General features: G+C 71.4%; 53 protein-coding genes and 1 other RNA gene (2 of these 54 only partly in view). 32 read left to right on the top strand and 22 right to left on the bottom strand.

The genetic code is table 11. The features are described 5' to 3' along the window. From E0493_RS04720 to E0493_RS04730, 3 genes are all read left to right on the top strand, one after another. Nucleotides 1-1182: the 3' portion of a CaiB/BaiF CoA transferase family protein gene (locus E0493_RS04720; protein ID WP_160935772.1), read on the top strand. Its footprint begins 39 nt before the window's first position; only the last 1182 of its 1221 coding nucleotides appear in the window; the start codon falls outside the window, past its left edge; it ends in the stop codon at nucleotides 1180-1182. 70 nt (nucleotides 1183-1252) lie between these two features. Beyond that, complete coding sequence (locus tag E0493_RS04725) at nucleotides 1253-2053, top strand: enoyl-CoA hydratase (protein WP_160935773.1); 801 nt, start codon at nucleotides 1253-1255, stop codon at nucleotides 2051-2053. 187 nt (nucleotides 2054-2240) lie between these two features. After that, a complete protein-coding gene (locus E0493_RS04730) occupies nucleotides 2241-3413 on the top strand; it encodes a PQQ-dependent sugar dehydrogenase (RefSeq protein ID WP_160935774.1) in 1173 nt (390 codons plus the stop codon). Between the two features lie 90 nt (nucleotides 3414-3503). On the opposite strand, the gene E0493_RS04735 is transcribed toward E0493_RS04730, so the two are convergent. Next, entirely contained in the window at nucleotides 3504-4283 is a 780-nt protein-coding gene (locus tag E0493_RS04735; RefSeq protein WP_160935775.1) for a PRC-barrel domain-containing protein, read from the bottom strand. A 143-nt stretch (nucleotides 4284-4426) separates the two neighbouring features. After that, a complete protein-coding gene (locus E0493_RS04740; protein WP_367614456.1) occupies nucleotides 4427-5242 on the bottom strand; it encodes an IclR family transcriptional regulator domain-containing protein in 816 nt (271 codons plus the stop codon). Between the two features lie 484 nt (nucleotides 5243-5726). On the opposite strand from E0493_RS04740, the gene E0493_RS04745 reads away from it, so the two are divergent. The 9 genes from E0493_RS04745 to E0493_RS04785 all read left to right on the top strand — a co-directional run bounded on the left by E0493_RS04745 (nucleotide 5727) and on the right by E0493_RS04785 (nucleotide 12902). Then, nucleotides 5727-6845 carry an ABC transporter substrate-binding protein gene (locus tag E0493_RS04745; protein ID WP_160935776.1) on the top strand — a complete coding sequence of 373 codons (1119 nt, stop codon included), beginning with the start codon at nucleotides 5727-5729 and terminating at the stop codon, nucleotides 6843-6845. A 4-nt stretch (nucleotides 6846-6849) separates the two neighbouring features. Then, nucleotides 6850-7719 (top strand): branched-chain amino acid ABC transporter permease, encoded by an 870-nt coding sequence (locus tag E0493_RS04750; protein ID WP_160935777.1) that lies wholly within the window; start codon nucleotides 6850-6852, stop codon nucleotides 7717-7719. Further along, nucleotides 7716-8594: a branched-chain amino acid ABC transporter permease gene (locus E0493_RS04755; RefSeq protein ID WP_160935778.1), complete on the top strand. Its 879-nt coding sequence runs from the start codon at nucleotides 7716-7718 to the stop codon at nucleotides 8592-8594. Before E0493_RS04750 ends, E0493_RS04755 begins: the two co-directional genes overlap by 4 nt. Next, nucleotides 8594-9340, top strand: a complete 747-nt coding sequence (locus E0493_RS04760; protein WP_160935779.1) for an ABC transporter ATP-binding protein — start codon at nucleotides 8594-8596, stop codon at nucleotides 9338-9340. The genes E0493_RS04755 and E0493_RS04760 overlap by 1 nt, the downstream gene beginning before the upstream one ends. After that, complete coding sequence (locus E0493_RS04765; protein ID WP_235913596.1) at nucleotides 9340-10092, top strand: ABC transporter ATP-binding protein; 753 nt, start codon at nucleotides 9340-9342, stop codon at nucleotides 10090-10092. The genes E0493_RS04760 and E0493_RS04765 overlap by 1 nt, the downstream gene beginning before the upstream one ends. After that, a complete protein-coding gene (locus E0493_RS04770) occupies nucleotides 10092-10556 on the top strand; it encodes a nuclear transport factor 2 family protein (protein ID WP_160935780.1) in 465 nt (154 codons plus the stop codon). Before E0493_RS04765 ends, E0493_RS04770 begins: the two co-directional genes overlap by 1 nt. Before the next feature lie 16 nt (nucleotides 10557-10572). Continuing rightward, nucleotides 10573-10848 carry a muconolactone Delta-isomerase gene (gene catC / locus E0493_RS04775; RefSeq protein ID WP_160935781.1) on the top strand — a complete coding sequence of 92 codons (276 nt, stop codon included), beginning with the start codon at nucleotides 10573-10575 and terminating at the stop codon, nucleotides 10846-10848. 22 nt (nucleotides 10849-10870) lie between these two features. Further along, nucleotides 10871-11806: an SMP-30/gluconolactonase/LRE family protein gene (locus E0493_RS04780; RefSeq protein ID WP_160935782.1), complete on the top strand. Its 936-nt coding sequence runs from the start codon at nucleotides 10871-10873 to the stop codon at nucleotides 11804-11806. Nucleotides 11807-12020: 214 nt separating this feature from the next. Then, on the top strand, nucleotides 12021-12902 hold the full coding sequence (locus tag E0493_RS04785) for an MBL fold metallo-hydrolase (protein ID WP_235913597.1): 882 nt from the start codon (nucleotides 12021-12023) through the stop codon (nucleotides 12900-12902). Nucleotides 12903-12923: 21 nt separating this feature from the next. Here the strand turns inward: E0493_RS04785 and E0493_RS04790 are convergent, their stop codons facing one another. After that, nucleotides 12924-13925: an endonuclease/exonuclease/phosphatase family protein gene (locus E0493_RS04790; protein ID WP_235913598.1), complete on the bottom strand. Its 1002-nt coding sequence runs from the start codon at nucleotides 13923-13925 to the stop codon at nucleotides 12924-12926. Between the two features lie 409 nt (nucleotides 13926-14334). Here E0493_RS04790 and E0493_RS04795 point away from each other — a divergent pair, with 409 nt between their 5' ends. Both E0493_RS04795 and E0493_RS04800 read left to right on the top strand, forming a co-directional pair. Further along, nucleotides 14335-15327 (top strand): AraC family transcriptional regulator, encoded by a 993-nt coding sequence (locus E0493_RS04795; protein WP_160935784.1) that lies wholly within the window; start codon nucleotides 14335-14337, stop codon nucleotides 15325-15327. A 151-nt stretch (nucleotides 15328-15478) separates the two neighbouring features. Next, nucleotides 15479-16903, top strand: a complete 1425-nt coding sequence (locus tag E0493_RS04800; RefSeq protein WP_235913599.1) for an MDR family MFS transporter — start codon at nucleotides 15479-15481, stop codon at nucleotides 16901-16903. A 383-nt stretch (nucleotides 16904-17286) separates the two neighbouring features. Here the strand turns inward: E0493_RS04800 and E0493_RS04805 are convergent, their stop codons facing one another. After that, nucleotides 17287-18021: a FadR/GntR family transcriptional regulator gene (locus E0493_RS04805; protein ID WP_160935786.1), complete on the bottom strand. Its 735-nt coding sequence runs from the start codon at nucleotides 18019-18021 to the stop codon at nucleotides 17287-17289. 105 nt (nucleotides 18022-18126) lie between these two features. Here E0493_RS04805 and E0493_RS04810 point away from each other — a divergent pair, with 105 nt between their 5' ends. The 8 genes from E0493_RS04810 (at nucleotide 18127) to E0493_RS04845 (ending at nucleotide 27576) form a co-directional block, all read left to right on the top strand. Beyond that, the gene (locus E0493_RS04810; protein WP_160935787.1) at nucleotides 18127-19050 is read left to right on the top strand and encodes a fumarylacetoacetate hydrolase family protein; all 924 of its coding nucleotides are present in this window, start codon (nucleotides 18127-18129) and stop codon (nucleotides 19048-19050) included. An 87-nt stretch (nucleotides 19051-19137) separates the two neighbouring features. Then, on the top strand, nucleotides 19138-20118 hold the full coding sequence (locus E0493_RS04815) for a Bug family tripartite tricarboxylate transporter substrate binding protein (protein WP_160935788.1): 981 nt from the start codon (nucleotides 19138-19140) through the stop codon (nucleotides 20116-20118). 57 nt (nucleotides 20119-20175) lie between these two features. After that, nucleotides 20176-21159 (top strand): Bug family tripartite tricarboxylate transporter substrate binding protein, encoded by a 984-nt coding sequence (locus tag E0493_RS04820; RefSeq protein WP_160935789.1) that lies wholly within the window; start codon nucleotides 20176-20178, stop codon nucleotides 21157-21159. Beyond that, nucleotides 21156-21629: a (2Fe-2S)-binding protein gene (locus tag E0493_RS04825; protein ID WP_160935790.1), complete on the top strand. Its 474-nt coding sequence runs from the start codon at nucleotides 21156-21158 to the stop codon at nucleotides 21627-21629. Before E0493_RS04820 ends, E0493_RS04825 begins: the two co-directional genes overlap by 4 nt. After that, entirely contained in the window at nucleotides 21626-23767 is a 2142-nt protein-coding gene (locus tag E0493_RS04830; RefSeq protein ID WP_160935791.1) for a molybdopterin cofactor-binding domain-containing protein, read from the top strand. Before E0493_RS04825 ends, E0493_RS04830 begins: the two co-directional genes overlap by 4 nt. A gap of 5 nt (nucleotides 23768-23772) precedes the next feature. Further along, nucleotides 23773-24753, top strand: a complete 981-nt coding sequence (locus E0493_RS04835) for a substrate-binding domain-containing protein (RefSeq protein ID WP_160935792.1) — start codon at nucleotides 23773-23775, stop codon at nucleotides 24751-24753. Between the two features lie 113 nt (nucleotides 24754-24866). Next, a complete protein-coding gene (locus E0493_RS04840; protein ID WP_367614457.1) occupies nucleotides 24867-25235 on the top strand; it encodes a DUF4112 domain-containing protein in 369 nt (122 codons plus the stop codon). A 160-nt stretch (nucleotides 25236-25395) separates the two neighbouring features. Further along, a complete protein-coding gene (locus E0493_RS04845; RefSeq protein WP_160935794.1) occupies nucleotides 25396-27576 on the top strand; it encodes a response regulator in 2181 nt (726 codons plus the stop codon). A 15-nt stretch (nucleotides 27577-27591) separates the two neighbouring features. On the opposite strand, the gene E0493_RS04850 is transcribed toward E0493_RS04845, so the two are convergent. The 11 genes from E0493_RS04850 to miaA form a co-directional block, all read right to left on the bottom strand. Next, nucleotides 27592-27810 carry a hypothetical protein gene (locus E0493_RS04850; protein WP_160935795.1) on the bottom strand — a complete coding sequence of 73 codons (219 nt, stop codon included), beginning with the start codon at nucleotides 27808-27810 and terminating at the stop codon, nucleotides 27592-27594. Nucleotides 27811-27973: 163 nt separating this feature from the next. After that, the gene (locus E0493_RS04855) at nucleotides 27974-28423 is read right to left on the bottom strand and encodes a DUF2383 domain-containing protein (protein WP_160935796.1); all 450 of its coding nucleotides are present in this window, start codon (nucleotides 28421-28423) and stop codon (nucleotides 27974-27976) included. A gap of 93 nt (nucleotides 28424-28516) precedes the next feature. Next, nucleotides 28517-29392, bottom strand: a complete 876-nt coding sequence (locus tag E0493_RS04860) for a manganese catalase family protein (RefSeq protein WP_160935797.1) — start codon at nucleotides 29390-29392, stop codon at nucleotides 28517-28519. A gap of 257 nt (nucleotides 29393-29649) precedes the next feature. Beyond that, complete coding sequence (locus E0493_RS04865; protein ID WP_160935798.1) at nucleotides 29650-31233, bottom strand: 2-isopropylmalate synthase; 1584 nt, start codon at nucleotides 31231-31233, stop codon at nucleotides 29650-29652. Nucleotides 31234-31489: 256 nt separating this feature from the next. Then, nucleotides 31490-33805, bottom strand: a complete 2316-nt coding sequence (locus E0493_RS04870) for a methyl-accepting chemotaxis protein (protein ID WP_160935799.1) — start codon at nucleotides 33803-33805, stop codon at nucleotides 31490-31492. 65 nt (nucleotides 33806-33870) lie between these two features. Then, a complete protein-coding gene (puuE, locus tag E0493_RS04875) occupies nucleotides 33871-34797 on the bottom strand; it encodes an allantoinase PuuE (protein WP_160935800.1) in 927 nt (308 codons plus the stop codon). A 36-nt stretch (nucleotides 34798-34833) separates the two neighbouring features. Then, the gene (locus tag E0493_RS04880) at nucleotides 34834-36045 is read right to left on the bottom strand and encodes a zinc-binding metallopeptidase family protein (protein WP_202396912.1); all 1212 of its coding nucleotides are present in this window, start codon (nucleotides 36043-36045) and stop codon (nucleotides 34834-34836) included. Between the two features lie 124 nt (nucleotides 36046-36169). Continuing rightward, entirely contained in the window at nucleotides 36170-37186 is a 1017-nt protein-coding gene (gene ilvC, locus E0493_RS04890; protein WP_160935801.1) for a ketol-acid reductoisomerase, read from the bottom strand. Nucleotides 37187-37326: 140 nt separating this feature from the next. Continuing rightward, complete coding sequence (gene ilvN, locus E0493_RS04895; RefSeq protein WP_160935802.1) at nucleotides 37327-37851, bottom strand: acetolactate synthase small subunit; 525 nt, start codon at nucleotides 37849-37851, stop codon at nucleotides 37327-37329. A 56-nt stretch (nucleotides 37852-37907) separates the two neighbouring features. Next, complete coding sequence (locus E0493_RS04900) at nucleotides 37908-39704, bottom strand: acetolactate synthase 3 large subunit (protein WP_160935803.1); 1797 nt, start codon at nucleotides 39702-39704, stop codon at nucleotides 37908-37910. 60 nt (nucleotides 39705-39764) lie between these two features. After that, nucleotides 39765-40763, bottom strand: a complete 999-nt coding sequence (gene miaA, locus E0493_RS04905) for a tRNA (adenosine(37)-N6)-dimethylallyltransferase MiaA (RefSeq protein WP_160935804.1) — start codon at nucleotides 40761-40763, stop codon at nucleotides 39765-39767. 26 nt (nucleotides 40764-40789) lie between these two features. Between miaA and serB the strand changes: the two genes are divergently transcribed. Continuing rightward, nucleotides 40790-41680: a phosphoserine phosphatase SerB gene (gene serB / locus E0493_RS04910; protein WP_160935805.1), complete on the top strand. Its 891-nt coding sequence runs from the start codon at nucleotides 40790-40792 to the stop codon at nucleotides 41678-41680. 218 nt (nucleotides 41681-41898) lie between these two features. On the opposite strand, the gene E0493_RS04915 is transcribed toward serB, so the two are convergent. From E0493_RS04915 to hflK, 4 genes are all read right to left on the bottom strand, one after another. Continuing rightward, entirely contained in the window at nucleotides 41899-43428 is a 1530-nt protein-coding gene (locus tag E0493_RS04915; RefSeq protein ID WP_160935806.1) for a DegQ family serine endoprotease, read from the bottom strand. Nucleotides 43429-43573: 145 nt separating this feature from the next. Beyond that, on the bottom strand, nucleotides 43574-43768 hold the full coding sequence (locus E0493_RS04920; RefSeq protein WP_160935807.1) for a DUF2065 family protein: 195 nt from the start codon (nucleotides 43766-43768) through the stop codon (nucleotides 43574-43576). 10 nt (nucleotides 43769-43778) lie between these two features. Then, nucleotides 43779-44720, bottom strand: coding sequence for a protease modulator HflC (gene hflC / locus E0493_RS04925; protein WP_160935808.1), 942 nt, complete (start codon nucleotides 44718-44720; stop codon nucleotides 43779-43781). Then, entirely contained in the window at nucleotides 44717-45745 is a 1029-nt protein-coding gene (gene hflK, locus E0493_RS04930; RefSeq protein ID WP_408888456.1) for an FtsH protease activity modulator HflK, read from the bottom strand. Before hflK ends, hflC begins: the two co-directional genes overlap by 4 nt. Nucleotides 45746-46134: 389 nt before the next feature. On the opposite strand from hflK, the gene E0493_RS04935 reads away from it, so the two are divergent. Then, the gene (locus tag E0493_RS04935; protein ID WP_160935810.1) at nucleotides 46135-47328 is read left to right on the top strand and encodes an Mrp/NBP35 family ATP-binding protein; all 1194 of its coding nucleotides are present in this window, start codon (nucleotides 46135-46137) and stop codon (nucleotides 47326-47328) included. Between the two features lie 142 nt (nucleotides 47329-47470). On the opposite strand, the gene E0493_RS04940 is transcribed toward E0493_RS04935, so the two are convergent. Genes E0493_RS04940 through thyX form a run of 3 tightly spaced genes read right to left on the bottom strand, consistent with a single transcriptional unit; the run spans nucleotide 47471 to nucleotide 48991 of the window. Further along, entirely contained in the window at nucleotides 47471-47707 is a 237-nt protein-coding gene (locus E0493_RS04940) for a hypothetical protein (RefSeq protein WP_160935811.1), read from the bottom strand. 22 nt (nucleotides 47708-47729) lie between these two features. Further along, entirely contained in the window at nucleotides 47730-48041 is a 312-nt protein-coding gene (locus E0493_RS04945) for a hypothetical protein (RefSeq protein ID WP_160935812.1), read from the bottom strand. An 11-nt stretch (nucleotides 48042-48052) separates the two neighbouring features. Beyond that, complete coding sequence (gene thyX, locus E0493_RS04950) at nucleotides 48053-48991, bottom strand: FAD-dependent thymidylate synthase (RefSeq protein WP_160935813.1); 939 nt, start codon at nucleotides 48989-48991, stop codon at nucleotides 48053-48055. A gap of 137 nt (nucleotides 48992-49128) precedes the next feature. On the opposite strand from thyX, the gene ssrA reads away from it, so the two are divergent. The 8 genes from ssrA to E0493_RS04985 form a co-directional block, all read left to right on the top strand. Then, nucleotides 49129-49457, top strand: a transfer-messenger RNA (tmRNA) gene (gene ssrA, locus E0493_RS04955). Between the two features lie 87 nt (nucleotides 49458-49544). After that, complete coding sequence (locus E0493_RS04960) at nucleotides 49545-50084, top strand: SspB family protein (protein WP_160935814.1); 540 nt, start codon at nucleotides 49545-49547, stop codon at nucleotides 50082-50084. A 202-nt stretch (nucleotides 50085-50286) separates the two neighbouring features. Continuing rightward, entirely contained in the window at nucleotides 50287-51930 is a 1644-nt protein-coding gene (locus tag E0493_RS04965) for a fumarate hydratase (protein ID WP_160935924.1), read from the top strand. A gap of 54 nt (nucleotides 51931-51984) precedes the next feature. Beyond that, nucleotides 51985-52239 carry a DUF1272 domain-containing protein gene (locus E0493_RS04970; protein WP_160935815.1) on the top strand — a complete coding sequence of 85 codons (255 nt, stop codon included), beginning with the start codon at nucleotides 51985-51987 and terminating at the stop codon, nucleotides 52237-52239. Then, on the top strand, nucleotides 52236-52628 hold the full coding sequence (locus E0493_RS04975) for a RidA family protein (RefSeq protein ID WP_160935816.1): 393 nt from the start codon (nucleotides 52236-52238) through the stop codon (nucleotides 52626-52628). The genes E0493_RS04970 and E0493_RS04975 overlap by 4 nt, the downstream gene beginning before the upstream one ends. Before the next feature lie 3 nt (nucleotides 52629-52631). Further along, nucleotides 52632-53036 (top strand): VOC family protein, encoded by a 405-nt coding sequence (locus tag E0493_RS04980; RefSeq protein ID WP_160935817.1) that lies wholly within the window; start codon nucleotides 52632-52634, stop codon nucleotides 53034-53036. An 87-nt stretch (nucleotides 53037-53123) separates the two neighbouring features. Beyond that, on the top strand, nucleotides 53124-53672 hold the full coding sequence (locus tag E0493_RS23035; protein ID WP_202396913.1) for a hypothetical protein: 549 nt from the start codon (nucleotides 53124-53126) through the stop codon (nucleotides 53670-53672). A gap of 103 nt (nucleotides 53673-53775) precedes the next feature. Then, nucleotides 53776-54912, top strand: the 5' portion of a protein-coding gene (locus tag E0493_RS04985) for a class II fumarate hydratase (RefSeq protein ID WP_160935818.1). The gene runs 276 nt beyond the window's last position; the window shows 1137 of its 1413 coding nt (coding positions 1-1137); its start codon is at nucleotides 53776-53778; its stop codon lies beyond the right edge, outside the window.

Below are 54912 nucleotides of genomic sequence, written 5' to 3' on the forward strand. Positions count from 1 at the left end.
CCCGCGGCTTCCTCGGCCCTCGCCGGCACCGTGGTGCTGGACCTCACCCGCGTGCGCTCCGGCCCCACCTGCGTGCGCCAGCTCGCCGACTGGGGCGCCGAGGTCATCAAGATCGAGATGCCCGAGGGGCTCGACGCCGGCGACCCGATGGGCGGCCCCCGCCAGGGGCCCGACTTCCAGAACCTGCACCGCAACAAGCAGGGCATGACGCTGAACCTGAAGGACAAGGACGGCCTGGCGCTGTTCCGGCGGCTGGTCGAGAAGGCGGATGTCGTGGTCGAGAACTTCCGGCCCGACGTGAAGGACCGCCTCGGCATCAACTATGCCGAGCTGGAGAAGATCAACCCGCGCATCATCCTCGCCTCGATCTCGGGCTTCGGGCAGGACGGCCCCTACGCCAACCGTCCCGGCTTCGACCAGATCGCCCAGGGCATGGGCGGGCTGATGTCGATCACCGGCCTGCCCGGCCAGGGGCCGGTGCGCGTCGGCATTCCCATCGCCGACCTCTGCGCCGGCATCTTCGCCTCCCAGGGCATCCTGGTGGCGCTGCTGGAGCGCGAGAAGAGCGGCCGGGGCCAGTGGGTCTCCACCAGCCTGCTGGAAGCGCAGCTCTTCATGCTCGACTTCCAGGCCGCGCGCTGGCTGATGGCCGGCGAGGTGCCGAAGCAGGCCGGCAACAACCACCCCACCAGCATTCCGACCGGCGTCTTCCCCACCAGCGACGGCCACATCAACATCGCCGCCTCCGGCCAGCGCATCTGGGAGCGCGCCGCCGAGGCGCTCGGCCGCAAGGACTGGCTGGAGAACCCGGACTATGCCAGCGGCCAGGCCCGCAGCAAGAACCGCGACAGGCTGAACGACGAGATCGCCAAGGTGACGGCGACGCGCACCAGCGCGGAATGGGTGGAGGCGCTGAACGGGGCCGGGGTGCCCTGCGGCCCGATCTACTCCATCGACCAGGCCTTCGCCGACCCGCAGGTGCGGCATCTCGGCATCGCCCGCGAGCTGCCGCGCGACGGCCAGCCGGTGCGCTATGTCGGCCAGCCGGTCCGGCTCTCGCGCACGCCAAGCCAGGTGGTCTCGCATCCGCCCGCCATCGGCGAGCACACGGACGCGGTGCTGCAAAAGCTCGGGCTTGACGCGCCGGCGATCGCCGAGCTGCGCAGCCGGCAGGTGATCTGAGGCCGCGCCGGCGGCGGGACGCCGCGCCCGCCGCCCCTTCCCGCTCCGGCACGGCGCCAAGGAGACCGCGATGGAACTGACGACCTCCACCCCGAAGATGCTGGCCCGCAAGGAAGCCGGCATCGGCTGGATGACCTTCAACAACCCCGAGCGCCACAACGCCGTCAGCATGGAGATGTGGCAGGCGGCGGAAAGCATCCTCGCCGACTTCGCCGAGGACCCGGCGGTGCGCGTCATCGTGCTCGGCGGCGCGGGCGGCAAGGCCTTCGTCTCCGGCGCCGACATCTCGAAGTTCGAGAGCGAGCGCTCCTCCGCCGAGGCCGTCGCGGCCTACAACGCGCAGACCGAGCGCGTCTATGGCGGACTTTACCGGCTGGCCAAGCCGGTGATCGCGATGATCGAGGGCCATTGCATCGGCGGCGGCGTGGCGCTCGCCACCTGCTGCGACATCCGCGTCTGCAGCGAGAATTCCAGCTTCGGCATCCCCGCCGCGAGGCTCGGCCTGGGCTATGGGCTGAAGGGCGTCTCGCGGCTGATGAGCCTGGTCGGCCCCTCCTACACCAAGGAGCTGTTCTTCACCGCCCGCCGCTTCACCGCGGCCGAGGCGGAGCGCATGGGGCTGGTCAACCGCGTGCTGCCGAAGGGCGAGGTGCAGGACTTCGTCGCCGCCATGGCGCAGGAGATCGCCGGCAACGCGCCGCTCACCGTCACCTCGGTCAAGCGCATCGTCGGCGAGGCGCTGAAGGACGAGGCGACGCGCGACGCCGCGCTCTGCGACCAGATGGTGACGGAGTGCTTCGCCAGCCAGGACTATATCGAGGGCCGCCGCGCCTTCCTGGAGAAGCGCAAGCCGGCCTTCCAGGGCCGCTGAGGGACGGAATGGCAGGCAGCGGCCGGGGAGGAGCTCCGCTTCCCTGGCTCACGCCATGCCGCTCGCCCGGGCGGCACCGTGAATCCCGCGCGAGGCGGGGAACCGCAGGCCGCTTGCCGGTGTTGCTTGGCCAACGCGCCGGCGACCCGCCGCGCCGCCGGTTCGCACGCCAGGAGGGGGAGAGCCCATGAGACCGACCGTCGTCCTCGCCGCGGCCCTGGTCGCCGCCATGCCCGCCACCATGCCCGCCCTGGCCCAGCCGCAGGGCGGGGCGACCATGCCGGCGCCGCGGCAGGTGCAGACCGATGCCGGGCCGGTTCAGGTGGTGGCGGTGGCCGCCGGCCTGGAGCATCCCTGGGGCCTCGCCTTCCTGCCCGACGGGCGCATGCTGGTGACGGAGCGGCCGGGACGGCTGCGCGTTGTCACGCCGCAGGGGCAGGTCTCGCAGCCCCTTCAAGGGGTTCCGGAGGTTTTCGCCCAGGGCCAGGGGGGGCTGCTCGACGTGGTTCTGGGCCCCGATTTCGCCAGCAGCCGCCGCATCTACCTCTCCTATGCCGAGCCGGGCCCGAATGGCACCGCCTCCACGGCCGTGGCGCGCGGGAGGCTGGACGAGGGCGCCACGCGCCTGCAGGGCGTGGAGGTCATCTTCCGGCAGGAGCCGAAGGTGGGCGGCGGCAATCATTTCGGCTCGCGGCTCGCCTTTTCGCCCCAGGGGCCGCTGTTCGTCACGCTGGGCGAGCGCTTCAAGTTCCAGCCGGCGCAGGACCTCGCCAGCGACCTGGGCAAGATCGTGCGCATCAATCCGGACGGCAGCATTCCCCGCGACAACCCCTTCGCCGGGCGGCAGGGCGCGCGGCCGGAAATCTGGTCCTATGGCCATCGCAACGTGCAGGGCGCCGCCATCAACCCGGCGACGGGCGTGCTCTGGACGCATGAGTTCGGCCCGCGCGGCGGCGACGAGCTGAACATCCCGCAGGCCGGCCACAACTACGGCTGGCCGCTGGTGAGCTGGGGCCGGCACTATAATGGCGAGCCCATTCCCGATCCCTCGACGCGGCCGGATCTCGCCGGCTCGGTGCGCCACTGGACGCCGGTGATCTCGCCCTCCGGCATGATCTTCTATACCGGCGCCGCCTTTCCGGACTGGCGCCACAACATCCTGATCGGCGGCCTCACGGCGCAGGGCATCGTCCGGCTGGAGGTGAACGGCGACGACGTCACGCAGGAGCATCGCATCCCCCTCGGGCGGCGCATCCGCGACGTCGAGCAGGGGCCGGACGGCGCCGTTTATGCCCTCACCGACGGAAGCCAGGGCGAGATCCTGCGCCTGACGCCTGCGAGCGGCGGGGCGAGGCGCTGACCACCGCGCCGGGCGGAAGACCGCCAGAGCAGGAGGCACCAGGCGGGCGGCACCCAAGCGGGCGCCGCCTTCCCCTGGCGGAACGGCTGCTTAGCCGGGCTTGTGCGACTGATAGGCCGGCAGCCGCTCCAGCTCCTCGCGCGTCATGCTCAGCCGCGCGCGACCGTCATCGCCGGCGGGCATGCTGATGCGGCTGATCGGCACCACCGCCCGGCGTTCACCAAGGCCGAGAAAGCCGCCCCATTCGATCACCGCGCCGCGCACACGCCAGTTGCCGTCCATCACGAGATCCTCGACCTTCGCAACATCATTGTTGTTGCTGCCGACAAGATTCTTGTCGAGCAATGCCGAGGCGTAGCGTGCATCGGTGACCGGGCCGGCGTCGAAGCCTTGCAGGGACACCGTCAGCTGGTCCACCGCTTGCTGCGCCTGCTGCTGATCGGGCTGCCGGGCGTTCAGGCTCGCCTGCGCCTGCCCCGCACGCTGCTGGGCCTCGCGCCAGGCATCGGTCTTGCGCAGGTCCGCCGGCAGCCGAATCATGGCCGCCTGCGTTTCGAGCAGCGCATCGCGTGCCTGGGCCATCGCCTGGTCGCGGCGGTCGCCCGCCGGCTGCTGCGCCATGGCCTGCATCGCCTCACGCAGGCGCTGCGCGGCAAGCCGCAGTTCCTCCATGGACTGGGTGTCGCCAGGCTGGGCGACGGAGCTGCCGCTGCTGCCCTGCATCCCGCTCGCGTGGCCGGCGGCAGCTCCACCCTGCGCAGTTCCACCCTGCTGGACGCGCGGCGGCGGCTGGCTGCTCTGCGCCATCCCGAGTTGCGGTGCCAGCAGGACGACGGCCGCGAGGGCGGTGCTCGTGAGCAATGGCTTCATGGCTCTTCCTCCGTCTGTTGACTCACCGCCCATGAGGGCCGCGAGTTGGGAGGCTAACGCCCTCCCTCCGCGGGAGTTGGCCGGATAAGGCCAAATTGTGTCACATCCGCCTTTGTGTCGTCATATTTCGGCATGGGCCGGCGTTACCAGCCCTGCGTCGCATTCCCGATCTGCTGCGACGCCTCGCGCAGCACGGGCAGGAAGCGGCGGCGCATCAGTTCCAGCGAGGCGCGGGCGCTGGAGGTGCCGATGTTCAGCGCAGCGCAGGTCCCGCCGCTGCGATCAAGCACCGGCACGGCCACGGAGCGGCTGCCGATTTCCAGCTCGCCATCAATGATGGCGTAGCGCTGGCGCCGCACCTCGGCGATGCGCGCGCGGAACTTTCCAGGATCCACCAGGGTTCGCTCGGTCCAGGCCGTGAGCGGGTGGCGTGCCATCCAGGCCTCGAGCTCCGCCTCGCCCAGCCCGGCGAGCAGCACGCGCCCCAGCGAGGAGCAATGCGCCGGCAGCCGGGTGCCCACGTCGATGCGCGAGGAGAAGACGCGCTGCGTCTCCACGCGCGCGACATAGACGATGTCCGGCCCGTCGAGCACGGCCATCGAGCAGGATTCGCCGAGCTTCTCGCTGACGCCTTTGATGATCGCTGTCGCCACCTCGCCGCGGCCGAAGGAGGCGAGATAGCCCTGGCCCAGGTTCAGGACCTTCGGCGCCAGCCAGAACAGCTTGCCATCGCTGGCGACGTAGTTCAGTTCGGAAAGCGTCAGCAGCAGCCGCCGCGCCGTTCCGCGACTGAGGCCGGTCATCTGCGCGACATCCGAGAGGGTCATGCGCTCGCGGCCCCGCCCGAAGGCGGCGAGCACCGCCAGGCCACGCTCCAGCGCGTTGACGAACTCGCGGCCCTGCCGCCCTGTCGCCTCGGCGCGCGGCCGCCGCTGCACAGCCGCGGCACGCCCTTGCACCGCCGAAGGCTGCTTGGGTCCTGGCTGCAAACTCTTCCTCCCCGCCAGCGGACACGGCGTCGCTGCGGCATTACCGCCTCCCCCTCCGCGGCGGCAAGACGCAATCACCGGATGCGCGAGCCGGATTTTCCGCTTGACAGAGCGGCGACCTCGGCTTGACCCTTCCGCCAGGAAACGGACACTTGTCCGCTATGCGGACAAATTCACGCGCGGCGCAGGCCGCGCGGCAAGCAATCAGGCGGCCCGCCTCCGCCAGGAGGAGGGAAGGCCGCAGAAGGGGACGAGATGGTTCTGGAGCCTCGCGGCAAGCCATGCCGGCCGGACAGGCCTGCCGACGGCGCCGCTCTGCCCGGGCGCGCGGGAACACGCCTGCCCGGCACCTGGCACCGCGCCACGAAGCCCGCCGCCGCACGTTGAAGCCGCGGGGCCGGCGCGCCAACTATCCGTCCAGACAAGCAAAACACATCACCGGGAGAGAAACACGATGCTGCAACGCCGCACATTCCTGCTGACGACCGCCGCCGGCCTCGCCGCGCCCGCCGTCCTGCGCGCGCAGGGCAGCCCCTATGTCGTCGGCACCCTGTTCCCGATGTCGGGCCCCAACGCCGAATACGGCATGCTCTTCACCAACGCCGTGCAGCTCGCCTTCGAGCACATCAAGGCCGACGGCATGCTGAAGCGGCCGATCGACCTGCGCGCGCAGGACAGCCTCGCCACGCCGCAGGGCGGCGCGGTGGGCATGCAGAAGCTCGCCAGCGTCGATGGCGCCTCCTATGTGATGCTCGGCTTCACCGGCGTCTCGAAGGCCGCCGCGCCGATCGGCACGCGCAGCAAGGTGATGATGGTCAACGGCGGCGGCGTGGGGCCGGACCTGGCCGGCCTCTCGCCCTACTTCTGGAACGTCATCCCGCTGGTGAACCAGGAGGTGAAGGCGCTGCTCCCATGGCTGCGGCAGAAGAGCCTGAAGCGCATCGCGCTGATCTATGTGGATGATCCACTCGGCAATTCGGTCCTCGAGCAGCTTCGCAAGGGTCTTCCGGAGGCCGGCGGCGAGCTTGCCGACACCTACAGCGTGCCGCCCACCGCGCAGCAGTTCGCCGCCGTCGCCGCCAAGGTGCGCAGCGTCAATGCGGACGCCGTGTACTTCGCCAGCTACGGCGCGCAGCAGTCGCAGATCATCAAGCAACTGCGCGACAACGGCATCAAGCAGCAGCTTCTGACCTACTCCGCCGGCAGCATCCCGTCGGTGCTGAGCCTGCCGGAGAGCGAGGGGCTGGTCTATACCAGCCAGGCGGCCGACTGGTCCTCGGCACAGGATCCGGTGACCCAGCGCTTCGTGAAGGACTGGCGCGCCAAGCACAATTCCGATCCGTCGATCTATCACCAGAACTACTACAACGCGATGCGGCTTTTCGCCCTGCTGGCGCAGGAGCTGGAGAAGGCCGGCACGCCGGTGAATGGCGAGAACCTGCTCGCGACCCTGCTGAAGGTGCGCCACTTCACCTTCGTGGGTGGCGAGGGCACCTTCCAGGACAACGGCACGCTGGAGCTGCCCATGCAGATCAACCAGATCCACGACGGCCGCGCGCAGAAGATCGCATGAGCCCATGCTGTTCCTGCAGCTTCTGCTCAGCGGCATCCAGACCGGGGCGATCTACGCGCTGACGGCGGCGGGCTTCGCGCTGATCTTCGGCGCGACCCGCATCTTCCATGTCGCCCACGGCGCCAGCTTCGCCCTGGCGGGCTACGCCTTCCTCGCCTGCAGCCAGATGGGCCTGCCCTGGTTCGTCGGCTGCCTCGCCGCGCTGCTCCTGGCGGTCGGCTTCGGACTGGCCATGGACGCCTTCATCTACCGCCCGATCCAGCGGCATGAAGGCTCCTTCTTCACCGTGTTCGTCGCCGCCTTCGGCATGACGATCGTGGTGCAGAGCCTGATCGAGCTGGGCTTCGGCCGGGGCTTCGTGGTGGTGGACTCGCCGCTGACCATGGCGCGCGCGATCGTCCCCGGCCTTTATCTCGCCGACATCTTCTGGGTGGCGATCGGGCTCGCGGTGGCGCTGTTCGTGCTCGTCACGCTGTTCCTGGAGCGAACGCGGGCCGGCATCGGCCTGCGCGCCCTTTCCGAGAACCCGGAGCTGCTGCGCGCCTATGGGCTTTCCTCCCGCCGGCTTTCCGCCCTCGCCTTCGGTCTCGGCTCGGCGCTGGTGGTGCCCGGGGCGGTGCTGACGGCGACCACCTCGGGGCTGCAACCGGCGATTGCCGCCCAGGTCATGCTGATCAGCCTCGCCGCGGCGGTGGTGGGCGGCATCGGCAGCCTGCGCGGCGCGGCGCTGGCAGGGCTGCTGCTCGGCGTGGTGGAGAACCTCGTCATCGCCTTTGTGGACACGCAGTGGAGCAGCGCGGCCGGGTTCGTCGTGCTCTTCGCCTTCATCCTGTTCCGCCCCAGCGGCCTGTTCGGCCAGGCGGTGGCCCGATGATCGCCTACCTGACCAACCTCGCGACGCTGGCGACCATCTTCGGCATCCTGGCGGCGAGCCTGAACCTGCTGATCGGCTATGCCGGCATCTTCAGCATCGCCCATGCCGTGTTCTTCGGCCTCGGCGCCTATGCCGGCGCGCAGCTCGCCATGCTGCTGGTGCCCGACCTGCTGCTCGCCTGCCTCGCCGGCGGCCTGGTGGCGGGGGCGCTCTCGCTCTGCCTGGCGCTGCCGGCGCTGCGGGTGCGCGGCGAGTACTTCGTCGCCGCCAGCCTTGGATTGCAGATGATGGCGGTGACGGTGTTCTCCGAGGCGCATGCCTTCACCGGCGGGCATGGCGGGCTGGTCGGCATTCCGCTGGCCTCGCTGCTGGGCTTCGACATCTCGGCGCCCCCCACCTTCCTGGTGGTTTGCCTCGTCGTGCTGGCGCTGGTGCTGGTTGTTATCCGGGTGCTGATGCGCGGCAGCTTCGGCCGCAGCCTGATGGCGATCCGCGACAGCGAATCCGCCGCCGAGGCCTTCGGCAAGAACGTGGCGCGGCTGAAGACCCTCGCCGTGGTGCTGGGCTGCGCCATGGCCGGCGTCGCGGGCGTGCTCTTCGCCTTCTACATGGCCTTCGTGAACGTGGAGAGCTTCACGCTGGAGCAGTCCATCCTGGTGATGGCCATGGTCATCATCGGCGGCACGGCGACGCTGATCGGCCCGCTGGTGGGCGTGCTGCTGCTGTTGCTGCTGCCGGCCGGGCTTTCCTTCCTGCCCTTCATCCCGCCCACGGAGATCGGGTCCGTGCAGCAGCTCATCTATGGCCTGGCCATGGCGCTCCTGATGATCTTCCGGCCGGCGGGGCTCGCCGGGCGCTCGGCGGGGCAGCGCTGATGGCCGACATCCCGCTTTCCGTGCGCGGCCTGGACAAGCACTTCGGCGGCCTCGCCGCGGTGCAGAACGTCGATCTCGACCTGCGGCCGGGCGTCACCACCGCCCTGGTCGGGCCGAACGGCGCCGGCAAGACCACGGTGTTCAACCTCATCACCGGCAACATCCCGGCGGATGCCGGCGACGTGCTGCTCGACGGCGCCTCCGTCCGCGGGCTGCAGCCCTACCAGATCGCCCGGCGCGGCGTGGCGCGCAGCTTCCAGGACCTGCGGCTGTTCGGCCGCATGTCCGTGCGCGACAACGTGCTGGCGGCGCTGGAGCCGGCGCCCTGGCTCTGGCAGCCCGGCGGCGGCGGCGCCCGCCGGGCACGGGCGAAGGCGGTGGAGACCGCGCTTGAACGCACCGGCCTCACCGCCCAGGCGGATGCCCGCGCCATGGACCTCGCCTATGCCGAGCGGAAGTTCCTCTCCCTCGCCCGCATCCTGGCGACCGGCGCGCGCATCTGGCTGCTCGACGAGCCGGCCTCGGGCCTTGATCCCAACTCCAGGGCGCGCTTCGTCGCGCTGGTGCGGCAGGCAGTGTCGGAGGGCGTGACGATCTGCCTGATCGAGCACAACCTCGATATCGTCACGGAGCTGGCGGACCGCATCGCCTTCCTCGACCGCGGCGCCAAGCTGGCCGAGGGCGAGCCGCAGGAGATCCTCGGCGATCCGCAGCTCATCAGCATCTATTTCGGGGAGCCGCGGTGATGAGCAGCATGACCGCGGCGAGCAAGGCCGCACCCGGCACCGCCGCCCCGCCCGCCCTGGAGGTGCGCGGCCTCACCGCCGGCTATGGCGGGCGCGAGGTGCTGAGCGGGCTCGACCTCGCATTGCCGCAGGGCGAGGTGCTCTGCCTCGTCGGGCATAACGGTGCCGGCAAGTCCACGCTGATGAAGCTGCTTTTCGGCCTGCACCAGCCCGAGGCGGGCAGCATCCATCTGCGCGGCAGGGCGATCCAGCCGCGCCCCGACGCGATGGCGCGCGAGGGCGTGGCCTATGTGCCGGAGGGGCGCGGCGTCTTTCCCGGCCTCAGCGTGCGCGAGAACTTCGCCCTCGCCCTCTGGTCCGCCGGGCTTGAGAAGGTGGAGGGCGAGGCGCGCACCGAGGAGGTGCTGAAGGTGCTGCCGCGCATCCGCGAGTTCTGGACGCGCCGCGCGGGGCAGCTTTCCGGCGGGCAGCAGCAGATGGTCTCGGTCGGCCGCGCGCTGCTCTCCCGCCCCTCCATCCTGCTGCTGGACGAGCCCTCGATCGGCCTCGCGCCCAAGACCTTCCAGGACCTGATGACGCCGATCCGCGAATTGCAGCAGCGTCTCGGCATGTCCATCCTGCTGGTCGAGCAGAATGTCGGCGAGGCCTTCGCGGTGTCCGACCGCGTGGTGGTGATGAAGTCCGGCCAGGTCATCTTCCGGGGCGTGCCGGCCGACCTCGCCGACCATGCCAGGCTGATGGAGATGTTCTGATGGAGGAGGCCCTGGAGCGGCGCCTGCGCCGCATCGAGGACGAACTGGCGATCGGCCAGCTCCGCGCCCGCTACTGCCATCTGCTGGACGACCGCCAGTGGCCCGAATTCGTCGACCTCTTCACCGAGGACGGGCTGTTCTGCGGCCTCAAGGAGGTGCGGGGCCGCACCGAGCTGCTGCGCTTCTTCCAGGAATTCGCCGAGGCCACGGAGGATTTCTGGCACTTCTGCACCAACGGCACGGTGGAGATCGAAGGCGACACGGCGCGCGGCCGCATCTCGCTGGAGTATCTCTCCGTCACCGACGGGATGTCCTACGTCTCCGCCGGCCATTATGACGACGTGATGGAGCGGGTGGATGGGCGCTGGCGCTTCCGCTCGCGCCACATCACCTTCTACTTCCTGACGCCGCTGAGCGAGGGCTGGGCCGGGCGGCCCTTCCCCGGTCGCCGCGCCACTTCCTGACAGGAAAGACCACGCAATGCTGTTTCACGTCCGCATGGAAGTCCGCCTGCCACCCGACATGCCGGCCGAGCAGGCCGACGACATCAAGGCGCGCGAGAAGGCCCACGCCCAGGACCTGCAGCGCCAGGGCAAGTGGCCGCACCTGTGGCGGGTCGCCGGGCGCTACGCCAACATCTCCATCATCGACGTGGCCGATGCGGACGAGCTGCACGCGCTGCTCTCCTCCCTGCCGCTCTTTCCCTACATGGACATCCATGTGACGCCGCTGGCGCGGCATCCCTCGGCGATCTGAAGCAACGGGGGCAGGAGACGTCATGGCCGAAGAGAACAACCCGCCGCTGCGCGTCCTGGCCGAGGGGCTGCGCTTCCCGGAAGGCCCGGTCTGGATGCCGGACGGATCGGTCTTGCTGGTCGAGATCGCGGCCGGCGTGGTCAGCCGCATCGGGCCGGACGGGCGGCGCAGCGTCGCCGCGCGCACCGGCGGCGGCCCGAACGGGCTCGCCATGGGGCCGGGCGGCAAGCTCTATGTCTGCAACAACGGCGGCTTCGACTGGACCGAGGCCGAGGGCCTGCTGCGCCCGCATTCGCAGGCGAAGAGCTATGCCGGCGGCAGCATCCAGCGGGTGGATCTCGCCACCGGCGCGGTCGAGACGCTCTACACCGAGTGCGACGGCGTGAAGCTGCGCGGGCCGAACGACATCGTCTTCGACAACGAGGGCGGCTTCTGGTTCTCCGACCTCGGCAAGGTGCGGCCGCGCGACCGCGACCATGGCGCCGTCTTCTGGGCCGCCGCCGACGGCTCGCGCATCGTCGAGGCCGCCCTGCCCGTCCCCGGGGGCGCCAACGGCATCGGCCTCTCGCCGGACGGCAAGGTGCTCTACGCCGCGGAGACCGAGACCGGTCGCCTCTGGGCCTGGGAGATCGAGGGTCCGGGCAGGCTGCGCAAGCAGCCCTGGCCGAGCCCGCATGGCGGCCGGCTGATCTGCCAGTTCCCCGGCTTCCGGCGGCTGGACAGCCTCGCCGTGACGGCGGCGGGCAACATCTGCGTCGCCACGCTGGTGAGCGGCGAGATCACCACCGTCGCGCCCTCGGGCGAGATCCTGCGCGTGGTGAAAATGCCCGAGCTGATGCCGACCAACATCTGCTTTGGCGGCCCCGAGCTGCGCACCGCCTATGTTACGCTGTCCACGACCGGCAAGCTGGTGGAACTGCCCTGGGACGAGCCCGGCCTGCGCCTCGCCCATGACTGACGCCAAGCCGGGGCGGGTTCGCCGCCCCGGCCGCTCCCCAGGGGCGGCTCCCCAAGGGCGGCTCCCCAAGGGCGGCTCCCCAAGGGCGGCTCCCCAAGGGCGGCTCCCCAAGGGCGGCTCCCCAAGGGCGGCTCCCCAGGGGCGGCTCCCCAAGGGCGGCTCCCCAAGGGCGGAGATCCGCCCTAGAATGCCCTGCATGCCCCAGGAAGCCCCGATGCATCAGCCGCCGCAGGCCCAGGTGCCCGCCCTCTATCACCGCCGGATCGGCGAGATCGTCGTCACCGCCGTCAGCGACGGCTACCTCGACGGCTCCAACGCCATCCTGCAGAACCTGCCGCAGGAGCAGATCGCCGAGCTGCTCACCGGCGCCTTCCGCCCCTCGCCGCGCCGGGGCTCGGTGAATACCTTCCTGATCCATTCCGCCGGCCGCGTGGCGCTGATCGACACCGGCTGCGGGCCGAACATTCAGGCCTCGGCGGGCAAGATGTTCGACAACCTCGCCGCGCTCGGCCTGCCGCTGGCGGCGGTGGACACGGTGATGCTGACCCACATGCATCCCGACCATTCGAACGGCCTCGCGGACGCGGAGGGCGCCGCCCTGTTTCCCAATGCCGAGCTTGGGCTGCACGAGGCGGAGCTGGCCTACTGGCAGGATCCGGCCGCCGCCGAGCGCGTCAGGGCCAGCGGCCAGGGCGTCCCCTATTTCGCCGTGGCGCAGGCGCAGATGGCGCCCTACCGGAACCGGCTGCGGCCCTTCCGCGGTGGCGAGGTCTTCCCCGGCGTCACCGCGGTGCACCTGCCCGGCCACACGCCGGGGCATACCGGCTACCGCATCGAATCCGGCGATGAGTCGCTGCTGATCTGGGGCGACATCATCCATGTGCCGGAGGTGCAGGTGCCACACCCCGAGGCCTGCATGCAGTTCGACGTGGACCCGGCGCAGGCGGCCGAGACGCGGCGGCGCATCTTCGACATGGTGGCCAGCGATCGTCAGCTCATCGCCGGCATGCACACCCACTTCCCGGCCTTCGCGCATCTGGCCCGGCGGGCGGACGGCTACCACCTTTATCCCGAGGCCTGGCGGACCGCCCTGTAAGGCGGCCCGCCCGCGCCCGCCTCAGCCGAAGCGGACGGCGAGGCTGATCAGGTCGTGGTCGGTCAGCACGGTGCCGTCCGGCGCCAAGGCGGGCACCATGTGCGGGTCGCTGACATGGCAGCCGCGGGTGCAGAACCAGTCGAGCTGCCGCTGCTCCGCGCCCGGGCTCCAGCGGCTCGGCCGCGTGCTGGGCGAGGCGAGGTTGGCGGCGCGCCAGTCATAGCCCTGCCGGCGCGCCGTCTCGAAGAGCAGCTCGCGGGGATCGTCATGGCCGCCGGCGGCGACCTGGGTGTTCAGGTCGCCGCCGATCACCACCGGCAGCGATCCCGCGAGCTCGTCCAGCGCGGCCAGCAGGGTCACCATCTGGCGGTCGCGCCCGGCGAAGTCGGCGCGGCTCTCCAGATGAACGCTGCAGCCGACGAAGTCGCGCCCCTCATGCCGGAAGACGGCCGCCAGCGCCATGCGGGTGCCGATGCGCTTCTGGCCACCCTTGGGCTCCACGAACCAGTCGGCCACCTCGTCCAGCCGGATCAGCACGGGGTCGCGGAAGGGCAGCGCGGTGGTGAAGGCGTTGCCGTGGAAGCCGAGCGTGTTCTCCGCCGGGTTGCCGGGGAAGTCCACGGGCGCCGGCATGGTCGCCAGCTCCAGGAACTCCAGGCCGAAGGCGTAGCGATGGCCCAGCGCCTCCGCCACCGCGCGCGTGGCGTGGCGCTGCCCGGTGCGGTGGCAGCCCTTGTCCACCTCGCTCAGCAGCACGAGGCCGGCGCCCTCCTGGCGCAGCAGCGCGGCGCTCTCCGCCGGGAAGAGGCCGCGCTCCAGGTTCCAGGCGGCGATGCGCAGCGGACCAGATGGCGGCGCCGCACGCGCTTCGCCGCCGGTCTCGATCTCGCGGAAGGCCGGCACGGAGGCCAAAGCCTCGGCATGGACGGCCGCGTCGCCCGGCGAGGCCGCGTAGCCGACACGCCGGGAGGCCGGCACGGGCGTCATGGTGGGAACCGTGTCGCGAAAGAGGGGGAGAGGCATGGCGATGACCTTGTCGGCAGCCGCAGTGGCGCGAAGCTCTAGGCTCCCGGTCTGACAGCCGGATGGCGCTTGCATAACGCTTTCATGTCACCGGGCGTCTGGCCCCGGCGCTGCTTCACGATTCCGAAACGCAACCGTCATCCGGCCTCCGCACGGGGATGGTGGCACGCGCCGCCATGACATCGGCCCCAGCGCGACCGCACGCCATCGGCCTCGAAGGCGTCAGCAAGGAATTCGGCACGGCGGCCCGCGCGCCTTGCCCGGGCCACCCCCGACCGGTTGATCAGCGAGGCCGGCGCCGGCCTCCCCTGCCCGCGCCGCCGGGCGATTTGACTACCCGTCCGAATCTTTCGGTGCCTTAATCGAGCGTCCATCAAACCTGCTCAGACGTCCGCGAGGATTGGCAGAGATGGGTGCCGATACGCTGTCCGAGGTGCTGCGGGCCGTCCGGCTGAGCGGCGCCGTCTTCTTCCGCATTGACGTCTGCGCCCCCTGGGTCGCGGAAACCCCTCCGGCCGCGATGTGCGCGCCCTTCATCATGCCGCAGGCGCAGCACCTGATGGAGTTCCACATCATCGGCCACGGTCCTTGCTTCGGCGGCCTCGCCGATGCCGAGCCGGTCGCGCTGGAGGTCGGCGATGTGCTCGCCTTTCCGCAGGGAGATCCGCATGTGCTGTCGAGCGCGCCGGGGCTGCGCCAGCGTCCCGATCTCGGGCTCTACCGCTCGGCGGGCAGCGCGCGCCTGCCTTTCGCCGTCGCGCTGGGCGAAGGCGGCCCGCCCACCGGCAGGCTGATCTGCGGCTTTCTCGGCTGCGACGCGCGCCCCTTCAACCCGCTTCTGCAGGCCTTGCCGCGAATGCTGCATTTCCGCAGCCGCGCGGAACCGGATGCGGGCTGGTTCCGGCCCCTGGTGGAGGCCGTGGTCGCCGAAAGCGCCGCACCGCGCATCGGCGGCGAATGCATCCTGGCGCGATTGAGCGAGCTGCTGTTCATCGAACTGGTGCGGCGCCACCTGCGCGCCACGCCCGAGGGCGAAACGGGCTGGCTGGCCGGCCTGCGCGACATCCATGTCGGGCGTTCGCTCAACCTGCTGCATGCCCGGCCGGCGGTGGCCTGGACGCTGGAATCCCTGGCACGCGAGGCCGGGCTGTCGCGCTCGTCCCTCGCGGAGCGGTTCACCCGGCTCGTCGGGCAGCCGCCGATGCAGTACCTCGCGCGATGGCGGATGCAGCTCGCGGCCGGGCTGCTGGCTGACGACGACCGGCCGGTGGCCCAGGTCGCCCTGGCGGTAGGCTATGAATCGGAGGCGGCGTTCAGCCGGGCCTTCCACCGGCTGACCGGCCTTCCCCCGTCCGCCTGGCGCCGCGCCCGGGCGCAGGAGCCGGCCGGCGGCATCTCCTGAGCGGCAGGTTCCGTTGCCCATGCGGCACAGGCGGGGCAGCCATCGGCGGAGGGCGGCGCCCCGGCCGGTTCCCCGCGGCGGGCAAACGCCGTAGCTAGGTTGCATGCCAAAACCACCGACTCTCCGGCGTCCGCTGGTGCTGGCGTCCGTCATGGCCGCCATGTTCATGATCGCCATCGAGGCCACCATCGTCTCGACCGCGATGCCGCAGATCGCGAGCCAGCTCGGCGACCTGCACCTCTATTCCTGGGTGTTCTCCGCCTTCCTGCTCAGCCAGACCGCGACCACGGTGGTGTTCGGCAAGCTGGCCGACCTCTACGGCCGCAAGCCGGTGCTGCTCGCCGGCATCGCCGTGTTCCTGGTGGGGTCCTTCCTTTGCGGGGCGGCCTGGTCCATGCCCTCGCTGATCGTGTTCCGGCTGCTGCAGGGCATTGGCGCAGGCGCCATCCAGCCGATCGGGATCACCGTGATCGGCGACCTCTACTCCGTGCAGGAGCGCGCCAAGATCCAGGGCTATCTCGCCAGCGTCTGGGGCATTTCCTCGGTGATGGGGCCGCTCGCCGGCGGGCTGATCATCCAGCACCTGAGCTGGGCCTGGATCTTCTGGATCAACCTGCCGATCGGGGTCCTGGCGGCGGCCGGCTTCTTCGCCTTCCTGAAGGAGCGGGTGGAGCACAAGCAGCGCAGCCTGGACACCATCGGCGCGGCGCTGTTCGCGGTGGCGGTGGCGTCCCTCATGGTCGCGCTCACGGAGGCCGGCACCGATGGCGGCACGGCGGCGGCGGCGGCGGCGATCTGCGCCGCCAGCACCGTTCTGTTCGTGTTCCAGGAACGGCGCGCCCGCGAGCCGATGATGGCCTTCGGCCTGTGGTCCCGCCGGCCGATCGCCACGGCCAACGCCGCCACGCTGCTGAGCGGCATGACCGTGATCGGGCTGACGACCTTTCTGCCCATGTATGTTCAGGGCGTGCTCGGCCAGTCCGCCCTGGTGGCGGGCTTCGCGCTGACCATGATGGTGCTGGGCTGGCCGGTCGGCGCGACGATCTCCGCCAAGAGCTTCACCCGCTTCGGCCTGCGCAGCATCCTGCTGTTCGGCGCCGCGCTGCTGCCTTTCGGGGCGCTGGCCTTCCTGGTGCTCGGCCCCGGCAGCTCGCCGGTCGTGGCGGGGCTCGGCTCGCTGGTCATGGGGTTCGGGATGGGCTTTCTCAGCAATGCCTCCATCGTGCTCATCCAGACCTGCGTCGGGTGGGCCGAGCGGGGCGCGGCGACCGCCTCGAACATCTTCTCCCGCAACCTCGGCAGCACGCTGGGCGCCACGGTGCTGGGCGCGGTGCTGAACTTCAGCCTGGCACGGGGCGGCAACGGCCTCTCGCCGGCCAGTTCCGAGCAGATCCGCGAGTTGCTGGAGCATCCGGGCACCGCCATCAGCGAAGCGGCAGTGCGCGCGGCGCTTGACCATGCGCTGCACCTCACCTTCTGGGCGGTGTTCGCGATCGCGGCGCTGACGCTGCTGGCCGCGACGCTGGTGCCGCGCGTCTCGCTGGACGCCGCGCCACAGAAGGCGGCGGGGGAGTAGCGGAAGGGGCGCTCCGCGCCTTTCCCTCGCGGCGGCCCTGAAGCGGCCCAGCCCTGGTTCCTGCCCCGGTTTCCGCGCGCCTTCTCCCCGAGGCTGCCGGCGGAACCCTTCAACCGGTCCCTGCAAGCCATGGACGCCGCATCCGCTGTGGTTGTCGGGGAAGGCGAATCCCCTCTTCCCCGCGCGCCTCGGAGCCCGTTCGAGAAGGGGGAGGCGGAGGGCTGGCGAGGGGCCTTCCCGCCCGGCGCGGAAACGATCCGCCAGGCCGACCCGCAGCCCTTCTCAAGCGGGCTCCCAGAGCTGCCGGACGGCGCCCGGTCTTCAACGCAAACCGGGACGGGCCCCCTGCGGCGGCGCGTTCGAGCAGGGGCAGGAGCGCGGGCTCAGCCGCCTTCCTCCTCGCCGAACATGTAGGCCTGCACGTATAGGATGTGCTCGCGCATGGCGCGCCGGGCGGCGCCGCGGTCGCGCTGGCGCAGCGCCGCGATGATGGCGCGGTGCTGCCGCTGCAGCGCCGCGCGGCGCGCGGGCGTCGCGCCCCTCGCCTTCAGCGCCCCCCATTCCGCCTGCAGCCGGACCCGCGCCAGCGAGCGGGACAACGCAAGGGCCGCGCCGTTGTGGGTCGCCACCGCGATGGCGTCGTGCAGCGCACCGTCCCAGTGCTCGAACTCCGGCAGGTCCGCCGCCGCGTCCGCCCGGCGCAGGCATTCCTCCATGCGGGCAAGGTCGGCCGGGCTGGCGCGCGAGACCGCCAGCGCCACCAGCTCCGGCTCAAAGGCGAGGCGGCACTCCACCACCTCGGCCGGGCCGAAGGATTCCGTGCCCGGCAGGGCATCCAGCGCGGCCGCGGGCGAGGCGGCGGCCATGGCGGGACCGGCAGCCCCCGTGCGGAAGGTGCCCCGCCCAACATGGCGCTCGATCAGCCCTTCCGCCGCCAGGGCATCGAGGGCGCGGCGCACGGTGTTGCGCGCCATGCCGTACTGCTCGCCCAGGCCGCGCTCGGTGGGCAGCTTCTCGCCGGGCTGCCAGCGCCCAGACTGGAGGTCCTGCGCCAGCCGCTGCCGCAGCCGCTCCGCATCCCCCCGTTCGCGCGGCGGGGCGGCCGGAAGTGCCGTCATGCAGGCCGCCGCGCTGCTTGACGTGCCGGATTGGTCCAATCATCATGGCTCATAATTGGATCAGTATAGCGGTGTAATTGGTCCATTTCCAGAGAAGGGTTCCCGATGCGGCTCGCCACCATCCTAGTCGAGGGTCGTCCCACTGTCGCGCTGGTCACAGCGCAGGGCGACCGCTTCCACCCGCTGGCGGAGCTGGTGCCTGGCCTGCCGGAAGCGGCCACGGGCGACATGACGGCGGCCATCGCGCATCTCGCCGGGTCGGGCACGCCGTCCGCGCCACGGGGCGAAGGCCGGCCGCTCGACACGGCCTCGCTGCTCGCGCCCCTCCCGCGGCCGCCGCGCAACATCTTCTGCGTCGGCAAGAACTACCACGCCCATGCGCGCGAGTTCGCGGGCAGCGGCTACGACTCCAGCGCCGCCGGCGCGGCGGACGCCATTCCCTCCAGCCCCATCATCTTCTCCAAGCCCTTCACCAGCATCTCCGGGCCGGCGGCCGACATTCCGCTGGTGCCCGGTCTGGACGGCGGCGTGGACTACGAGGCGGAACTGGCCGTGGTGATCGGCAAGGGCGGCCGGGCGATCGGCAAGGCCGACGCCATGGCGCATGTCTTCGGCTACACCGTGGTGAACGACGTCACCGCGCGCGACCTCCAGCAGAAGCACAAGCAGTGGCTGCTGGGCAAAGGCATCGACGGCTTCTGCCCGATGGGCCCCTGGATCGTCACGGCGGACGAGGTGGATGCGGCGGCCATGCGCGTCACCTGCACCGTCAACGGCGAGGCGCGGCAGGATGCCAGCACCGCCGACCTGATCTTCGACATCCCGACGCTGATCGAGACCATCTCGCTCAGCACCGCGCTGCTGCCGGGCGACGTCATCGCCACCGGCACGCCGGAGGGCGTGGGCATCGGCTTCAAGCCGCCCCGCTTCCTGCGCGACGGCGACGTGGTTGAGTGCGCCATCAGCGGCATCGGCAGCATCCGCAACACGGTGCGCCGCATGGCCCCCGCGCGTCAGGCCGCCGCCTGACCGACCGCGGCGGGCGCCCTGCACGCGTCCGCCGCACTCCTGACGTCCAAGGCAAGCAAACCGGCAGGAATCCGGAAGGAACGAGGCATGTTGCGACGACAGCTCCTCATGGCTGGCGGCGCCCTGGCGGCCATGCCGCTGGCCGGCACCGCGCGGGCGCAGGAGACCTACCCCAATCGCCCCATCCAGATGGTGGTGGCCTTTCCGCCCGGCGGGCAGGCCGACGTGACCGCCCGACCGGTGGCCGCCGCCCTGGAGAAGCTGCTGCACCAGCCGGTGCCGGTGGTGAACCGCGCCGGGGCCGGCGGCATCGTCGGCAGCGCCAGCGTCGCCCGCGCGGAGCCGGACGGCTACACGGCGCTGCTCGCCCTCTCCTCCCTGGCGGTGCTGCCGGAGGCCGAGCGCATCCAGGGCCGCACGCCGGCCTATACGGTGGACCAGTTCGCGCCAATCGCCCGCATCACCGCGGACCCGACGCTGCTGGTGGTGCCCGCCTCGGCGCCCTGGCAGAACGTGGCCGAGCTGGTGGCGGACGCGAAGAAGCGGCCCGGCGCCATCAGCTACGGCTCGGCCGGCAACTACTCCACCCTGCACGTCGCCATGGCGATGTTCACCAACGCCGCGGACCTCGACCTGCTGCACGTCCCCTTCCAGGGCGGCGGGCCGGCGCTGACGGCGCTGCTTTCCGGCACCGTCAACGCGATGGCCTCCGGCCCCGGGCCGGTGCTGCCGCACCTGCGGGAGGGGCGGCTGCGGGCGCTGGCCTGCTGGGGCTCCGAGCGCATCGCCGACTTCGAGGGTGTGCCGACCTTCATCGAACTCGGCTATCCCGAGGTCGAGTTCTACATCTGGACCGGCCTTTTCCTGCCCGCCGCCACGCCGGCGCCGATCCAGGCGCGGCTGCGCGACGCGCTGCGCGAGGCCTGCCAGTCGGAAGCGCTGCGCCGCACGCTCGCCACCGCCGGCAGCCCGGTCGCCTACCAGGACGGCGAGGCCTTCGACCGCTTCTTCGCCGCCGACAGCGAGCGGCTGATCCGCGCCGTGCGCCGGATCGGCCGGCTGGACTGAGCCGGCGCGCGCGGGCCGGAAGCGAACCAGGAAAAGCGAGCGGGGAGGAGCGACACGATGGAACTCACACGACGGGGCCTCGCCGGGGCCGGGCTGGGGCTGCTGTCCGCCGCCGCGCTGCCGAGGATGGCGCGGGCGCAGGGCGGATGGCCCTCGCGCACGGTTCGGATCGTGGTGCCGTTCGGCGCCGGCGGCTCGGCCGACATCTATGGCCGGCTGCTGGCCGAGCGGCTCAGCGAGGCGATGGGCCAGGCCTTCGTCATCGAGAACCGGCCGGGCGCCGGGGCGGTGATCGGCACCGACGCCGTCGCCAAGGCGGAGCCCGATGGCTACACGCTGCTGGTGATGTCCAACACCCACACGGCCAACGAGACGCTGCTGCCGGGCCGTCCGTACCGGCTGATGCGGGACCTGGAGCCGGTGGCGGCCATCAACATCGCCCACCACGTGCTGGTGGTGAACCCCGCGCTGCCCGCGAAGAACGTGCGGGAGCTGATCGCGCTCGCCAAGGCGAAGCCGGGCAGCCTGGACTTCGCCTCCTCCGGACCCGGCACGCCCTACCACATCGCCGGGGCGGTGTTCTGCGCCATGGCCGGCATCGAGGTGCAGCACATCCCGTTCCGCGGCAGCGGCGAGGCGCGCAACGCCGTGCTCGGCAACCAGGTGCCGATGATGTTCGACGCCATTCCGACCATGCGCCCGCTGATCGAATCCGGCGGCGTGCGGGCGCTGGCCACCACCGGCCCGCAGCGCGACCCGCTGCTGCCGGACGTCCCCACCGTCGCCGAGAGCGGCCTGCCCGGCTACGAGGCCTCGATCTGGCTCGGGCTGATGGCGCCCAAGGGGACGCCGCGCCCGGTGGTCGAGAAGCTGCATGCGGCGGTGAACAAGGTTCTGCAATCGCCCGGCACGGTGAAGGCGATGGCGCAGCAGGGTTCGCAACCCATGCCGATGGGCGTGGCCGAGTTCGGCGCCTACCTGGAGAAGGACATCGCCACGCAGCGCGAATACATCACCCTGGCGAAGATCCAGCCGCAATGACCGGCGCCCGGATCGGCTTCATCCTCAACGGGCAGCCCGTGCAGGTGGAGGCGCTGCCGGGCATGACCCTGCTGGAGGCGCTGCGCGGCCCGCTCGGCCTTTCCGGCCCGCGCTTCGGCTGCGGCGAGGAGGCCTGCGGCGCCTGCCACGTGCGGATCGACGGGGAGGCCCATCCCTGCTGCGCGCTGCCCGCCGAAGTCGCGGCTGGCCGCGCGGTGCAGACCGTGGAAGGGCTGGGGGATGCCGCGCACCCCCACCCGCTGCAACGCGCCTTCGCCGCGGAGCAGGCCGGGCAGTGCGGCTACTGTCTGTCCGGCATCCTGATGAGCGCCGCCGCCCTGCTGGAGGCGAACCCGGCGCCGGACGAGGCGGCGGTGCGCGGTGCGCTGGAGCCGCATCTCTGCCGCTGTGGCGCGCAGAACCGCATCGTCCGCGCCGTGCTGCGCGCGGCGCAGGAGCGTGCCGCATGAACCTCGCCTATTCGCTCGCCACCGGCGGCGCCGAGGCCGCCCATTCCCTGCCCGGCAGCCTGGCGGTGCAGCCGCGGCTCTCGCGCTGGCTGCGCATCGCGGCGGACGGCGCGGTGACGCTCACGCCCGGCAAGGTGGAGCTGGGCCAGGGCATCCTGACCGCCCTCGCGCAGATCGCCGCCGAGGAACTGGACGTGGCGCTGGAGCGCATCCGCCTGCGCCCCGCCGCCACGCCGGACAGCCCGGACGAGGGCGTCACCTCCGGCAGCCTTTCCGTGCAGGAATGCGGCATGGCGCTGCGCCAGGCCTGCGCCGAGGCGCGCGCCATCTTCCTGTCCGTCGCCGCGCAGCGCAGCGGCGTGCCGATGGAGGCCATCCGCGTCGAGGACGGCGCGTTCTTCGGACCGGAGGGGCGGCTGGGCTCCTATGGGGAGCTGGCGGAGCAGGACCTGCTGGAGACGGACGCCACCGGCCAGGCGGCGCCGAAGCCGCCCGCCGCGCACCGCATCGTCGGCCGGCCGGTGCCGCGCCTGGACCTGATGGACAAGCTGACCGGCGCGCCGCGCTTCCTGCACGACCTGCGCCTGCCGGAAATGCTGCATGCCCGCGTCATCCGCCCGCCGGCGCGCCGCGCCCGGCTGGTGGCGCTGCGCGACGGCGCCCTGCCGCCCGGCGCGCGGCTGGTGCGGGATGGCAGCTTTCTGGCCGTGGTGGCGCCAAGCGAGACCGCGGCCGAGGCCGCCGCCGCCCGCCTTGCCAGCCGCGCCGAATGGCAGGCGGAGGACAGCCTGCCCGAAATGGCCGCCCTGCCGGACTGGCTGGCCGCCGCCGCCGCCGAGGAAAGCACCGTCGCCGAACGCGACGCCGAACTGCCGCCGGCCGCGCATCAGGTCAGCGCGCGGTTCTTCCGGCCTTTCCTGGCGCATGCCTCGGTCGCTCCCTCCTGCGCCGTGGCGCGCTGGCAGGAGGATGCGCTGGAGGTCTGGACCCATAGCCAGGGCGTCTACAACCTGCGCGCCGACCTCGCGCTGGCCTTGCGGATGCCGGCGGAGCGCATCGCCGTCCGCCATGCCGAGGGCGCCGGCTGCTACGGCCACAACGGTGCGGACGACGTGGCGCTGGATGCGGCCCTGGCCGCCCGCGCCTGCCCCGGCCGGCCGGTCCGGTTACGCTGGAGCCGGGCGCAGGAACTGGCCTGGTCGCCGCACTCGCCCGCCACCCTCGTGCGCGTCGAGGCCAGCCTGGATGCGGCGGGGCGGCTGCGGCACTGGCGCTCCGAGATCACCGGCAACGGGCATTCCTCTCGCCCGGGCCGTGCCCGGTCCCCGACACTGCTGGCGGCGCAGGACCTGGAGGCGCCGTTTCCGCACCCGGTCGCCGTCAATGCGCCGGCCAAGGCGGGCGGCGGGGCGCAGCGCAACGCCGAGCCGGGCTATGCCATCCCGGCGCTGCACATCACCCTGCGGCGGCTGACGGAGATGCCGCTCCGCAGTTCCGCCCTGCGCGGGCTGGGCGCGCTCATCAACGTCTGGGCCAACGAGTCCGTCATGGACGAGCTGGCGGAGCGGATTGGCGAGGACCCGCTGGCCTTCCGCCTGCGCCACCTCGAGGACGCCCGCACCGCCGCCGTGCTGCGCGAGGTGGCGGGGCTGTGCGGCTGGCCGCGCGGCGACAAGGCCGAGGGCGTGGGCCGCGGCCTGGCCGCCGCGCGCTACAAGGGCAGCGGCGCCTGGTGCGCCGTGGCCGCCGAGGTCGAGGCCGCGGAGGTGGTGCGGGTGCGCCGCCTCTGGATCGCCGCCGATGTCGGGCAGGTCATCAACCCCGACGGGGCGCTGAACCAGCTGGAGGGGGGCGCCATCCAGGCCACCTCCATCGCGCTGAAGGAAGAGGTGGCCTTCAACCGCCGCACCGTCACCAGCGATGCCTGGGAGCGCTACCCGGTGCTGCGCTTTTCCGAGGTGCCGAAGGTGGAGGCGCGGCTGCTTTCCCGGCCGGAGGAGCCGCCGCTCGGCGCCGGCGAGTGCAGCATGGGGCCGACCATCGCCGCCATCGCCGCCGCCATCCATGATGCGCTGGGCGTCCGGCCGCGCGCGCTGCCCTTCACGCCCGACAACCTCGCCGCCGCGATGGAGCCCTGAACCCCGTGACCGAGACGCTGACCCTCTCGCTGGCCTGCACCCTTTCCGACCGCACCCGCCCCGTGCTGGACGGGCGCGTGCGCGTGCCGGGCGCGCGCTTCATCGCCCTGCCCGGCGAGCCGGAGGACATCTTCCGCCGCGCCCTGCGCGACAAGGCCTTCGAGGTCACCGAGTTGTCGATGGGCAGCCATATCGTCACCACCGCGCGGGGCGATTCGCCCTATGTCGGGGTGCCGGTCTTCCTCTCCCGCGCCTTCCGGCACTCGGCGATCTATGCGCGGACGGACCGCGGCATCCGCGGCCCCGCCGACCTCGCCGGGCGGCGCATCGGCCTGCCGGAATACCAGCAGACGGCGGCGCTCTGGGTGCGCGGCATGCTGCGCGAGCACTACGGGGTGGACACCACCGGCATCGCCTGGCGCACCGGCGGGCTGGAGGAGAAGGGCGGCAGCGAGCGCGTCGCCCTGACGCTGCCGCCACATCTCGACGTGCGGCCGATCGGCCCGGAGGAGACGCTGAACGGCTTGCTGGCGGCCGGCGAGCTGGACGCCATCGTCGCGCCGCGCCCGCCCTCCTGCTTCACCGCCCGCAGCGCGCCCGTGGACCGGCTCTACCCGGATTACCGGCGCGAGGAGGAGGCCTATCACCGCGCCACCGGCTTCTTCCCGATCATGCATTGCCTGGCGGTGCGGAAGGACGTCGCGGCGGCGCATCCCTGGCTGCCGCTGGAGCTGTTCCGCGCGTTCAGCCGGGCGAAGGAGATGTCGCTGGAGGAGCTTTCGCGGGTGAACGTGCTGCGCGTCTCCCTGCCCTGGATCGCGGCGGAGTTTGAGGCGCAGGCGGCGGCGATGGGCGGCGATCCCTGGCCCTATGGCTTTCGCCGCAACCGGGACGAGATCGCCGCCATGATCCGCTACGCCGCGCAGGATGGGCTGGCGGCCGAGTCCATCGGGCCGGAGGCGCTGTTCCATCCCAGCACGCTGTAGCCCGCCAGGCGGGGCGTGGGGGCGGGACCTTTCGCCCCGCCGCGCGTTATTCCGCCATGACGAACGGAACAGCGAGGAGCCGCGGCGCCCGGCCGCAACGGACGGCGCGGACCGTGGCCCTGCCCGGCGGCGCCCGGGCTAGCGACGAAAGGCTGCGGCGGCGCCTCGACGCGATCGCCCGCCTGCTCGACAGCCGCTGGCGGATTCCCGGCACCGGCATCCGCTTTGGCGCCGATCCGGTGCTGAACCTGCTGCCCGGCATCGGCCTGCTGGCCTCGAAAGGGGTCTCCGCCTACCTCCTTTGGGAGGCTTGGCGGCTCGGCGTGCCGGGCCGCACCCTGCTGCGCATGCTGGGCCATCTGGGACTGGATACCCTGATCAGCGCCGTGCCGGTGGTGGGCTGGGCGGGCGACGTCTTTTATCGTGCCAATCTGCGCAACATGGCGCTTCTGCGCGCCCATCTGGCGCGGCAGACGCCCTAGCTTGCGCTTGCGCCGACCGCGCGAGTATTAAACTACCTTTATCTTATGGGCGGATATGGTCGGCGGCATGGCCGGCCGCCCGGCATCCGCAACACGGATGATGCGTGGGCTGACTGTGCCGCTCCCACAGGAACTGAAGGGCTGAAAGGTTCTCCTCGCCTTGTCGCATCGCATGCGTGCCGTTGCCGTGCTGTTGGCTTGGCTGGCCTGCTCCGGCGGCGCCTGGCTCATTGCCGAGCGCCAGGCGGCGCGCCTGGAGGCGGAAGCGGAGACGGCGGCGCTGGGCCGCGCCGACCTCGCCGCCGAAGCCATCAAGCAGAACGTGCTGCGCACGCTGGAAGCGGTGGAAAGCCTGCACGACCTGGCGCAGTCCCGCCAACGGCTTCTCGAGAACGGGGACGCGAGCGGGGCCGAGGCCATCGAGATGCAGCTCGCGCTGGTTGCGCGGCGCGGGCGCTTCGGCGTGCTTCAGGTCGGCATCATCGGGCGGGACGGGCTGCTCACCTGGTCTTCCCTGCCGCAGTGGCGGCCGGTGAACCTGAACGACCGCGAACATTTCCGCATTCATCGCGACGGCTACCAGGGGCTGTTCGTCAGCGCGCCCCTGGTGGGCCGCGCCTCCGATCAATGGAGCGTGCAGCTGACCCGGCCGCTGCACACGCGCGAGGGGGCCTTCGCGGGCGTGGCGGTTGTTTCCATCGACCCGCTGGACCTGGCCAGGGACCTCAGCAGCCTGCAGTTCGCTCCCGGCAGCAGCGCCGCCCTGCTGCGCAAGGACGGCACCTTCCTCGCGCGCAGCAGCGACATGCGGCGTTTCCTGGGCCTGGTGCTCAAGCCGGACGCACCGCTGATGATGCGGCTGAACGCCTCGGAAAGCGGCCGTCTGCGAATCGAGCGAAGCACTTTCGACCAGCGCCCGAAGCTGGCGGGATACCGCGTGCTGGCGGAGGCGCCACTGGCCGTCGCCGTGATCCTGGACGCGCGGCGCGAACTGGCCTCGACCAGCTTCGTGCGCCCTGCGGTCCGCGCGGCGGCGGGCGCCATTTCCCTGCTCGCCCTGGCCCTGGCGGCGCTCGGCCTGCTGTGGCTGGAGCGGCAGCGCACGCAGGCCGACCTGGAGATGGCGCGGCGCGAGCGCGAGGCCATGCTGGAGCGCCTGGCGCAGTCGCAGCGCATGGAGGCGCTCGGGCGGCTGGCCGGCGGCGTGGCGCATGACTTCAACAACGTCCTGCAGGCGGTGCTCGGCGGCGCCAAGACCATCCAGCGCCGCGCCGAGGACACCAAAGCGGTGCAGCGCATGGCCGGCATCGTCGTGGAGGCGGCCGAGCGCGGCGCCTCGGTGACCCGGCGGCTGCTGGCCTTCGCCCGCCGCGGTGAGTTGCGGGCGGAAGCGGTGGAGGTCGGCGCCCTGCTGGCCAGCCTGCGCGAGGTGCTGACCTATACCCTTGGGGCCAACATCAAGGTGCAGGTCGAGGCGCCGCCCACGCTTCCCCGGCTGCTGGCCGATCGCGGCCAGCTCGAGACCGTGCTGGTGAACCTCGCCATCAATGGCCGCGACGCCATGGCGCCGCTCGGTGGCGGTACGCTGACGCTCTCCGCGGCGGCCGAGGTGGTTTCACCCGGCGGCGCGGGCGAACTGGGCCTGGCGGCGGGCAGCTATGTCCGCCTCGCCGTCACCGACACCGGCACCGGGATGGACGCGGCCGTGCTGGCGCGCGCCGCCGAACCCTTCTTCACCACGAAGCCGCAGGGCAAGGGCACGGGGCTCGGCCTCGCCATGGCCAAGGGCTTCGCCGAGCAGTCGGGCGGCGCCATCCGCATCCGCAGCCAGCTCGGCCGCGGCACGGCCGTTCTGCTCTGGTTGCCGGAAGCCGGGGAAGGCGCCGCGGCGAAGCCGCCGCCCGTCCCGGAACCGGCCGAAACGCCGCTTCTCCGCGCCGGACGCGTTCTCCTTGTGGATGATGAGCCGCAGGTGCGCTCGGTGCTTTCCGCCAGCCTGCGGGACCGCGGCCATGCGGTCGAGGAGGCCGAGAACGGCAGCGCCGCGCTGGCCGTGCTGGCGGCCGCGCCCCGCTTCGACGTGCTGGTGAGCGACCTCGCCATGCCGGGGATGGACGGGCTGGAATTGCTGCGGCAGGCACGGCGCAGGCATCCAGGCCTGCCGGCCCTCCTGATCACCGGCTATGCCGGAGACCTCCATGGGGACGGGTTCGTTGAGGCCGGGGGCCAGGGACCGTTGCTGCTGCTGCGCAAGCCGATCACGCCGGAAGAACTCGCCGACCGTGTCGCCGCGCTTCTGAACGCCCGTGACGCGGCACCCGCGAATCCTGGAAGCACGTGAAACAGGAGCCTGGATTCAGTCCGCCAGGATGCGCGCCATTTCCTCGTCCCAGTCCCGCGCGCTGCGTATCGCATCCGCCTTGGCACGCGCGAGCGACGAGTAAACCCGCGCCGACTTTCCATCCACTTCAAGCGTATAGGGCTGTTCCCGCCCCGTATGCAGCCTGATCCGAACGGGATAGCCGCTGAGGCAGAGGGTCAGGTCTGCTGGTTTCGCGATCCAGGCAAAGGGCATTCACTCCCTCCAGGGACAAGCTACCGGGCCGGCCGACAATATGCCAACCCCAACAGACCATCTTCTGATGCCTGGCTGCAAGGCGAGTCTGCGTGAACCGTCCTCCCCGGAGCGGCGGGCGCCAGGCACCCCGCGGCCTGGCGCTCCTCCCTCGGCCGAAGCCTCAGCCCGCCGCGGCGGTCTCCTGCATCCAGCCGCGGTGCCGCCGCTCATCCTGGGCCGCCTGCTCGAAGACGCGCAACGCTTCCGCCGGCACCTCGGAATGCTTGCAGGCACGCTCATAGGCCGAGACGGTGTCCTCCTCGTTCGACTTCATGGCGCGCAGGATGGCGGCATCGCCCATGATGCTGGCCAAGGCGACCTTGCCGGTGGTCAGCAGCTGCTTGGCATCCCCTTCCGTCGGCGCCTCGGTGCCCAGGCTGTCGGCCAGCCGCGTCAGCTCCATGACATGGCGGTCGTGGTCACTCTTGAAGGCCGCGATCTGCTGCTTGTAGGCCGGGTTCTCCAGCCGCTCGATGGTCTGCTCATAGGCCGCGATCGCATCGTGCTCCAGCAGAAGCAGGTTGCGGACCAGCTTCGGAAAGGTGCTTTCGGTGCCGACGGTGGTGACCATGACGAACTCTCTCTCCTCTCGGAACGGGCCGGGAGCGCCGGCGGTGGGGTTCGGGGGAACAACCGCCGGCGCGCCCCAGGGTTCTCCCGTGGCTCAGCCGCCCGACGCCGGCTTCCCGATCTGCTCCGCCTGGGCCCCCGACCCCTCGCGCGCCGGGCCGAGAACCGGCTCGTCTCCCAGCGGCATGTTCTGCATCACGCTGAACTGGCCCTTGCCGTCCAGCGACGGCCCGGTGGTGAAGCGGCCCTCCGGCGGCGGCACGCCGTCGCGGTCGGTGCCGAGAAAGACGTAGCTGAACTCCTGCTTCTCCTTGGACTGGTCGAAGCTGTTCGGAATCGGCAGCGCCCTGGCTCCGCCCAGTTCCTCGATCGCCGCCAGCCATTGCTGCTGGTGCATGGTGTCGCGCGCGATCAGGAAGCTCAGCATGTCCTTCATGCCGGGATCATGCGCGGCGTTGTACAGGCGCACGGCCAGCACGCGACCGGTCGATTCGGCGGTGACGTTGGCGAACATGTCGGCCGCGAGGTTGCCGCTGGCATAGACATGCGAGCAGTCGAAGGGCACGCCGTCGGCGTTGGCCGGGAAAGCCGCCATGCCGGTGGACAGGATATGCCGCTGCAGCATGCCCTCGACCATGTGGCGCGGCCGCTCGCCGCCCATCACCGCGTTGACCACCGGGTTCGCGGCCACCGTGCTTTCCTGCAGGCTGAGAGGCGCGTTCTCCAGGTTCAGCGCCACGGCCGTGGCCAGCATCTCGATGTGGCCGATCTCCTCGGTCGCGGTGTGCAGCAGCATGTCGCGATACTTGGTGCTCGGCCCCCGCGCGCCCCAGGCCTGGAAGAAATACTGCAGGCAGACGCGGATCTCGCCTTCGATGCCGCCAATCGCCTGCTGCAGCTGGCGGGCGAACAGCGGATCAGGCGTCTCGACACGGACCGGATACTGCAGGCGCTTGTCATGGTAATACATCGGCCACTCCTGTCTGTGGGGGGCGCCGCAGGGTCGCCTTCAGCGCCTCTGTGCAGCAAACCAGCGCCACGGCAGGGAGGTTCCGAAGCAGATGCGAGTTGTTCGCAGAAAAATGCCGGGCCGTGCGGTCCGCCGCTGGCGGCACGAACAAGAAGGTCCGGGGAAACGAATTCCCCCGGACCTTCATCGTCCTGCCACAAGCTCGCCGCCGCTTCGGAAGGCGCGGGGAGCGCCTGGCTCTCCCGCGGGCCTCCGCCTCAGGCGGAGCGCATCATCTCCGGCGGCGCGGTGCGGCTGCGTTTGGCGAGCAGCTTGTTGAGCGCGTGCACATAGGCGCGGGCGGAGGCGATGATGGTGTCGGTATCGGCGCCCTGCCCGTCCACCAGCTTGCCTTCCTCCTCCAGGCGCACCGTCACGCGCGCCTGCGCGTCGGTGCCGCCGGTGACGGACTGCACGGCGTAGAGCTTCAGCGTCGCCTGGTGCGGCACCACCTGCTGCAGCGCGTTGAAGGTGGCGTCCACCGCGCCGTCGCCGCCGGCCACCGCCTCGACCTTCTCGCCGTCGATCTCCACCGCCAGCGAGGCCGTGGGGCGCGTGCCCATGCCGGTGGCCACCGTCAGCGCCAGCAGCTTCAGCCGGTCCTGCGCGCGCACCACCTCGTCATCCACCAGCGCGACGATGTCCTCGTCGTAGACGACCTTCTTGCGGTCGGCGAGGTCCTTGAAGCGGCGGAAGGCGTCGTTCAGCTGGTTGTCGCCCAGCGTGTAGCCCAGCGTCGCCAGCTTGTCGCGGAAGGCGGCGCGGCCGGAATGCTTGCCCATCACCAGCGAGTTGGTGGACCAGCCGACGCTTTCCGGCGTCATGATCTCGTAGGTGGTCTTGTCCTTCAGCACGCCGTCCTGGTGGATGCCGCTCTCGTGCGCGAAGGCGTTGCGGCCGACGATGGCCTTGTTGGGCTGCACGTCGAAGCTGGTGATGGTGGCCAGCAGGCGGCTGGTCCGCAGGATGTTCTGGGTGACGATGCCGGTGGTGTAGGGCATGACGTCCGCGCGGGTGCGCAGCGCCATCGCCACCTCCTCCAGGCTGGCATTGCCGGCCCGCTCGCCGATGCCGTTGATGGTCGCCTCCACCTGCCGCGCGCCGGCCTCGATGGCCGCCAGGGTGTTCGCCACCGCCAGGCCCAGGTCGTCATGGTTGTGGGTGGAGAAGATCACGCCGTCGGCGCCCGGCACCCGCTCGCGCAGCATGGTGAAGATGCGCTTCAGGTCGTCGGGAACCGCGTAGCCCACGGTGTCCGGGATGTTGATGGTGGTGGCGCCCGCCTTGATGGCGGCCTCCACGCAGCGGCACAGGAACTCCGGGTCGGTGCGCGAGCCGTCCTCGGCCGACCACTCGACATCGGCCACATGGTTGCGCGCCAGCGAGACGGACTTGGTGATCGCCTCCAGCACCTCCTCGCGGCTCATGCGCAGCTTGACGCGCATGTGCAGGTCGGAGGTGGAGAGGAAGGTGTGGATGCGCTGGCGGGCGGCGGGCTTCACCGCCTCCACCGCGCGCAGGATGTCGCCGGGCGCGGAGCGCGACAGGCCGCAGACCACCGGCCCGTCCTTGGCGAAGCGCTGGGCGATGGAGAGCACGCTCTCGAAGTCGCCCTGGCTGGCGATGGGGAAGCCGGCCTCCATGACGTCCACGCCCAGCTCGGCCAGGGCCTCGGCCATGCGCAGCTTCTCCTCCAGGTTCATGGAGAAGCCGGGCGACTGCTCGCCGTCGCGCAGGGTGGTGTCGAAGACGATGACGCGCTTGTCGTCGATGGTGCCGAAGCTGGGATGGCTGATGGCCATGGGGCGTTCCTTCGTTGCTGCCGTGAACCGGATAGGCGGAGGCGCGTGCTGCGCCTCAGGGTCCCCCTGAGCGATGCCGGCAGAAACAGCCGGGCGTCACGCTCAGGGGCGGCTAAGTCGAAGGAGAAGGAGGCCGGGAAGCGCGCGCGCGGCAGCGACGGCGGAGCCGTTCGTCAGGCCGGGAAGGCGCGCGCGGGCGTTCATGCCCTGGACGATAGGGAGGGCGCCGCCCTGCCGCAAGCCCTTTTCGGCGCGCTCACGCCGCCTGCACCGCCTCCAGGAAGGCGTCGGACTTGCGGCGCAGCGCCACCGCCTGCCCGCTCAGCTCCGCCGCCGAGTCGAGAACGCCGCCGGCGGCCGCGCGGGTGGTCGCCGCCGCCTCGCTGACATCGCCGATGCGGCGGCTGACCGCGCCGGTGCTCTCCGACACCTGCGCCGCGCTGCGGGCGATCTCCTGCGTCGCCGCCGCCTGCTGCTCCACCGCGGCGGCGATGGCGGCGGTGACCTCGTTCATCCGCTCCACCGTGGAGCCGATGCCCTGCAGCACGTCCACGGCCTGGGTTGTGCTGCCCTGGATCGCCTGGACCTGCTGGCCGATCTCCTCGGTGGCCCTGGCGGTCTGCCCGGCCAGGTTCTTCACCTCGGAGGCCACCACGGCGAAGCCCTTCCCCGCCTCCCCGGCGCGCGCCGCCTCGATGGTCGCGTTCAGCGCCAGCAGGTTGGTCTGGGCGGCGATGTCCTGGATCAGCTGCACCACGTCGCCGATCCGCCCGGCGGCCTCGGCCAGGGCGCGGATGGTGGCGTCGGCGCGGCGGGTCTCGCCCGCCGCCTCCTGGGCGACCCCGGCGCCGCTCTGCACCTGCCGCGTCACCTCGGCCACGCTGGCGGCGAGCTGCTCGGCGCTGGCGGCCACCGCCTGCACGCTGGCGCCGGCCCGCTGGCTTTCCTCGGCCACCCGGCCAGCCTCCTGGCCGGAGCGGGTGGCGCTGGCGCTCATGCCGCGCGCCGCCTCCTGCAGGGCGTCGGCGGAACGCGCCACCGCGTTCACCACCGCGCCCACCTCGGCCTCGAAATCGGCGGCGAGGCGGGATTGCGCGGTGACCAGGGACCAGCTCAGCATCGGCCCGACATAGCCACCGCGCGCATCGCGGATGGCGGTGATGCGCAGGGACAGCATCTCCTCGCCAAGCCGGATCTTGGCGGCATGCGGAAGCCGCTCGGGTTGCGCGAGGATGTCGCGGATCCGCTGCCGCTGGGCCGGGGGGTGGAACAGGTCCACGCTCCGGCCGGGCAGCTCCTCCACCCGGCAGGGCAGCAGGCGCTCCAGCGGGCGCAGCCCCTGGCGGCTGGCCTCGTTCATGTAGGTGATGCGGAAGCCGTCGTGGGGATCGGCGGTCATCACGCCGATCGGCAGCTGCTCCAGCATCTGGCTCTGGGCGAAGGCGCGGCCAACGGTGGCCTGCAGGTCCTGCATGGCGGCCGCGATGGTGCCGATCTCATCCCGGCGGCCGAGGCCGGGGATGCCTTCGGGCATCCGGCCCGCCGCCAGCTCCCCCACCGCCCGGGTCAGCCGGCGCAGCGGACGGCTGATCGAGCGGGCGTTCAGCAAGCCCAGCGTCGCCAGCAGCAGGGTCACCGCGAGGCCCAGCACCAGCAGGCTCTGCCGCGCGCCGCCGATCGCCGCTTCCAGCCGCAGCCGGGCCTGGCGGGCCTCGGCCTGCAGCAAACTGTTCGCCTCGCCCAGCGCCGCCTCGATGCGCTCGCGGCTGGGCGTCAGCACCTCGCGCCGGAGCCGGCCGATCTCGTCGAGCGCCCGCAGAACGGCCGCGGCGTCCTGGCCGATCCGCCCGGCCTGGGTGCCCCAGTCCCTCTGGACGGGGGAAGCCGCCTCGTTCTCCACCACGCTCCGCAGGTAGACGCGGGACTGCTGGATGGCGCTGCGGGCGCGGCGCGCGGGCAGGGCCTCGCCCGTCAGCATATGGTCCTGCAGGTTGATGCGGGCCTCCGTGACGGTCCGGTGGAGGGTGAGCAGGTTCTGCCGGACCTCCTCCTGCCGGGCGGCGGACATCGAGGCATCGATGCCGCCCATCACCATCTCGAACATGCGGTCGTAGTCGCGCCCGAGCGTGGCGAGATGGTCGCGGGTCTCCAGCATCCGGCGCCGTTCGGCGACCAGCGCCTCGCGCGCCGCGTCATGCTCCCCGAGCTGCGCCTGCGCCTCGCGCAGCTTCGCCTGCGCCTCCGGGCCGCCGGCATCGGCGGCAGCGGCGCTGACATGCTGGCGGGCCTGGCCAAGCTCCCGTGCGCCCAGGTTGCCGGCCTCGTCGAGCACCTTGAGGTTCTGCGCTGAAACAACTTCGTGCAGCTGCGCGCGGGCGGCCTGAAGGGCATTCTCCGACTGCTTCAGGCGCAGCTCCACCGCCGCCGCCCTGAACTCCGCCGCGCTCTCGTGCCGGATCAGGTCCAGGCTGCGGCAGACATCGGCGATCATGAGGCCGAGCAGCAGGAGCGGCACCAGCGCTCCGAGGGCGAGCTTGCGGCCGACGGTCAGGGCGAAGGGAAGGGCGCGCAATTTTTCCTCCATGTCCTTCCCCGCCTTCTGCCAGGAGGACATGAAGGCCCGGTGAAGGCCTGGCCTCAGCCCGTGGGCGGGTGCACCTTCAGCCAGTGCCGCGCGATCTCCTCCCGCGTGGCCACCCAGACATCCGGGCAGGCCGCGACATGGTCGAGGAAGCGCGCCAGCGCCGCCGCCCGCGCCGGCCGGCCAACCAGCCGGCAATGCAGCCCGACGCTCATCATCTTGGGCGCGGCGCGGCCCTCCTCGCGCAGGAAGTCGAAGGCGTCGCGCAGGTGCTGGGTATAGCCGTCATTCGCCGTGAAGCCGGGCGGCACGGCGAACTTCATGTCGTTGTTGTCGAGCGTGTAGGGGATGACCAGCAGCGGCTTGCCGGCGACGGTGACGTAGTAGGGCAGGTCGTCGTCATAGGCGTCGCTGTCGTAGAGGAAGCCGCCATGCTCGGCGACCAGGCGGCGGGTCCGCGGGCTGATGCGCCCGGTGTACCAGCCGACCGGCCGGCGCCCGACCACCCGCTCGATGGTTCGCACGCTCTGCGCGATGTGCTGGCGCTCGGTGGCCTCGTCCACGTCCTGGTAGTTGATCCAGCGCCAGCCATGGCTGGCCACCTCGTGCCCGGCCTCGGCGAAGGCGCGGCCGACGGCCGGATTCAGCTCCAGCGCCCGCCCGACGCCATAGACCGTCAGCCTGAGGTTGCGCTCGGCGAAAAGGCGCAGCACGCGCCAGACGCCGGCGCGGGCACCGTAGTCGAACTGGCTCTCCTTGCCGATGTCCCGCGCGCCCAGCACCGGGGTCCCGCCCGGCGTCTCGTTCAGGTAGATCTCGCCGCCGGGGTCGCCGTTCAGCACGGTGTTCTCGCCGCCCTCCTCGTAGTTCAGCACGAAGGAGAGGGCGAGGCGCGCGCCGCCGGGCCATTGCGGGTCCGGCGGGTTGGGGCCGTAGCCGAGGAAGTCGCGCGGATAGCCGCTGTCGGGGGCGAGGATCGTCATGGCATCCGGCAGGGTGCTGCGACGCGGTGGATGACGTCAACTCCCTCCCTTGCCGGCCTCCGCGCCGGGCAGCGTGCCGTGCACCAGCGCCTGGATGAAGGCGAGCTTTTCCACCACCGCGGGCGAAATCACGAAGGGATAGAGGTCGGGCGCGCCCATGCAGCGGTTCAGGCTGTTCACCGCGGCCGTCATCGGCACCCATGCCTCGATCACCGGGGCGATCTCCGTGGTGCGGTAGGGGTTGAAGTCCACTTCCGCCGCCAGCTCCTCGCCATGCTCCACCCGCGGGGCGATGCCGAGGCCAAAGGCGCGCGCCATTTCCAGCGTGTCCACGATGTGCAGGTAGTGCGCCCAGGTCTCGGCGAAGTCCTCCCAGGGATGGGCGGTGGCGTAGGTGCTGACGAAATGCTCCTGCCAGTCGGCGGGCGGCCCCGCGTTGTAGTGCCGCTGCAGGGCGGCGCCGTAGTCCTCGCTGTCATCGCCGAAGAGCGCACGGCATGCCTCCAGGTGCCCGCCGTCGCGCACCAGGCGGTCCCAGAAGTAGTGGCCGGACTCATGCCGGAAATGTCCGAGCAACGTCCGGTAGGGCTCGCCCATCTCGGTGCGGCGACGGTTCCGCTCGGCGTCGTCGGCCTCGACGAGCGCCAGGGTGATCAGGCCGTTGTCGTGGCCCGTCATCACCTTGGTCCCTCCCTCGCCAAGGGGATCGGCCAGGAAGTCGAAGGCGAGGCCGTTCTCGGGGTCCTCCACCCGGTTGATCAGCGGCAGGCCGAGCCGGATGAAGCTGTAGAAGGCGCGCCGCTTGGCTTCCTCGATCTTGCGCCAGTGCGCCAGGTTCGTCGGGTCGGCCAAATCGGGAATGGTGCGGTTGTGCCGGCAGGCCAGGCAGAACACGCCGGGCGCATCCTCCGGCACCAGCCAGTTGCAGGCCTCGTGATGGGCGTTGCTGCAGAAGCGGTAGAGGCGGCCGGGGTCGGCGCGCGGGCGCCAGAGCTGGCCGACGGCGCGCCGCCCCACCTCCGGCTGGCCCGCCCCCTCCTGCCCGACCATCTGCTGGTCCTCGGCGGGGTGGCCGACCTGTGGCTGGTCCTCGCTGCCCTGCGGCACGCCGCGCTCGCCCTCCGCCGGATCAAGCGCGGAGAGCCGGTTCGCCTCGGGCAGGTAGCCGAGCGTCGCGCCGCAGCGCATGCAGCGGGTGTTTTCGAAGTAGAGAAGCTGTCCGCAGACGTCGCAGTTGAAGAGCCGCATGTCATGCCGTCCTTCCCGAGAGGGCGTGGCAGCAACGACTTGGCCGCGGAACAGTTGCCGCGCGCCCCGCGCGCAACTGGGCTGCGCGGGCATGGAAAGGGGCGCCGAAGCGCCCCTGCCCGTCTCAGTTGCGGCTCTTGTCCACCAGCGCGCCCTTGGTGATCCAGGGCATCATGCCGCGCAGCTTGGTGCCGACCTCCTCGATGGAGTGCTCGGCGAGGCGACGGCGGGTCGCCTTGAAGCTGGCCTGGTTCACCTTGTTCTCCAGCATCCAGTCGCGGGTGAACTTGCCGGACTGGATGTCGTTCAGCACGCGCTTCATCTCGGCCTTGGTCTCGGCGGTGATGATGCGCGGGCCGGTGACGTACTCGCCATACTCCGCGGTGTTGGAGATGGAGTAGTTCATGTTGGCGATGCCGCCCTCGTAGATGAGGTCGACGATCAGCTTCACCTCGTGCAGGCACTCGAAATAGGCCATCTCCGGCGCGTAGCCCGCCTCGACCAGGGTCTCGAAGCCCGCCTTGATCAGCTCGACCAGGCCGCCGCAGAGCACCACCTGCTCGCCGAACAGGTCGGTCTCGCACTCTTCCTTGAAGGTCGTCTCGATGATGCCCGAGCGGCCGCCGCCGACGGCGGAGGCATAGGAGAGCGCGATCTCCAGCGCGTTGCCCGAGGGGTTCTGGTGCACCGCCACGAGGCAGGGCACGCCGCCGCCCTTCTGGTACTCGCCGCGCACCGTGTGGCCGGGGCCCTTCGGCGCGATCATGAACACGTCGATGTCGGCGCGCGGCTCGATCAGGTTGAAATGCACGTTCAGGCCGTGCGCGAAGGCCAGCGCGGCGCCCTCGCGCATGTTCTCGTGCAGCTGCTCGCGGTACAGGTCGCCCTGGCCCTCGTCCGGGGTCAGCACCATCACCACGTCGGCCCACTTGGCGGCCTCGGCGGGGCTCATGACCTTGAAGCCGGCGGCCTCGGCCTTCTTGGCGGAACCGCCGGGACGCAGGCCGATCACCACCTCGGCGACGCCGGAATCGCGCATGTTCATCGCATGCGCATGGCCCTGGCTGCCAAAGCCGATGACGGCGACCTTCTTGCCCTTGATCAGGCCCACATCGGCATCACGGTCGTAGTAGACGCGCATCTCTGGCGCACTCCCCCGATTGAAAAACCAAAGCCCTTGCGAGAGGGCTCCGCCCTCTCGCGCTCTCCCGCCAGGACCCTGAGGTTCCTGGACCTCCCGTCAGATGGCGGGGTCCGGGGGGCAGCGCCCCCTGGCGCAGATCAGACCGAAAGACTGGCCGTGCCGCGCGCGATGGCCACCGCGCCGGTGCGCGAGACCTCCACGAGGCCGATCGGCCGCATCAGGTTGATGAAGGCGTCGAGCTTCTCGCTGCTGCCCGTCATCTCGAAGACGAAGCTCTCGATGGTGGCGTCCACCACGCGGGCGCGGAAGGCATCGGCCAGGCGAAGCGCCTCCTGCCGCGCCGAGCCGCTGCCCACCACCTTGATCAGCGCCAGCTCGCGGTTGAGGTGCGGCCCTTCCAGCGTCAGGTCCGCCACCTTGTGCACGGGAACCAGCCGGTCGAGCTGCGCCTTGATCTGCTCGATCACCATCTCGGTGCCCGAGGTGACGATGGTGATGCGTGAGAGGCGCCCCTCCGCATCCACCGGCGCCACGGTCAGGCTGTCGATGTTGTAGCCACGGCCGGAGAACAGGCCGATGACGCGGGCCAGCACGCCGGCCTCGTTCTCCACCAGCACCGCGATGGTCGCGGCGCGCTGGGACATGTCGTTGGGGTCGGGCATTCTTGTGTCCGTATGATCGCGGGGCCGGGATGGCGCGGGGTCGGAGTGGCGCCGGCTCAGACCAGCGCCGTCCCTTCATCCGTCACGCCCGCGCCGCCGGCGATCTGCCCGGAGGCCAGCAGCATCTCGTTGTGCGCAGCGCCCGAGGGGATCATCGGGAAGACGTTCTCCTTCGGGTCCACGGCAACGTCCACGATCACCGGCCGGTCGATGGCGATCATCTCGCGGATGACGCGGTCCAGGTCGTCCGCGCTTTCCGCCCGCATGCCGACGCCGTGGAAGCTCTCGGCGAGCTTCACGAAGTCGGGCAACGCCTCGCTGTAGCTCTCGGAGTAGCGGCCGCCATGCAGCAGCTCCTGCCACTGGCGCACCATGCCCATGTACTGGTTGTTCAGGATGAACACCTTCACCGGCAGGCGGTACTGCGCCAGCGTCGCCATCTCCTGGATGTTCATCAGGATCGAGGCCTCGCCGGCGATGTCGATCACCAGCGCGTCCGGGTGCGCGACCTGCACGCCCATCGCCGCCGGCAGGCCATAGCCCATGGTGCCGAGGCCGCCCGAGGTCATCCAGCGGTTCGGCTTCTCGAAGCCGAAATACTGCGCCGCCCACATCTGGTGCTGGCCGACCTCGGTGGTGATGAAGGTCTCGCGGCCCGTCTCCAGCGTCAGCTCGTAGAGCCGCTTCACCGCGTGCTGCGGCTTGATCAGGCTGCCTTCCTGCACGTAGCGCAGGCATTTCGTCTCGCGCCAGGCGTCGATCTGCCGCCACCAGGCGGCCATCGCCTCGCGGTCCTGCCGGGCATCGTCATCTTCCCAGGCGGCGATCAGCGCGCGCAGCACGGAGGCCGCGTCGCCCACGATCGGCACCTCCACCTTGACGTTCTTGTTGATCGAGGAAGGATCAATGTCGGCGTGGATCTTCACCGCGTCCGGCGCGAAGGCGTTGAGCCGGCCGGTCACGCGGTCATCGAAACGGGCGCCGATGTTGAACATCACGTCGCACCCGTGCATGGCGAGGTTCGCCTCGTAGGTGCCGTGCATGCCCAGCATGCCCAGGAACTGCGGGTCGCTGGCGGGGAAAGCGCCGAGGCCCATCAGCGTGTTGGTGCAGGGCAGGCCCGCCATGCGGACGAACTTCGCCAGCAGTTCCGAGGCCTCGGGGCCGGCATTGATGACCCCGCCGCCGGAATAGACCACCGGGCGCCTGGCCTCCTTCAGCAGCCGCACCGCCTTGCGGATCTGCGCCATGTCCGGCTCGGTCTGCGGGCGATAGGAGCGGTGCTCCTGCGTCGGCGGCGGCGCGTAGCGGCCCTTGCCGATCAGGATGTCCTTCGGCAGGTCGATCACCACCGGGCCGGGGCGGCCGGAGCGCGCCACATAGAAGGCGTCGTGCACCGTCCGGGCCAGGTCCTCCATCCGCTTCACCAGGTAGTTGTGCTTGGTGGCGGGGCGGGTAATGCCGGTGGTGTCGGCCTCCTGGAAGGCGTCGTTGCCGATCAGGTGCGTCGGCACCTGGCCGGTCAGGCAGACGACGGGAATGCTGTCCATCAGCGCGTCCACCAGCCCGGTCACGGCATTGGTGGCGCCGGGGCCGGAGGTGACGAGCACGCAGCCCACCTTGCCGGTGGAGCGGGCATAGCCCTCGGCCGCGTGCACTGCCGCCTGCTCGTGCCGCACCAGGATGTGGCGGATGGCGTTCTGCTGGAAGATGGCGTCGTAGATCGGGAGTACCGCGCCGCCGGGATAGCCGAAGATAACCTCTACGCCCTGCTCCTTCAACGCGCGCAGGACAATCTCGGCACCCGTCATGATCTGGGTGTCGGACGCGGCGGGAAGGTTGGCAGCAGACATGATGGCTTCTGGCTTTCCTGCGGGGCGGTGTTGCCGGGCGTTCCTGCCCGGGCCCCCGATCTACGCCCCCTCCCCGCCCCCGTCAACGCGGGAGCGAACAAACGAGAAAATTTCCCCACGCTCTCTTTCTGAAAATTGCTCCATTCCCGCCACCCGCGCATGGATCGTATGCGTTTCGCTGGGAGCAGCCAGCGGCTGGTGGCGGAACCAGGTAGCCTGCCGCTTGGTGTACTGCCCGGTGACGAGGCAGGCCCGCTCCCCGGCCTGCTCCGGCGTGAGCCGCCCGGCCAGCAGGGCGGACAGTTCCGGCACGCCATGCGCGCGCATCGCCGGCAAGGCGGGGTCGAGGCGGCGCGCCACCAGGGCCCGCACCTCCTCCACCGCGCCGGCGCGCAGCATGGCCTCCCAGCGCTGCCGTATGGCGGCCCGGAGGGCGTCGCGCGGGGGGTCCAGCCGCAGCGCGGCGAAGCGCCAGGGGACTCCGCCCAGCCGCGCCGGGCCGGTGCCCGGCTCCCGCTGCCAGGAGGCCAGCCCCCGCCCGGTGCCGCGCCAGACCTCGAAGGCACGGGCGAGGCGCTGGCTGTCGCTGGGGCGCAGGCGGGCGGCGGTTTCCGGATCGGCGGCGGCGAGCAGGGCATGCAGCGCGGCCGGACCCTTCTCCGCCAGCAGCGCCCGTGCCTCCTCCCGCGCGTGAGGCGGGATTTCCGGCACGGGCGCGATGCCCTCGGTGAGGGAGCGGAAGTAGAGCCCGGTGCCGCCGCAGAGGATCGGCAGGCGCCCTGCCGCGCGCGCCGACGCCAGCTCGGCCAGGGCCTGCCCGCGCCACCAGGCCACGCTGGCGGCCTCGGCCGGGTCGCGCACCCCGTAGAGGCGGTGCGGCGCCCGCGCCTGCTCCTGCGCGGAGGGCTGCGCCGTCAGCACTTCCAGCCCGGCATAGATCTGCATGCTGTCGGCGTTGATGATCGCGCCGCCCAGGTGCCCGGCAAGGCCGAGGGCCAGCGCGGACTTGCCGCTGGCCGTCGGGCCGGCCACCAGCAGCGCGAAAGGTTGCCTGCTCATGCGCGCGCGGGCATGGTCCGCTCCCCATGCAGCATGTGCTCACCCTGATCGCGCCCGCAGGCCAACTGCCGGCGCCCCTCATCGCGCGGGTCCGCTCCGCGCTGGTCACCCTCGGCGCCAATGCCGGCAGCGCGGACTGGCTGGCCGCGGAGGAGGCCGCGGACCTGCCCTTCGACGGGCTGGCCCCCGAGCAGGCCCAGGCCGCCGCCGCCCGCGTCTTCGAGGGCGCGCCGGTGGACAGCATCGCCCAGCCGGCGGAGGGACGCCGCAAGCGGCTGCTGATCGCCGACATGGACAGCACCATCGTCACCAGCGAGACGCTGGACGAGCTGGCCGCCTATGCCGGGCTGAAGGAGCGCGTGGCCGAGATCACCCGCCGCAGCATGAACGGCGAGATCGACTTCGCCACCGCCCTGCGGGAACGCGTGGCAATGCTGAAGGGCCTCGCCCTCGCGGCGCTGGAGGCCACCTGGGCCGACACGCACCTGATGCCGGGCGCCACGGCGCTGGTCCGCACCATGGTGGCGAACGGCGCGCATTGCGCCCTGGCCTCGGGCGGCTTCACCTGGTTCACCAGCCGGGTGGCGGAAAAGGTCGGCTTCACCAGCCACCATGCCAATCTCCTGGAGGATGACGGCAGCAGCCTGACCGGCACCGTGGCCGAGCCGGTCTTCGACCGGCATGCCAAGCTCACCACGCTGAAGCAGCTGGCGGCCGAGCTGGGCCTGCCGCTCACCGACACGCTGGCCGTTGGCGATGGCGCCAACGACCTGGACATGCTGGCCGCGGCGGGGCTTGGCGTGGCCTACCACGCCAAGCCGGTGGTCGCTGCCGCGGCGCGCGTGCGGGTGGATCATGCGGATCTGCGGGCCCTGCTGTTCGCGCAAGGATATCGCGCAGCCGAGTTCGTCGCGTAAGCCCATGAAAAAGGCCCGCAGGAAAATCCGGGCCGGAACCTGGCGGGGCGGTGAAAAGGTCGGGGGAGCGAACTCCCCCAGACCTCCTCCCTTTTCTGCCAGTCAGAGCCGAGATCCTCACCCGCGCGCCCAAACCGACAGAAAGAAGAAGAGGAGGGCCGGGGGAGAATTCGTTTTCCCCCGGGATCAGCTTCCCCTGGGATCAGCCTTCCCCGGGATCAGCCCGGGCTGCCGTTCTTGCCCTCGGGCGCCAGGCGCAGGGGCACGAAGCGCTGGCCCTGGCCGTTCTCGATCAGCAGCAGCGCCGTTGGGCGGTTCTGCCGGCGCAGGCGGGCGATCTGCTCCTGCACCTCCTGCGGCGTGGTGACGCGGTTCTGCTGCACCTCGACGATCAGGTCGCCGGCGGTGAGCCCGCGCTCGGCCGCGCTGCTGCCCGGCTCCACCTCGGTGACGACCACGCCGCGCGCATCCTCCTTCAGGCTGAAGCGGTCGCGCGTCTCGGCCGAAAGCGGGGCAACCTTCATGCCCAGGCCGGAGAGCGCCATGGCTCCGCCGGCGCGCGGCTGCTGCGGAGCGGCCTGGGCGGCGGCCTGCTGCTGCTCGGCCGGCAGTTCGGCGACGGTCACCTGGAGCGTCTCCTGCTTGCCGTTGCGCCAGACCGTCACCGGCACGGCGGTGCCCACCTTGGTCTCGGCCACGATGCGCGGCAGGGCGCGCATCTCCTGCACCTCGTGCCCGTTGAAGCTCAGGATCACGTCGCCGTTCTGGATGCCGGCCTTGGCGGCGGGGCCGTCCTCCTGCGCCCGCGCCACCAGGGCGCCGCGCGCATGGCCCTGGAGGCCAAGGCTCTCGGCGATCTCGTCCGTCACCTGCTGGATGTTCACGCCCAGCCAGCCGCGCCGCACCTTTCCGCTGTCCACCAGCTGGGCGACGATGTTCTTGGCCAGGTTGGCGGGAATGGCGAAGCCGATGCCGATCGAGCCGCCGGAGGGCGAGACGATGGCGGTGTTGATGCCGATCACCTCGCCCTTGGTGTTGAACAGCGGGCCGCCGGAGTTGCCGCGGTTGATGGCGGCGTCGGTCTGGATGAAGTCGTCATAGGGGCCGGCATTGATGTTGCGGCCGCGCGCCGAGACGATGCCCGAGGTGACGCTGCCGCCGAAGCCCAGCGGGTTGCCGATGGCCAGCACCCAGTCGCCCACCTCGGCGCTGTCGGAATCGCCGAACCCCACCACCGGCAGCGGCTTGTCGGACTTCACGCGGAGCACGGCGAGGTCGGTGCGCTGGTCCACGCCGACCAGCTCGGCCTTGAGCGTGGTGTTGTCCTGCAGCACGACGTTGATCTCGTCCGCGCCGTCAATGACGTGGTTGTTGGTCACCACGATGCCGCCGGCATCGATGATGAAGCCCGAGCCCTGGCTCTGCTGCCGGCGCGGCGGCTGGCCTGGCCGGCTGCCCGGCGGCCGCATGCGCTCCATGAAGTCGCGGAACAGCTCCTCGAAGGGGCTGCCGGGCGGGAACTGCGGCATCTCCGGCGCATCCGGGCGGTTGCCGCCGGCCTGCAGGGTCTGGCTGGTCTGGATGTTGACCACCGAGGGCAGCAGGCGGCGCGCCAGCGGGGCGAAGCTCTCCGGCAGCCGCTCCGTCAGCGCCTGCGGCACCTGCGCCGGCTGGGCCGAGGCGGACGGCGGCAGGACGAGCGGCGCCGCGGCGACCGTGGCACTCAGGATCAGGGTGGCGACACGCATCGGCAAACCTCGCTTGGGAGACGATCCGGGCCACGGCCCGGCAGACGTGAAGATGGGGCAGCCCGGGCAGGAGCGGAAGGGCGGCGGCGCCCGCGCCCGGTGGAAAAGCAGGCGGCTTCCCGCCCCGGCGGCCCCAGGGATGGTCTCAGTGGCGCACCAGCAGCGTGGCCAGCGCGATCCCGGCCGCCGCCACGGCCAGCCCGGCGAGGCGGAGCCTTTCCGGCGGCAGGCCCGTGATGCCGGCGAGGGCGCGCTGCATGGCCGCCGGAAAGGCTGCGTAGAGCAGCCCCTCCAGCGCCAGCACAACCGCCCCGCCGGCGATGAGTTGCAGCAGGCTCAAGGCGCGCGGCTCACCGGGCCGGCGCCGCGCCCTGCGGCTGTGGCTGCGGCGAGGCCGGGGCGCCGCCGGCCGCACCCAGGCCGGAGCCATCCGGCCGGCTCTGCCGGAAGTAGCGGAAGAACTCCGAATCCGGCGTCAGCACCAGGCGGGTGTCGCCCTCGGACAGCGCCTCCCGGTAGGCCTGCATGGAGCGGTAGAAGCTCCAGAAGCTGGGGTCGCGCTGCGCCGCTTCGGCGAAGAGGCGGATCGCCTCCTCGTCGCCCTGGCCGCGCAGCGTGTCGGCCTGGGCCTGGCTCTCGGCCAGCAACACGGTGCGCTCGCGGTCGGCCTGCGCGCGGACGCGCGCCGCGACCTCGGCACCCTCCGCCCGCGCCTCGCGCGCCACGCGCTCGCGCTCGGATTGCATGCGGTTCAGGATCGCCTGGGTGTTCTCGTCCGGCAGGTCGGTGCGGCGGATGCGCACGTCCTCGATGGCCACGCCGAAGCTCTTGGCCTCCGCGTTCACCTGGCGCTGGATCTCGTTCATGATCCGCGCCCGCTCGCTGGACAGCACGGCCATCAGCGTCTCGCTGCCGAGCACGCGGCGCATCGAGGAGGCCACGATGGAGGAGAGGCGGGCGCGGATGCCGCTCTCCTGCGTGCCCGCCGTCTGGAAGTAGAGCAGCGGATCGGTGATGCGGAAGCGGGTGAAGGTGTCCACGATCAGCCGGCGCTGGTCGGCGAGGATGACCTCCTCGCCGGGCGTGTCGTAGTCCAGCAGGCGGCTGTCGAAGCTGCTCACCGTCTGGATGAAGGGGATCTTCACGTGCAGGCCGGGTTCCTTGATCACCCGGATCGGCTGGCCGAGCTGCGTGATCAGGACCTGCTCGGTCTCCCGCACCGTGAAGAGGGCGGAAAGCGCCGTCACCAGCGCCACGAGGATGACGCCGCCCAGCAGCAGCATGCGGTTCATCGGCTGGCTCCCTGCGAGGCCTGCGGCTGCGCCGGCGCGTTGTTCAGCGCGGAGGGCGGCACGGGCGGGCGTGCCGGCTGCTGCGGTCCCGCCGTTCCGGCGGGGCGGCTTGCGCCGTCCAGCGGCAGGTAGGGCACGATGCCCTGCAGGCGGTCATCCACCAGCAGCTTCGGGTTGCGGCGCAGGATCTCCTCCATCGTCTCCATGTAGAGGCGGCGGATCGTCACGTCCTTGGCGCCCTGGTAGGCGGAGAGGACGCTCAGGAAGCGGGCGGCCTCACCACGGGCGCGGGCGATCTGGCTTTCCTTGTAGCCTTCCGCCTCCTGGATCAGCCGTTGTCCCTCGCCGCGGGCGCGGGGGATGATGTCGTTGCGGTAGGTCTCGGCCTCGTTGCGCAGCCGCTCGCGGTCGGCGTTGGCGCGCTGCACGTCGCGGAAGGTGTCGATCACCTCGGTGGGCGGGTCCACCTTCAGCAGCTGCACCTGGGTGATCTCGACGCCCGACTTGTACTGGTCGAGGATGAACTGCACCCCGGTGCGGACGCGGCTCTCGATCTCGGCGCGCGCCTCGGTCAGCGCCGGCTGGATCGGCGTCTGGCCGACCACCTCGCGCATCACGCTTTCCGCCCCGGACTTCACCGTCTGCTCGGGGTTGCGGGTGTTGAACAGGAACTCGCCGGCGTCCCGGATGCGCCAGAACACCGCGAAGTCGATGTCGATGATGTTCTCGTCGCCGGTCAGCATCAGGCTTTCCTCGACCACGTCGCGCGATGGCACGGGGCGGGTCAGCGGCGCGTCGCCGGCGGCGCGGAAGCCGATGTCGATGCGGTTGATGCGCGTCACCCGCGGGGTGGTGACGCTCTCGACCGGCCAGGGGATGTGGTAGTTCAGGCCCGGCTGGGTGGTGCGGTCGAAGGCGCCGAAGCGCATCACCACGCCCTGCTCATCGGGCTGCACGCGGTAGATGCCGCTGGCGGCCCAGAGGCCCAGCACCACCACGGCGCCGATGCCGAGCCACCTGCCCATGCCGCCGCCACCGCCCGGCAGAAAGCGGCGCAGAACCTCCTGCGCCTGGCGGATCGCCTCGTCCAGGTCAGGGCCGCCGCCGGGACCACGCCCACCGCCGCCGCCGCCCTGAGGCGGCTGCCCCCAGGGTCCGCCGGGGCGAGGATTGCCCCACGGGCTGCCTCCCGGACCGGATCCGCCTTGATTGTTCCAGGGCATAGGCTGGCTGGTCTCCCCTCTTTCCACTCGTTCCCGGCCGCGGACGCTTGCGCGAAGGCGGTGCATGCGCGACAGGGTCGAACCATATGTCGCCCTGTCCGGGCCGGGCGCAATGCGCAACATGAATTCGGCGCAATGCAATCCGACGGGGGCTTGGCCGATATTGTCCGCGAGCGAGGGGTTTTCAAGCGATGTCGGAAACACTGACCGAGGCGGTGCGGACCGCGTTGCGCGCGGTGCGCGACCCGCAGACGGGGCAGGACGTGGTCGCCGCCGGCATGCTGCAGGGCCTCTCCGCGCGCGACGGGATGGTGCAGTTCGCGCTCGCCGTGCCGCGCGAGCAGGCGCGCGCCCTGGAGCCGCTGCGCGCGGCGGCGGAGCGCGCGGCGGCGGCGGTGCCCGGCGTGCTTTCCGCCACCTGCGTGCTGACCGCGCACCGCGACATCCAGGCCGCGCCGGCGCAGGGGGGGCATCGCCCCGCCGCCGCGCCGGGCCTGCCGCCGGCCGGCGGCCCCTCGCCCGCGCTCGGCCCCTCCGCTGGCCCTTCCCCAGGCGCCGCCCGCGCCAGCCGCCCGGCGCCGGGCCAGGGGCCGATGCTGCTGCCGGAGGTCGGCGCCATTGTCGCCGTCGCCTCCGGCAAGGGCGGCGTTGGCAAGTCCACCACGGCGGTGAACCTCGCCGTGGCGCTCGCCGCCGACGGGCTGCGGGTCGGGCTGCTGGATGCCGACATCTACGGACCCTCCCTGCCGCAGATGCTCGGCACCCGCGAGCGGCCGCGCGCCACCGGCGGGCGCATCCTGCCGCTCTCCCGCTGGGGGCTGAAGGCCATGTCCATCGGCTTCCTCGTGGAGGAGGAGACGCCGATGATCTGGCGCGGCCCGATGGTGATGGGCGCGCTGGAGCAGATGCTCGGCCAGGTGGAATGGGGGCCGCTCGACGTGCTGGTGGTGGACATGCCGCCCGGCACCGGCGACGCGCAGCTCACCATGAGCCAGCGGGTGCCGCTGGCCGGCGCCGTGATCGTTTCCACGCCGCAGGACGTGGCGCTGATCGACGCCCGGCGCGGGGTGCGGATGTTCGAGAAGGTGAGCGTGCCCGTGCTCGGGCTGATCGAGAACATGTCCTACTACTGCTGCCCGAACTGCGGACACACCGCCAACATCTTCGGCCATGGCGGCGCCCGCGCCGAGGCGGAGCGGATGGGCGTGGAGTTCCTGGGCGAGCTGCCGCTGAAGCTGGAGATCCGCGAGCTGGCGGACGCCGGCACGCCGATCGTCATGGCGAAGCCGGAGAGCGATGAGGCCGGGCGCTACCGCGGCATCGCCCGGCGCCTGCGGGGGAAGCTGGCGGCACGCCCGGCGGCGCCGAAGATCGTGGTGGAATGAAGGAACAGGCTGGGGGCAGGGATTCCCCTCGCCCCCTTCCGTTTCCCCCGCCTTCGCGCGCTGGCGGCCAGCGCCGCACCACGGCCGACAAAAGGAAGATGGCGGGTTCGGGGGAAATTCCTTCCCCCCGACCTGCTGCCGCTCAGCGCGGGTGCAGCGCGCCGTCTTCCTGTTGCCGTTTCCGGCCGTAGCGGTAGCCGACATAGAGCGCGCCGACCACCAGCAGCGCCAGCGGCGCATCGTGCAGCACGAAGGTGATGACGCCCCAGATCAGCGCCAGCACCAGCCAGACCAACCAGAGGCCGAAGGACAACGAGGCGATGACCAGCATCGCCGGGAAGCCCAGCAGAAGCAGCACGGCAAGAAGCAGCCAGACCATCGCAGAACCCCTTCCCGGCCGCTCAACCCTGTTGCGCGCGGCCCTTGCGCGGTGCCGGCCCGGCCAGGCGGCGGGGCGCGGTGGCGCGGCCGAGCGCGAAGCCGCCGCAGCCCGTCAGCAGCAGCAGGGCCCCGAGATCGCCCAGCATCGCATGCGCCAGCGGCACGCCGATCAGCAGCACCGCCACACAGATGATGACGGCGAGCCACCGGCGCCAGGGGAAATCGTGCAGCCAGCGCCGCAGGCCGCCTCCGCCCAGCCTGGCGCGGCCGCCCGCAGGCTTCCGCCGGGCCGGTGCGCCGGCGGGGCGCGCGGAGCGCGGGGGAGCGGCCATGGCGGGAAAGCTCAGGCCGGACGGCCGAGCTGCTCCATCAGCTCCCGCCATTCGCGCCTGGAAAGGCCGCTGCCGGCCTGCTCCACCGCCTCACCGGCCAGCAGGCGCTTCACCACCTCCAGCATCTGCGCCGAGAACGTCACGGCGCCGAGCCGGTAGTCGCGGAAGGCCTCGGCCACCGCCGGCACCCAGGCTTCCAGCGAGGCCATCATCACCTCGGCATAGGCGCGGATCTCGTACTGCGCGTGCGGATCGCCCCTCAGGCTCAGGAAGTTCAGCAGGTTGTGCAGGTCGGTCTTCCAGTACCACTGGGTATAGGCGTTCAGCGTCAGGTTCATCCGCGCCAGCTCGCGCGCCAGGCCCTGGCGGGCGGGGTCGAGCACCTTGCCCTCCTCGTCCGCGTTCAGCATCTCCTGGTAGTGGTCGTAGTTGCGCAGGGAATCCTCGCGCAGCAGGTCCAGCACATGCGCCGCCTCGGCGCCCTGCAGCACCTCGCCCCGGCCCTGGCGGTTGCTGGCGGACTGCGCCGCCAGGTGCTCCGGCGCGGGCAGGTAGAACTCGCGGTCCATGATCGAGTAGCGCGCGGAGTATTCGTTGACGTTCGCGGTGCGGTGGCGGATCCACTGCCGCGCCACGAAGATCGGCAGCTTCACGTGGTACTTGATCTCGCACATCTCGAAGGGCGTGGAGTGGCGGTGCCGCATCAGGTAGCGGATCAGCCCGCGGTCCTCCAGCACGGCCTTGGTGCCGCGCCCGTAGGAAACGCGGGCGGCCTGCACCACGGCGGCGTCGTCGCCCATGTAGTCCACCACCCGGACGAAGCCGTGGTCGAGCACCGGCACCGGCTCGAACAGCATGGCCTCCAGCGCCGGCACGGTGGGGCGCCGGGTTTCCGCCCGCGCCGCCTTCGCCTCGGCCAGCTCCTGAAGCTGCGCTGCCGTAAGTGCCATCTGGGAAACATCCTCAAGTCTGGAGTCCGCGGCCAGGCGTGCCGCGCGTCGCGCCGGGGTGTAGCCGGGGGCGGTGGGGCGCGGCAACAAGGGCACGCGCCGGCCAGCTCCGGCATGGCCGAAAAAGGCGGCCCTCCCCCCTCGCAATCGGGCGAGGGAGGGTCTATATCCGGCCTGCTCGCCTTCGGGCGGCTATGGCGATAAACGGCGTGTGGAATAAGCGTTGCGGACCCGGGGGCAGTGCCCGGCGTCTCCACCAGTTTTGGCCCAGGCCTCGGCCTGTGGCTCGCATGGGGACGAAACAGGCTCGACGCGCGCGGTAAAGACCCGTCTTTTGCCCGGCATTGTACCACCGTCATCGGGCTATATCACAAGTGCCAACGATAACAGCCGCGAGGCTGTGGCGCTCGCTGCCTAAATAGGTAAGCGCGGTCCGGGGGGAACCGGGCAACAGAATCCCCCCACTTCGTTTTCTGGCTGCGCCTACTTTCCGCTGATTGCCGGCACCGCTATGGGTCTTCCATTGTTTCGGGCGTCCGGTGGGGTGGAGTGCATGACTGAAGACAACAAGCCAGTGGAAAGCCTGCTACCCTACGATCGCTGGACCGAGGAGGCGATGCGTGAGGTGGCGCTGAAGGCGCTCGAACACGCTGGCGCCAACGGCCTGCCCGGCGAGCACCACTTCTACCTGACCTTCCGCACCGATCATTCCGGCGTGGCGATGCCGGCCCACCTCAAGGCCCGCTACCCCGAGGAAATGACCATCGTCCTCCAGCACCAGTTCTGGGACCTGAAGGTGGAGCGCGAAAAGGGCTTTCTCACCGCCGGCCTCTCCTTCGGCGGGGTGCCCGCCACCCTCACCATTCCCATCAACGCCCTCACCGCCTTCTGGGACCCGCATGTCCGGGTCGGCCTGCGCTTCCCCTCGGCCGAGGCGCCGGCCAAGGCGCCCGGCGAGGAGACAGCGGCCGAGCCGGGTCCGGCGCCCATGGCCGAGCAGGGCGACGAGGCCGACCCGAAGCCGGAGGCCGAGGAAGGCCCGGCCCAGGTGGTCAGCCTCGACGCCTTCCGCCGCCGCCCCTCGCGCGACTGAGTCCTGCCCCTTCCCGGCCGGGCCCCGCGCCCGGTTGGTTTGCCGCGCGGCCTGCGCTACCACTGCCCGCAACCCGACGACGCCGCCGCCCAGGCGACGCCTGCCCTGCCCGTCATGCCGGAGCGTCCCGATGTCCCCTGACGACAACATCCCCCCCGCCGCCCCGCTTTCCGATACCCCGGTCAACGAAACCGATGCCGGGATGCCGGTCTCGCAGCGGCCCGAGAGCTTCCGCTACAGCCCGATGCTGCCGCTCGGCGCGGACAAGACCGCCTACCGGCGCCTCGACATCGAGGGCGTGAAGGCGATCGAGGTCGAGGGCCGCACCGTGCTCAAGGTGTCGCCGCGCGCGCTGGAGGAGCTGGCCTTCGCCGCCTGCAGGGAGGTGTCCCACTTCCTGCGTTCGGGCCACCTGGAGCAGCTGGCGAAGATCCTGACGGACCCCGAGGCCAGCGCCAACGACCGCTTCGTGGCGCTCGACCTGCTGAAGAACGCCTCCATCGCCGCCGGCGGCGTGCTGCCGATGTGCCAGGACACCGGAACCGCCATCGTCTTCGGCAAGAAGGGCCAGCGGGTCTGGGTCGAGGGCGACGAGGAGGAGGCACTCTCCTACGGCGTCCACCGCACCTATACCGAGACCAACCTGCGCTACTCGCAGATGGCGCCGCTCTCGACCTTCGAGGAGGTCAACACCGGCAACAACCTGCCGGTGCAGTTCGACATCTACGCCGCGCCCGGCGACCACCACGCCGACGAGTTCCACCTGATGTTCGTGCTGAAGGGCGGCGGCTCGGCCAACAAGACCTTCCTCTACCAGCAGACCCGTGCCGTGCTGCACAAGGAGAAGCTGCTGAAGTTCCTGGAGGAGAAGATCAAGACGCTGGGCACCAGCGCCTGCCCGCCCTACCACCTGGCCATCGTCCTCGGCGGCACCTCGGCCGAGACCACGCTGAAGACGGTGAAGCTCGCCTCCACCCGCTACCTGGACGAACTGCCGACCACCGGCGACCGCTCCGGCCACGGCCTGCGCGACCCGGAGCTGGAGGCCGAGATCCACAAGCTGACGCAGAACCTCGGCATCGGCGCGCAGTTCGGCGGCAAGTATTTCTGCCACGACGTGCGGGTGATCCGCCTGCCCCGCCACGGCGCCTCGCTGCCGATCGGCATCGGCGTCTCCTGCTCGGCCGACCGGCAGATCAAGGCCAAGATCACCCGGGACGGCGTGTTCATCGAGGCGCTGGAGCATGATCCGGCCCGCTTCCTGCCCGAGACCACGGACGAGATCCTGGGCGGCGAGGTGGTCAAGATCGACCTCAACCGGCCGATGGACGAGATCCGCGCCGAGCTGTCGCGGCATCCGGTGAAGACGCGCGTCTCGCTGACCGGCACCATCGTGGTGGCGCGCGACATCGCCCATGCCAAGCTGCAGGAGCGGCTGGACCGTGGCGAGGGCCTGCCGCAGTACATCAAGGACCACCCGGTCTACTACGCCGGGCCCGCCAAGACGCCGGAGGGCATGCCCACCGGCTCCTTCGGCCCCACCACCGCCGGGCGCATGGACAGCTACGTGGCCGGCTTCCAGGCCGCCGGCGGCTCGTTGGTGATGCTGGCCAAGGGCAACCGCTCCAAGGCCGTGCGGGACGCCTGCAGGGCGCATGGCGGCTTCTACCTGGGCTCGGTCGGCGGTCCCGCCGCCCGGCTGGCGCAGGACTGCATCCGCAAGGTCGAGGTACTGGAATATCCGGAACTCGGCATGGAGGCGATCTGGAAGGTCCAGGTCGAGGACTTCCCGGCCTTCATCGTCGTGGACGACAAGGGCAACGACTTCTACGACGGCCTGGAGTGAGTCGCGGCGCGACTCGGCCATGGCCGGGTCGCGCCACCCCGGGGAGGTGAGGCGATGCTGGAGCTGAGGCCCAACTGCGAGTGCTGCGACCGCGACCTGCCGCCGGACTCCCGCCTCGCCCTGATCTGCTCGTTCGAATGCACCTTCTGCCGGGACTGCGCCGAGGCGCGGCTCGGCGGGCGCTGCCCGAACTGCGGCGGCGAGCTGCTGGCGCGGCCGGTGCGCCCGGCGGAAAAGCTGGCGCGCTTTCCGGCCGCCACCGAGCGCCGGCACCGGCCCGAGCGCTGCGCCGGCGGGGCCGCCGCATGAGCCGGCGCCTGATCTCCTCCGGCAGCCCCTTCGAGGAGCGGATCGGCTATTCCCGCGCCGTGGTGGCGGGGGACACCGTCTACGTCTCCGGCACCACCGGCTACGACTATGCCAGCATGACCATCGCGGAGGGCGTGGTGGAGCAGTGCGAGCAGACCTTCCGCAACATCGCCGCCGCCCTGGCCGAGGCGGGCGCGGCGATGGAGGATGTGGTGCGCGTCACCTACATCGTGCCGCGGCGCGAGGACTGGGAGCCCTGCTGGCCGGTCACGCGCAAATGGCTCGGCACGGCGCGCCCGGCCGCGACGCTGCTCCATGCCGGGCTGCAGGCCGAGGCAATGCGGATCGAAATCGAGGTCACGGCGCGCATCGGCGCCAGGAAGGAGTAAGGCATGCGCTTCGCGGTAGACCGGCTCGACCACCTGGTGATCACCTGCCGGGACGTGGACGTGAGCGCCTCGTGGTACCAGCGGGTGCTGGGAATGGAGCGGGAGGCCTTCGGCGAGCAGCGGCGCAACGCGCTGCGCTTCGGCGGCCAGAAGATCAACCTGCGCCCGCAGACGGCGACGCAGGAGGAATGGTTCACCGGCACCGCCGCCGCGCCGGGCACGCAGGACCTTTGCTTCATTGTCGCGGTCACCGCGGAGGACGTCATCGCCCACCTGCACGAGTGCGGCGTGACCATCGAGAAGGGGCCGGTGCCAAAGGCCGGGGCGCTCGGCCCGATCACCTCGGTGTATTGCCGCGACCCCGATGAAAACCTCATCGAAATCGCCACTTATGGGCCGGCCGCCTGAGCGGCGGCCATGATCATACCCTGGCTTCGCCATAATCCCGCGCCGATCCGGGGTATGATGCCAGGGTCAGGCCCGGAGGGCACCACGATGAAACCGATCCGTTCGCTGTTCCTTGCCAGTGCGGCCGGCGCCGCGCTGATGCTGGCCAGCCCAGCCGCCCAGGCCGGCGGCTGGCACCGCCATGGCGGCAATGGCGGCGCCGTTGCCGCCGGCGTGATTGGCGGACTGGCGGTGGGCGCGCTGCTTGGCGGCGTGGCCGCGCAGGCCGCGCCGCCGCCGGTGGCCTACTACGCGCCGCCCCCGCCGCCGCCGCCCGCTTACTATTACGCCCCCCCGCCGGTGGCCTATTACGCGCCGCCCCCGCCGCCGCCTCCGGTGGCCTACTACGCGCCGCCCCCGCCGCCGCCGCCCGCTTACTATTACGCCCCCCCGCCGGTGGCCTATTACGCGCCGCCCCCGCCGCCGCCTCCGGTGGCCTACTACGCGCCGCCCCCGCCGCCGCCGCCCGCTTACTATTACGCCCCCCCGCCGGTGGCCTATTACGCGCCGCCCCCGCCGCCGCCTCCGGTGGCCTACTACGCGCCGCCCCCGCCGGTGGCCTATTACGCGCCGCCGCCGCGCTACCGGCACTGGTAGCCTCGCCCGGCCCGTCCCCGGACGGGCCGGCTTCCACCTGCGCAACCTGTTCCCGGGCTGCCCGGCTTCCCACCTGCACCTCACCACAGGCAGGAGCCCGGACATGGCCGATACCCGCACCGAAACCGACAGCCTCGGCACCATCGAGATCGAGGCCGGGCGCTACTGGGGGCCGCAGACCGAGCGCGCCCGGCGCCTTTTCCGCATCGGCTCGGAACACTTCCCGCGCGGCCTGATCCGTGCCGTGGGCCTGCAGAAGCAGGCCGCCGCCGAGGCCAACAGGCAGCTCGGCGAGCTGCCGGCCGAGCTGGCCGACCCGATCGTCGCCGCCGCCGCCGAGATCGCCGAGGGCCGGCGCGACGCCGACTTCCCGCTGCCGGTCTGGCAGACCGGCTCCGGCACCCAGACCAACATGAACGCCAACGAGGTCATCTCGAACCGCGCCAACGAGATGCTCGGCCAGCCGCTCGGCAGCCGCAAGCCGGTGCACCCGAACGACCACGTCAACCGTGGTCAGTCCTCCAACGACAGCTTCCCCACCATGATGCACATCGCCGCCGCCGAGGCGGTGACGCAGCGCCTCGTGCCCGCCCTCGGCGTGCTGCGGCAGGCGCTGGAGCGGCGGGCGCAGGAATGGGGCGACATCGTCAAGGTCGGCCGCACCCACCTGATGGACGCGGTGCCGGTGACGCTGGGCCAGGAATTCGCCGCCTGGGCCGCGCAGGTGGCGCATGGCCAGGACCGGCTGCGCGGCGCCCTGCCGCGGTTGCTGCTGCTGCCGCAGGGCGGCACCGCCGTCGGCACCGGGCTCAACCGCCACAAGGACTTCGATGTTGCGTTTTGCGAACGAATCCGCGGACTGACCGGGCTCGACTTCCAGCCCAATCCGAACAAGTTCGAGGGCATGGGGGCGGAGGACGCCTTTGTTGAACTTTCCGGTGTGCTGAACACACTGGCTGTTTCGCTCAACAAGATCGCAAACGACATCCGGCTGCTCGGCAGCGGCCCGCGTAGCGGGTTCTCGGAATTGTTCATTCCCGCCGACGGGCTTTCCTCCTCCATCATGCCGGGCAAGACCAACCCCACGCAGTCGGAGGCCATGACAATGGTGGCGGCGCAGGTCATGGGGAACCACACCACGATCACCGTCGCGGGCGCCCAGGGGCACCTGGAGCTGAACGTCTTCAAGCCGGTGATCATCAATGCCGCGCTGCAGTCGGCGACGCTGCTCGCCGACGTG

Origin of the sequence: Teichococcus coralli, from assembly GCF_009829925.1 — a bacterium.
GTDB classification, from domain to species: Bacteria; Pseudomonadota; Alphaproteobacteria; order Acetobacterales; family Acetobacteraceae; genus Pseudoroseomonas; species Pseudoroseomonas coralli.

What these genes read in the sequence shown, in the direction of transcription:
- E0493_RS04725 (WP_160935773.1), top strand. Translation starts at nt 1,253, where the DNA reads ATGGAACTGACGACCTCCACCCCGAAGATGCTGGCCCGCAAGGAAGCC.
- E0493_RS04730 (WP_160935774.1), top strand. Translation starts at nt 2,241, where the DNA reads ATGAGACCGACCGTCGTCCTCGCCGCGGCCCTGGTCGCCGCCATGCCC.
- E0493_RS04735 (WP_160935775.1), bottom strand. Translation starts at nt 4,283, where the DNA reads ATGAAGCCATTGCTCACGAGCACCGCCCTCGCGGCCGTCGTCCTGCTG.
- E0493_RS04745 (WP_160935776.1), top strand. Translation starts at nt 5,727, where the DNA reads ATGCTGCAACGCCGCACATTCCTGCTGACGACCGCCGCCGGCCTCGCC.
- E0493_RS04750 (WP_160935777.1), top strand. Translation starts at nt 6,850, where the DNA reads ATGCTGTTCCTGCAGCTTCTGCTCAGCGGCATCCAGACCGGGGCGATC.
- E0493_RS04755 (WP_160935778.1), top strand. Translation starts at nt 7,716, where the DNA reads ATGATCGCCTACCTGACCAACCTCGCGACGCTGGCGACCATCTTCGGC.
- E0493_RS04760 (WP_160935779.1), top strand. Translation starts at nt 8,594, where the DNA reads ATGGCCGACATCCCGCTTTCCGTGCGCGGCCTGGACAAGCACTTCGGC.
- E0493_RS04765 (WP_235913596.1), top strand. Translation starts at nt 9,340, where the DNA reads ATGAGCAGCATGACCGCGGCGAGCAAGGCCGCACCCGGCACCGCCGCC.
- E0493_RS04770 (WP_160935780.1), top strand. Translation starts at nt 10,092, where the DNA reads ATGGAGGAGGCCCTGGAGCGGCGCCTGCGCCGCATCGAGGACGAACTG.
- catC (WP_160935781.1), top strand. Translation starts at nt 10,573, where the DNA reads ATGCTGTTTCACGTCCGCATGGAAGTCCGCCTGCCACCCGACATGCCG.
- E0493_RS04780 (WP_160935782.1), top strand. Translation starts at nt 10,871, where the DNA reads ATGGCCGAAGAGAACAACCCGCCGCTGCGCGTCCTGGCCGAGGGGCTG.
- E0493_RS04785 (WP_235913597.1), top strand. Translation starts at nt 12,021, where the DNA reads ATGCATCAGCCGCCGCAGGCCCAGGTGCCCGCCCTCTATCACCGCCGG.
- E0493_RS04790 (WP_235913598.1), bottom strand. Translation starts at nt 13,925, where the DNA reads ATGCCTCTCCCCCTCTTTCGCGACACGGTTCCCACCATGACGCCCGTG.
- E0493_RS04795 (WP_160935784.1), top strand. Translation starts at nt 14,335, where the DNA reads ATGGGTGCCGATACGCTGTCCGAGGTGCTGCGGGCCGTCCGGCTGAGC.
- E0493_RS04800 (WP_235913599.1), top strand. Translation starts at nt 15,479, where the DNA reads ATGGCCGCCATGTTCATGATCGCCATCGAGGCCACCATCGTCTCGACC.
- E0493_RS04805 (WP_160935786.1), bottom strand. Translation starts at nt 18,021, where the DNA reads ATGACGGCACTTCCGGCCGCCCCGCCGCGCGAACGGGGGGATGCGGAG.
- E0493_RS04810 (WP_160935787.1), top strand. Translation starts at nt 18,127, where the DNA reads ATGCGGCTCGCCACCATCCTAGTCGAGGGTCGTCCCACTGTCGCGCTG.
- E0493_RS04815 (WP_160935788.1), top strand. Translation starts at nt 19,138, where the DNA reads ATGTTGCGACGACAGCTCCTCATGGCTGGCGGCGCCCTGGCGGCCATG.
- E0493_RS04820 (WP_160935789.1), top strand. Translation starts at nt 20,176, where the DNA reads ATGGAACTCACACGACGGGGCCTCGCCGGGGCCGGGCTGGGGCTGCTG.
- E0493_RS04825 (WP_160935790.1), top strand. Translation starts at nt 21,156, where the DNA reads ATGACCGGCGCCCGGATCGGCTTCATCCTCAACGGGCAGCCCGTGCAG.
- E0493_RS04830 (WP_160935791.1), top strand. Translation starts at nt 21,626, where the DNA reads ATGAACCTCGCCTATTCGCTCGCCACCGGCGGCGCCGAGGCCGCCCAT.
- E0493_RS04850 (WP_160935795.1), bottom strand. Translation starts at nt 27,810, where the DNA reads ATGCCCTTTGCCTGGATCGCGAAACCAGCAGACCTGACCCTCTGCCTC.
- E0493_RS04855 (WP_160935796.1), bottom strand. Translation starts at nt 28,423, where the DNA reads ATGGTCACCACCGTCGGCACCGAAAGCACCTTTCCGAAGCTGGTCCGC.
- E0493_RS04860 (WP_160935797.1), bottom strand. Translation starts at nt 29,392, where the DNA reads ATGTATTACCATGACAAGCGCCTGCAGTATCCGGTCCGTGTCGAGACG.
- E0493_RS04865 (WP_160935798.1), bottom strand. Translation starts at nt 31,233, where the DNA reads ATGGCCATCAGCCATCCCAGCTTCGGCACCATCGACGACAAGCGCGTC.
- puuE (WP_160935800.1), bottom strand. Translation starts at nt 34,797, where the DNA reads ATGACGATCCTCGCCCCCGACAGCGGCTATCCGCGCGACTTCCTCGGC.
- E0493_RS04880 (WP_202396912.1), bottom strand. Translation starts at nt 36,045, where the DNA reads ATGCGGCTCTTCAACTGCGACGTCTGCGGACAGCTTCTCTACTTCGAA.
- ilvC (WP_160935801.1), bottom strand. Translation starts at nt 37,186, where the DNA reads ATGCGCGTCTACTACGACCGTGATGCCGATGTGGGCCTGATCAAGGGC.
- ilvN (WP_160935802.1), bottom strand. Translation starts at nt 37,851, where the DNA reads ATGCCCGACCCCAACGACATGTCCCAGCGCGCCGCGACCATCGCGGTG.
- E0493_RS04900 (WP_160935803.1), bottom strand. Translation starts at nt 39,704, where the DNA reads ATGTCTGCTGCCAACCTTCCCGCCGCGTCCGACACCCAGATCATGACG.
- miaA (WP_160935804.1), bottom strand. Translation starts at nt 40,763, where the DNA reads ATGAGCAGGCAACCTTTCGCGCTGCTGGTGGCCGGCCCGACGGCCAGC.
- serB (WP_160935805.1), top strand. Translation starts at nt 40,790, where the DNA reads ATGCAGCATGTGCTCACCCTGATCGCGCCCGCAGGCCAACTGCCGGCG.
- E0493_RS04915 (WP_160935806.1), bottom strand. Translation starts at nt 43,428, where the DNA reads ATGCGTGTCGCCACCCTGATCCTGAGTGCCACGGTCGCCGCGGCGCCG.
- hflC (WP_160935808.1), bottom strand. Translation starts at nt 44,720, where the DNA reads ATGAACCGCATGCTGCTGCTGGGCGGCGTCATCCTCGTGGCGCTGGTG.
- hflK (WP_408888456.1), bottom strand. Translation starts at nt 45,745, where the DNA reads ATGGGCAGGTGGCTCGGCATCGGCGCCGTGGTGGTGCTGGGCCTCTGG.
- E0493_RS04935 (WP_160935810.1), top strand. Translation starts at nt 46,135, where the DNA reads ATGTCGGAAACACTGACCGAGGCGGTGCGGACCGCGTTGCGCGCGGTG.
- E0493_RS04940 (WP_160935811.1), bottom strand. Translation starts at nt 47,707, where the DNA reads ATGGTCTGGCTGCTTCTTGCCGTGCTGCTTCTGCTGGGCTTCCCGGCG.
- E0493_RS04945 (WP_160935812.1), bottom strand. Translation starts at nt 48,041, where the DNA reads ATGGCCGCTCCCCCGCGCTCCGCGCGCCCCGCCGGCGCACCGGCCCGG.
- thyX (WP_160935813.1), bottom strand. Translation starts at nt 48,991, where the DNA reads ATGGCACTTACGGCAGCGCAGCTTCAGGAGCTGGCCGAGGCGAAGGCG.
- E0493_RS04960 (WP_160935814.1), top strand. Translation starts at nt 49,545, where the DNA reads ATGACTGAAGACAACAAGCCAGTGGAAAGCCTGCTACCCTACGATCGC.
- E0493_RS04965 (WP_160935924.1), top strand. Translation starts at nt 50,287, where the DNA reads ATGCCGGTCTCGCAGCGGCCCGAGAGCTTCCGCTACAGCCCGATGCTG.
- E0493_RS04970 (WP_160935815.1), top strand. Translation starts at nt 51,985, where the DNA reads ATGCTGGAGCTGAGGCCCAACTGCGAGTGCTGCGACCGCGACCTGCCG.
- E0493_RS04975 (WP_160935816.1), top strand. Translation starts at nt 52,236, where the DNA reads ATGAGCCGGCGCCTGATCTCCTCCGGCAGCCCCTTCGAGGAGCGGATC.
- E0493_RS04980 (WP_160935817.1), top strand. Translation starts at nt 52,632, where the DNA reads ATGCGCTTCGCGGTAGACCGGCTCGACCACCTGGTGATCACCTGCCGG.
- E0493_RS23035 (WP_202396913.1), top strand. Translation starts at nt 53,124, where the DNA reads ATGAAACCGATCCGTTCGCTGTTCCTTGCCAGTGCGGCCGGCGCCGCG.